The following is a 42,143-nucleotide window of genomic DNA, read 5'->3' as shown; positions in this document are numbered from 1 at the left end:
TCCGTACACCATAACACCGTACTCTCATACAGCATCACAGCGCACCCATAGCATCTAGGGCCTAAACCCCACACATCTCCACTCGGTTGCGAAAGAACAAGTACACCGTTTACTACAAAATTTTGGTAGCGGGGGTAGGATTTGAACCTACGACCTTCGGGTTATGAGCCCGACGAGCTGCCTGGCTGCTCCACCCCGCACCGGGTCTTACACAATAGCTTTTACTCTTACTGCCTGTCAACCCCGACTCGGCTGACCCCCTCGGTTCGATGAGCTACCATCGCGTCGAGGAGGCGCACTATACCGGCCTCTCCGGCTTTTGGCAAGCACTCCTGGCAGCCTTTGGTACGACGGCGTCGAAATCGCTCAGCCGGGAGAGTGGGAGTAAGACGATCTTGCGCTTCTGGCTGACGACTCGGATGCAACGCGCAAGCCCCCCCCTACAGGGGCTTCGCACTCCTCGACGACCAGGCACCCACCGACCGTCATCATGGACAGCCTGCCGACTACGGCTCGACAGTGGGAGCTTTTGCACCGGGCGGAGTGGCTTGATTGGCGTCGGCGCCATACGGAGCAAAGCGATAGGGTTCGGCAGGCAATTGATCGACAATCTCGCGCAGGCTCGGGGAGTTGACGTCGATGGGGGTGGGGATGGTGTTGGGCTTTTGCACCAAGTCGATCACCCGCTGCCAGTCGACCACGAATTGGGTATGCTGCGCGCTCTGGTATGCGCTAATGGCGTTCACCGCCCGCTGCTGTGGTGACAACGGATTCTTGTAAGCCTCAATGGGTGCAAAGCTTTGTAAGTAGAAGTGACCATTCCCATCTGTGCCAACGAGATAGGGTTCATCGATGCTGCGTACCGGCGTGCCCACCTTGACCATCTTAAAAAGCTGGACCTCATTTTCGGGGTAGACGTGGAAGCAGCCATGACTTACCCGCATACCAACACCCCAGGGTTTGTTGGTGCCGTGGATGAAGATCTGCGACCATCCCGTCTCTAGGGCGAGTTCACCCATGGGGTTGTCGGGGCCCGGCGGAAAGTAGGCGGGAATCGGCTCACCGGCTTTGGCGTGTTCTTCCTGGATATTTTTGGGTACGGTCCAGCTCGGGTTCTTCACCTTGGCGATGATTCGAGTGGTACCCAAGGGGTCCGGCCAGTTCGGGCGAAAAATGCCGATGGGATAGGTGTACACGACTTTCTGCCCGGCGGGAAAATAAAACAAGCGCCGCGCCGGGATGTCGATGACGATACCTACCCAAGGCTTTGGCGGGAGAATGTACCACGTCGGGACCACCACATGCGTCCCGGCGCCCGGCAGCCAAGGATCGACACCAGGATTGGCGGCACGAATTTCGTTGTAGCCAACGTCGTAGTGCCGAGCGATATCGAGCAAGGTATCTTGGTGACGGGCAATGACAACCTTGAGCCCTCCGACCATGTTTTGCCCGGCAGGAGGCAAAGGAAATTCGGCGGCGCGGGCAACGCCGAGCAGACAGAAGAACGATAGCCAAGCTAGGACACTACCCCAACGCATATGGTGCTTCATTGATTTCCTCAATCATCAGTAAATCCAGGCAGAGCAGTTCTCCTGCCCGCGCTCCATCCATTTTCCACAACAACCATTCACGGCCCACGGCCGACCAAACATCCACCGCCCACCCCTGCCACCGTCGACCATCTAGTAAGCGCAGGCGACAGCGCGTGCCGCGAAGTACAGATAGCTCGAGCTCACTATGCAGGGCGCAGGAAACCGGCGTATAGCCTTTTTCCACCGGCTCTACTCGCTTACCGTACCAAGGTATTCTTGCCCCCCCAAATAGGGCTGCAGGACCGCGGGTATCCGCACTCGCCCATCGGGCTGGAGATGGTTTTCGAGCAGGGCGACCAGGGTTCGCCCTACCGCCAAGGCCGAGCCGTTGAGGGTGTGGGCCAACTGCGGCTTACCCTCGGCATCGCGATACCGTAATTGCAAACGCCGCGCCTGGAAACTCTCAAAATTGCTGCAGGAGCTGATTTCTCGGTAGCACTGCTGACTGGGCAGCCAGACTTCGAGGTCGTAGGTGCGAGCGGCGGCAAAGCCCATGTCGCCAGCACAGAGGAACATGACCCGGTAAGGCAACTCCAGGCGACGCAGAACCTCTTCGGCATGGGCCGTGAGCGCCTCCAAGGCGGCGGCAGAGTCCTCGGGGCGAACGATTTGCACCAGTTCGACCTTGTCGAATTGGTGTTGCCGGATCATCCCACGGGTATCGCGACCGGCAGAGCCTGCCTCCCGGCGGAAGCAGGGGGTATAGGCACAAAAGCGCTGCGGCAGTACGTCGACAATCTCCTCCCGCAGGAGATTGGTGAGGGGCACCTCGGCGGTGGGAATCAGGTAGTAGGGATCATCGCGCAGGGCAAAAAGATCTTCCTCAAATTTGGGCAACTGCCCGGTACCTAGGAGTGATTGCGCATTGGCGAGATAGGGCGGGGCGACTTCCTCATAACCATGTTCGCGGGTGTGGAGATCGAGCATGAACTGAATCAGGGCCCGCTCGAGGCGGGCAGCATCGCCACGCAGCACGACGAAGCGCGCACCGGCGAGCTTGCTGCCAGCAGCAAAATCGAGAATTCCCAGGCGCGTACCGACGTCGACATGGTCCTCTACCGGCCCCGCAGCTCGGGCAGGCTCGCCCCAGTGGCGTAGGCAGACGTTGTCCTGCTCGTCTTTTCCATCGGGAACGTCTGGCTGGGGGATGTTGGGCAAACTACGGCTGAGTTCTTCCCAGGCTGCCAAGGCGCTGGCAAGGTCTCCCTCGCGCGCCGCCAGCTCCTGACTAACCTGGGTTGCCCGCTCTTGTTCCGCTGCTCCGTCTCTTCCTTCGCGCCGGGCGAGGCCGATGGCTTTAGACAAACGATTGCGCTCATTACGCAGGCCTTCGATGTCGATCTGCAAGGTCTTGCGCCGTTGATCGAGGGCCACCAGGGCATCGACATCCAGGAAAAAGCCGCGCCGGGCGAGGCCCTTGGCCACTTCTTCCGGTTGTCCGCGTAATAGATTGGGATCCAACATGATTCAGTCTCCTTGCCGCTTTCGATGGGCGGCAATCCAACGCAAACGCTCGCCCATTTGCTGTTCAAAGCCCCGTTCGCTGGGAGTATACCAACGCACGCCGCGCAAGCCCTCGGGCAGATAGCTCTGGTCCGGGGCAATGGCATCGGGAAATTCGTGATCGTATTGGTATTCCTTGCCATAATCCAGCGCCCGCAGCAGCTTGGTTGGGGCGTTGCGCAGATGCAGGGGAACCGGCCGACTGCCATCGCGGCGCACCTGGGCTCGTACTTTGTTCCACGCCTCTTCGATACGATTGCTCTTGGGAGCACTGGCCAAGTAGACGGCAAGCTCAGCCAGGGCAAGCTCGCCCTCGGGACTGCCGAGAAAGGCATAGGCATCGCGGGCCGCGATCGCCAGCGGCAGGGCACGCGGGTCGGCAAGGCCGATATCCTCGCTCGCCATGCGTACCATGCGGCGCGCCAGGTAGAGGGGATCGGCGCCACCGTCGATCATACGCGCGAGCCAGTACAGGGCGGCATCGGGGTCGGAGCCGCGCAACGACTTGTGAAAGGCGGATATCTGATCGTAGAAGTTTTCGCCTTGGCGATCGAAGCGCCGCCAATATTGGCCGATGGCACGCTGAATATCCTCGCGCTCGATTTGGGCGTTTTGCCGCGTTCCGGCAGCGGCTTCGAGAATTCCGAGCAGGCGGCGGGCATCACCATCGGCGGCCTCGAGAAGCAGCTCTTGCGCCTCGGGCGGCAATGTGAGGTGCCGTGCACCCAAGCCATCTTCCGGATCCGTCAGGGCACGCGTGAGGATCTGCAGCAAGGCCGCGTCGTCGAGGGGCTCGAGCACCAGCACCTGAGTACGCGAGAGCAGGGCTGCGCCGAGGGCAAAGCTGGGATTTTCGGTGGTTGCCCCAATCAGGGTAAAGCGCCCCTCCTCCACGTAGGGGAGTAATGCATCTTGTTGACTGCGATTGAAGCGATGGATTTCATCGACGAAAAGCACCGTAGCCTGATTGACGGCTTGTGCTGCCTGCTCGGCCGCGGCACGCAAGTCCTTGACGCCGCTCTCGACGGCAGAGAGGGTGAGCCAATGCGCCCCCGACTCGGCCGCCAGCAGACGGGCGAGGGAGGTTTTGCCGACCCCCGGCGGACCCCAAAGAATGAGCGAGGGCAGTGCGCCGCCATCGAGGAAGGCGCGCAGCGACCCTTGCGGACCGAGCAGGCGCGGCTGGCCGACGAAATCCTCCAGGCGCCGAGGGCGCAGGCGCGCTGCCAGAGGCCGTTGCGCCATCATTGCGTACTCGTGACTATAAATCAGAAGCTGCGGGCGAGGGCAAATCCAAAGGTAAACTGACTGGCCTTGTAGTTGGCTGCCGGGACGGTTACAGAGCTGCCGGGCAGCGGATACGCAACCCCAGCGGCCGTGCCAGAGAGGGCATAAGCAGCGCCGATGTCGTAATGCCAGGGACCCAAACCGATGCCCAAACCGAAGGCGGCCTGGTTGGAGGCAGTAGCCGGTACCGCCAGCTGCACTGCCTGACCGCCCGCCGGACTATCCTCGTGGGCGATACCACCGCGGATTTCTAGGTCTTGGTTGAGGTGGTAACTGAGCCCGACGCGATAGGCAAGGGCCGACTTCCAACCCAAGTTGCCGTAGTAGGGTAGCTGGCTGTTCTGCCAGTCGGTCCAGTCGACATCCAATTCTGTGGCAAAGGAAGGTGTCCAGCGATAGCGCAAACCCGCCTGTAGCTTGCCCGGCAGGCTAATTTTGCCACCGCCGGCGCTGATGCTCGCGGGAGAAATATAGCTGAGCCCGACATTATAGCCTTCGGTGCTGTAGAGAAGCCCGATCCGCCCACCCACACCGCCACCATTGGCGGAAAGCGGACCAAATTTGCCGCCAATGCTCTGGTAATAGTCCAGCCCCACCGCCACGCTGAGGTCCGGCAAGAGCAGGTAGGCAACACTAGGATTGATGTCGATGATGCGTAGTTGGGTCTGTAGCTCTGGGTTGTTGACGCCGAGGGTGTCCGCCGCCCAGGTGTTGTGAGCGATGTAAGGGGAGGTAATACCGATGCCGACGGCCAGAGGCATCTGATCGAAACGGTGGGTGTAGTAGAGATCGGCCAAAATGTTGGTTTTGGTCTGCCCGCCGATACTCGTGCCGCCGCCATCGAAGGTATAGGAGGGGCGTTGCGCGAGAATTTCGAGAGCGGCACGGCTACCCGGAAAGAAGGCCATTCCCGCTGGGTTATACGAGTAATTGCTCACCGGCTGGCCGTCGGCGACGACGGCGCCGGCCTCGGAGAGGGCCGCCGCTCCAGTGGGCGCAGAGAAGGCATTGGCGGCCGCCAGACCAACGCCTGCCAATTCGAGCAAGCCAGCAATGGCGAGATACAGCAAGGGATTACGCATGAGCACTCCGCTTCAGGGATTTTTTAGGACATCTACCCCGGCAGGCGGAGTAAAGTGAAAGGTCTGGCTCGAGATCGGTATATTGGTGCGTACCTTTTCGAAATGCAGCACGGTTTGCTGTTGAAAGGCATCTTCCATCCACATTTGGCGCAGCTGTCCGGCGCTATTGAAACCCATGCGAATGGCGGTAAAACCTTGGGCCTGCCCTTGCTTGGGCTTGAGCAATACCCAGTCTAGCCCGTCTTTGGCCGGTAAGGCACTGATGTCGAAATCCGTGGTCAGGACATCGCGCCCGGCAATGAGGGCGGCCGGCGTGCTACCAAGAACCTTGCCCAAGGGTTGGACGGTGACCTGCTGCAAGGCCGGCTCATAGAGCCACACTTCCTTGCCATTAGAGACGATGGTCTGCCCATTTTTGCCGGCGTAGTCCCAACGAAAACGCCCGGGGCGGGAAATCCAGAGTTTTCCCTGGGCGCGCTGCTCGACCACACCGCCTTGGTTGAGCACCTCTTGCTGAAAATTGGCAGTGACCGTTTTACTGGACTGAAAGAATTTTTGCAGGAGAGCCGCCGGCGCCGTCGCCCACGCTGCCGTCGTCATTCCGACAGCAAGCAACCCCAGCACTACGCCAACAAAGCGCTGCCGGATCTTAGTCACGGGGCGGCGCGGCTGCATAGACTTCTCGACTGCCATTGCTTTGTAGGGGTCCAACGATGCCTACCCTCTCCATTTCCTCGATCATTCGAGCTGCCCGATTATAACCGACTTTGAGTTGGCGCTGCACATAGGAGATGCTGGCCTTGCGGCTGCTGGTGACGATGGCCACCGCCTGGTCGTAGAGCGGATCGCTTTCCGCATCGCTATCCCCACCTTCCCCGCTGCTACCGTCTTCTCCCACCCCAGCGAGGATGTCTTCGTCATATTCCGGGGCACCGAGTTGCCGCAGGCTCTCGACCACGCGATGGACTTCGTCGTCACTCACATAGGCGCCATGCACCCGCAGGGGGTAGCCGCTGCCCGGCGGCAGGTAGAGCATGTCGCCCTGACCGAGCAGGGTCTCGGCCCCCATCTGATCGAGAATGGTGCGTGAATCGATGCGCGAAGACACCTGAAAGGCAATACGGGTTGGGATGTTGGCCTTGATGAGACCGGTAATCACGTCTACCGAAGGGCGCTGGGTCGCCATGATGAGGTGCAGACCGGCAGCACGCGCCTTCTGCGCCAGCCGGGTTATCAGGGTTTCCACTTGCTTGCCCACCACCATCATCAAGTCGGCAAATTCGTCGATGACCACAACGATGGCCGGCAGCGGGCGCAGGGGAATGGCATCACCGTTGAGGTCCTTTTCTGGCCCCGCAAGGGTTTCGCCACGCGCTTCGACTTCGCGCAGCTTTTGGTTGTAGCCGGCGAGGTTACGCACCCCAGCATGGGCCATGGCCTTGTAGCGCCGTTCCATCTCCGCCACACACCAACGCAGGGCATTGGCTGCTTCCTGCATATCGGTGACCACCGGGGCGAGCAGATGTGGGATGCCCTCGTATACCGAAAGCTCGAGCATTTTCGGGTCGACGAGGATGAGGCGTACATCCTGGGCCGTAGCCTTATAGAGGATACTGAGGATCATGGCATTGACGCCAACCGACTTGCCGGCGCCCGTAGTGCCGGCAACCAGCAGGTGCGGCATACGCGCAAGATCGGCAACGACGGGATGGCCGCTGATGTCTTGTCCAAGCGCCAGGGTAAGAAAACTTTTACTCTGCACGAAAACCGAGCTGCCGAGAATTTCCGAGAGACGCACGACGCGGCGCTTGGGATTGGGCACTTCGATGCCCATGGTCGCCTTACCCGGGATGGCCTCGACGACGCGCACCCGTGCGGTGAGTACCCGTGCCAAATCCTTGCTGAGACCCGCCACCTGACTCACCTTGACGCCAGCTGCCGGCTCGATTTCGTAGCGGGTAATGACGGGTCCCGGATGGGCATCGACGACTGCGGCACTCACGCCAAAATCGGCAAATTTTTCCTCGAGAAAGCGGGAGCGCGCCGCCAGCTCTTCGGGCGAAGGCAGGAGAGTGGGGTCGTCGGCATCGGCGGCGTCGAGCAAGGTCAGGGAGGGCAAGCCATCGGCCTGGGGCGGGCCGACGGGTACCGGTAGCGGCAATTGTGCCGGCTTGGACTTCTCCATATTCCGCGCCCGCACCGGCGGCTGGGGGCGAGGCTCTGACTTCGGTACGCTTGCAGTCTCGGGACTGGCAACGCTTTCCGACGGTGCCGAGGGACGCGCTTTTTCGACCGTTGCTGCGGCTCGCCGCAGGCGGAAGCGCGGTCGTGGCAGCGGCGGTAGGCGCAGCTGCGGGAGTGTGGGGAAGCGGAGATAATGCACCCACTGGGTGGGGCTAGTGCGAGTCAATAAGGCCAGACCAAGCACAAATACGGCAAGAAAGACCAGACTCGCCCCCACCGTGCCAATCATGGGCGCCAGGAGATGGGTGAAGCCAGCGCCAATGATGCCCCCCGGGCTCTGCCCGGCAACGGGCCACCAAGCGAGAGGCCAGAGCAGCGCCCCGAGAACGCTGATGCTGAAGAGCAGGAGCAGCCCACCAAAGGTACGCAGGCGCGGCAGCGGGGCCTGGCGGTGCACGCGTCGAAACCAGCTCCAAGCATGCGCCAAAAAGGCGAAGGGCAGCAGCCATGCGGCCAAACCAAAGGTTTGCACGAGGAAAGCCGCCAACTCCGCCCCGAGGGTGCCGCCCCAGTTGCACACTGGCTCGCCCCGCCCGCTGTTGAACCAGCTCGGATCGAAGGGATGGAAGCTAAGCAGGGCAATACCGGCAAAGACCCCGGTCAAGACAAGGAAAAAGATCCACAACTCCCCTCGCCAGGGATAGCCCGACCCGGCCGCTTTGCTTTTACTCTGCGGAATTTTACCCGCAGTTGCCCCACGCACTTTCGACATGGTCGCAAGCTATCCGAGGCTTCCCTTTATTGTCAAGGGATTGCGCCGCTGCGTCGGTATCGTCCTAGCAGGGCGAGGAGTGCTACACTCTCCCCATTCCCATTGCTCAGGAGCTCTCATGTCGGAAAACAGCAAGCACGCACGCTTACTCATTCTGGGCTCCGGCCCAGCAGGCTACACGGCAGCCATTTATGCCGCCCGCGCCAATCTCCAGCCGGTTCTCATTCAGGGCATGGAGCCCGGTGGTCAGTTGATGACCACGACGGATGTCGACAACTGGCCGGGCGCGGCCGAGGGCATCATGGGCCCGGAGCTGATGGCGGAGCTCGAGAAGCAGGCGCGCCGCTTCGATACCGAGATCGTTTTCGATCACATTCAAAAAGCGGATCTGCAGCAGCGCCCTTTTCGTCTGCAGGGCGATCAGGGTAGCTATAGCGCCGATGCCTTGATCATCGCCACCGGGGCCTCGGCCAAATATCTCGGTCTCGAAAGCGAAGAGAAGTTTCGCGGTAAAGGGGTATCGGCCTGTGCCACCTGCGATGGCTTTTTTTACCGCAATCAGGATGTTGCCGTAGTAGGAGGCGGAAACACTGCCGTCGAAGAGGCCCTGTACCTCAGCAACATTGCCAAGACCGTTACCGTCGTCCATCGCCGCGACAAGTTTCGCGCCGAAAAGATTTTGCAAGACAAGCTCTTTGCCAAGGAAAACGTCAAGGTTCTCTGGAACCACAGCGTTGCCGAGGTGCTCGGCGACGCCTCCGGGGTGACGGGCCTGCGCCTGCAGTCTGGCGATTCGACCCAGGAAATCCCGGTGATGGGGGTATTCATTGCCATCGGTCATCAACCGAATACGCAGCTGTTCCAAGGGCAGCTGGAGATGGACGAAACCGGTTACTTGATCACCAAGGGCGGACGCGAGGGCTTTGCCACCATGACCAGCATCGAGGGGGTATTTGCCGCCGGCGACGTGCAGGATCATGTCTATCGACAGGCGGTGACCAGTGCCGGTACCGGCTGCATGGCCGCCCTCGATGCGGAGCGCTGGCTGGAGCAAGCCAGCGCCTAGTGCGTGCGTCGGCACTCTGGGCAGCGGCGGGGTGGTCGACGGACTGCCTCCGTGCCGCCACTCGACGACGCCGAGCGGGAGGAGTTCCGCTCGGCCCTTGCCGACGTACACCCCCTGCCCGCCCCAGAACCGCCGCCGCGCCCACCCGCACCACCGGCACAGGCAAGATATGCCGAGGCCGACGAGCTTGCCGTCTTGGCCGCGCTCGCCCAGGGTACGCCAGAGGAGGGAGAATTCTGGACTGGCGACGACTGGGTCTACCTACGCCCTGGTCTACCCGAGCGCCTGTTGCGTGATTTACGCCGGGGCAAGATGCCTATCCAGGCCGATCTTGATTTACATGGTCTGCGCGTCGACGAAGCAAGAGCGGCCGTAGCCGACTTTTTGCTGGAATCGCGCCGACACCGCCGCACCTGTATACGCATCGTTCATGGCAAGGGCCTCGGCTCGCCGGGGCAGGTGCCTGTGCTGAAGCGACTCGTTGGCCACTGGCTGCAACGCTACCAAGAGGTACTCGCCTTTGCTCCAGCGCGCCCCACCGAAGGCGGCAGCGGCGCCTTGCGGATTCTTCTGGGACGCCTGCGGGCCTAACGTCAGCCCTGGGCTTGCTCCAGAGTTTTCTCGACGCCGGCCAAAGAAGCCAGAATTGGGCAACCCTCTACCGAACCATGCCCTGGGCAACGCTCGCTGATGCTTTCCAAGGCGTCGCGCATGCGTTGCAGGTCGGCAATCTTGTCTTCGATGTCGGCGATCTTGGCTTGGGCGATTTCTTTCACCGCCCCCATGTCATTCTCGGGCCGACTGCTGATATCGAGCAGTTCTTTGACTTCGGCCAAGGAAAAACCCAGATTTTGCGCCCGCCGGATGAAGCGCAGGCGGGCCTCGGACTCTTCGTCATAGAGGCGGTAATTCGACTGCGTTCGCTGCACCGGACGGATCAGTCCGATTCTTTCGTAATAGCGCAAGGTTTCCGCCGCCAACCCTGCCTCGCGCGCCAAACGCCCAATGGTCACGTGATTTTTCATGCTTACCTTCCCAGACTGTCGCTTAGAACTGTGATAATAGTTTATCGTAAAGTATGTACTTATCCGAAACAAGCGCTTTCGGCGGGGGGTACCACGCCGATTGCCTCGAGCAGCACCGTCGCATAGGCGCCCGAGGGCAGAGAAAAAGCGAATTCGACTCGACCGTCGTCCACTTGTCTTACCGAGCCATGTTCCGGGCGACACCGTAGAGCCCGGCGCGCGGCCTCGAGCCCCTGGCGTGCCAGGGCTTCTGCCCAAGCAGTACCGTTGCCGGGAGAACCGTCCGTACCTGGCCAAGCAGCGAGAACTTCCCGCTCCAGCGTCGCCACTTCCTCGAGCGGCAGGGTACCGCCCCGCCCGGGCAAGGGTCCCGTGGGGTGCAAATCCCAGGCGCGGAGACGTTCCTGCAATTGCGGCCACTCTTCTGGCGAGGCAAGAAAATGGCTGTGGCTGCCCGCCAATTGCAGGATCTCGCCAGGTAGGATCCGATCCCAAGAGCCGCGCCTTACCCGTTCAGCCAGCACCAGATTAAACAAGGCTGCCCTGGCGCTGGACCAGAACAGGGCGCGCAAATGGTGGGGGATACGACCACGATGCTCGGCGGCGAGCATCTTTCCCGCCGCTGGTAGATTATCGCGGCCAAAGCGCTGCGCCCCGAAATAGTTGGGGAAACCCTGGGCTGCCAGCATGCCGAGGCGATCTTCCCAAATTGTGGCGGCGACGGGAGTCTCGACAACAACGACGAAGCGATTGCCACGATGGGCACCCCGGCGCAGTTTGCGTCGATGCCGAGAAACTTCCAGCAGCTGCATGCCAGGCACCTGAAATTGCGACCAGTCGGGCTCCTGCCGGCCAGCCAAAGGAACGGTGAAGGCTTGGCGGGTGCGGGCGTGCAGGTCCTTGAGGCCGGCATAGCCAATGTCGTGACTGGCAACCCCGGCAAAGCGGGCGAGGGCACGCACTACATCTTCGGTATTGCGGCCCACTTTCTCCAACCAGAGCCAGGCGTGATCACCCTCCCCGTCGGCCGCGAAGGGAAGGATTTCTTCCACGAAGAAGGTTTCTGGGGAGGAGCGAAACGCGGCTACCAGCAGCGGCAGCTGCGGATAGCGGCGAGCGAGGGGATCAGGCGTCATGGACCAAACAGACGGCCTGCGCGGCAATCCCCTCGCCGCGACCGGTAAAGCCGAGCTGCTCGGTGGTGGTCGCCTTGACACTCACGGCTTCCATAGCGACGCCGAGGTCCGCCGCCAGATTCTCGCGCATCTGCGGAATATGTGGAGCGAGTTTGGGGCGCTGACAAATGAGGGTGCTGTCGACATTACCAATCCGATACCCCGCCCTCTGTAGCAAGCCAGCACAATGGCGTAGCAACACGCGGGAATCGGCGCCGGCAAAGCGAGGGTCGGTGTCGGGAAAATGCTTGCCGATATCCCCCAGCGCGAGGGCCCCCAGGAGGGCGTCGCAAATGGCATGAATGAGGACATCGGCATCGGAATGCCCGGCAAGGCCCAAGTGGTAGGGAACCGTCACCCCGCCCAGAATCAAGGGCCGCTCGGGCACCAGGGCATGCACATCGAAACCCTGTCCAATACGAAAATTCATGTTTCTCTCCGCGCGGCGAGGATGGCTTCTGCCAGAGGCAGATCCTCGGGATAGGTGATCTTGAGATTATCGGCATGGGCCGCCAAGAGGCGCGGCTGCCAACCGAGACGTTCGAGGGCCGAGGCCTCATCGGTCACCACGGCATCCGCGGCCCGCGCATCGTCGAGGGCCTGCAACAGGGCGCCAAGGGGGAAGGCCTGGGGGGTGAGGGCACGCCAGAGCTGACGACGATCTACCGTTGCCACGGCACGATCTGCCTCGGCACGTTTGAGGGTGTCCGCCACGGGTAAAGCCAAGAGGATACCCTGGGGAGACTCGGGCAAGGCGTCGAGCAGGGCACGGAGGTCTTGCTGGCGTAAACAGGGGCGGGCGGCATCGTGTACCAAAACCCAGTCGGCCGCCTCGGCACCCCGCGCCAGCAGCGCCTGCAGACCAAGGCGAACCGAGTCCTGGCGCTCGGCACCGCCCGCCACCGGCGGCAGCAAGCGCTCCGTCTGCGCAGTAATGAGCTCGCGCCAGGCTTCACCATCGATATCCGCCGCCGGCAAGACCAATTGCACTCCCCGGATGCGCGTTTCCTGCAAAAACGGTGCAAGGGCGTGGGCCAAGACCGTGCTCCCTGCCAGAGGCAGGTATTGCTTGGCCAGCGTCGAACCAAAACGTCGTCCTTGTCCGCCAGCGGGCAGCAGCGCCCAAACGTCTACCATCATGCTCCTCCCTAACCCTGCCGAGAGCATACCCGAGTGTTGCGCAATTTTGCAGTTTTCTTACCCCCTGCATAGACTGTGCCCTTTGGAATTTGAGGGATGCAGAATCTTGCAGATGGATTGGCTCGGGTCGCTGTTGCCCCAACGCGGAAAAATCGATCGTCTCCCCCCCAGCCCCGGTGCGGCCCAGGCCTTGCTACTTGCCGAGCTCCAGCGCAAGTTACAGCGGCCCTTGTTGCTGATCGTCGCGGCCAGCCGCGACATCGAGGAGTGGCAGCGGGAATGGCAGTTCTTTGCCCCCGATTTGGCCAGCCCCTTGGTATTTCCGGATCGCGAGGTGCTGCCCTACGATCGGCTGCAGCCACCCGCGGAAATCAGCACGGCACGCCTGGCTAGCCTCGCTGCCATGCCGCAATGGCGGGGGCTGATTCTGGCCCCGGCGGCAGCCGTCTTGCAGCGCCTGCCGCCGCCGGAATATCTCACTCGGCACGCTCTCTGGCTGCAGCGCGGCAATCCCCTGCACCTGGAAGAATTCCGTCAGCGTCTGATCGACGCCGGCTACCACACGGTCAGTGAGGTCTCCGAAGCAGGAGAGATTGCCTGGCGCGGCGGCATCATCGACATCTTCCCGAGCGGCAGCCCCCTTCCCTATCGTATCGAGCTTTTCGGCGACGAAATCGATAGTATTCGCGCCTTCGATCCCGAAACCCAGCGGAGCCTGGACAAGGTCGAGCGCGTCGAGCTCTTGCCGGCGCGCGAGGTACCGGTGGCGGCGGAGGATCTGCAACGCTTTCGTGCCGCTTTTCGCGCCCGCTTCAGCGGCGATCCGCAGCAAGCGGACATCTATCGAGCCGCGGCGCGCAACCAGGCGCCCGCTGGCGCCGAGCAGTATCTACCGCTCTTCTTTCCCAACTGCGGCGACATTGGCGATTACTTGCCCGCCGACACCATCATCGTTTACGGCGAGGATCTCGATGGCGCCCTGCACCACCTGCGCCAGGACTGGGAAGAGCGCTACGCCGAGCGCAGCAGCGATCGTGCCCATCCCATCCTCCGCCCCGAGGAATTGTTGCTCAGCTCGGAAAACTGGCAGAGTCGTCTCAGCGCTTATCCGCAACTGATTTTGCAGACCACTGCCGGGGATAGCGAGGGTTTTCTGCCCCCGCCCTCCCTGCAGGGCAGCAGCGACCAGCCTTTGCAGGGCCTGGAGCGCTTTCTGCAAGATTTACCGGCAACGGCCCGGGTGATCATTGCCGCCGAGTCGGCGGGCCGTGCCGAAGCCTTGGCAGAGCATTTTCAGCAACAGGGCCTTCTCCTCGAACGGATAGCCGACTGGCGCCAGTTTGCGGCTTCTGCCGTGCGCATCGCCCTTGCCGTGGCGCCCTTGGAGCGCGGTCTCTTGCACCGCCAGCGCGGCCGCGTCGACCTCGCGCTGATTTCCGAGGCACAGATTTTTGGGGATCGCATCTTTGCGCAGCGGCGGGGCAGCAGGGCGCGGCAGCGCAGCATGGAACATCTTTTGCGCGATCTTGGCGAACTGCAGCCGGGAGACATCGTAGTACACGAGGATTACGGCATTGGCCGCTTCCTCGCCCTCGATACGCTCTTTGCCGCCGATGGCGATGTGAACGAGTACATGAGCATTGCCTATGCTGGGTCCGACAAGGTCTATGTACCCGTCGAGCAGCTCGATCGCGTCAGCCGCTTCGTTGGCAACAGCGAAGAGGTGGCCCTTTCCGCCCTGGGCAATACCCGCTGGAGCAAGGCCAAGGCCCGGGCGAGGCAGAAGGCCTTCGATGCCGCCAGCGAGCTTCTCGACATCTACGCCCGCCGCGCGGCGCGTCCGGGTCGCGCCTTTCCGGCCCCGGATGATCGCTATTGGGACTTCGTTTCGCGCTTTCCCTTTGAGGAGACGCCAGACCAACAGGCGGCCATCGATGCCGTCCTCCACGATCTGCAACAGCCGCACCCCATGGATCGCCTGGTCTGTGGCGATGTGGGTTTTGGCAAGACCGAGGTCGCTCTACGCGCCGCCTTTCTGGTGGCCAACAGTGGCGCCCAGGTGGCGGTGTTGGTGCCGACGACCCTCCTTGCCCAGCAGCACTTCGAGAATTTTCGCGACCGCTTTGCGGGGCTGCCGATTCGCGTTGGCGTCTTGTCGCGCTTTCAAAAAGGCAAGGAGCGCGACGCCATCCTGGCCGATACTGCAGCCGGCAAGATCCAGATTCTCATCGGTACCCACCGCCTGCTGCAGGGCGACGTGCGCTTTGCCGATCTCGGCTTGCTGATCCTCGACGAGGAACACCGCTTCGGGGTGCGGCATAAAGAAAAAATCAAATCCCTGCGCAGCGAGGTGGATGTGCTCACCCTGACCGCCACCCCCATCCCGCGCACCCTCAACCTCTCCCTTGCCGGTTTACGCGATCTCTCTTTGATCGCCACGCCGCCGCAGCGACGTCAACCGGTGCGCACTTTTGTGCAGGAGTTTTCAGAGGCGATCATCCGCGAGGCCTGTCAGCGCGAACTCCATCGCGGTGGGCAGATCTACTATCTACACAACGAGGTCCGCGACATCGAGCGCAGTGCAAAACTCCTGCAACGCCTCCTTCCCGAGGCGCGCATTCGCATTGCCCACGGGCAGATGGCCGAGAGCGAGCTCGAGGCGGTCATGCTCGATTTCTATCATCAGCGCTTCGATTTGCTCCTTTGCACCACCATCATCGAATCGGGTATCGATAATCCCCACGCCAATACCATGCTCATCGATCGTGCCGATCGCTTTGGTTTGGCGCAATTGCACCAGTTGCGCGGCCGGGTGGGACGCGGTCATCAGCGCGCCTATTGCTATCTCTTTACCCCCGAGCCGCGGGCGATGACCGACGATGCCAAGCGCCGTCTCGATGCCATCCAGTCCCTGGAAGAGCTGGGGGTGGGCTTTGCCCTCGCCAGCCACGACCTGGAAATTCGCGGTGCCGGGGAGTTGTTGGGGGATGCCCAGAGCGGACACATGGACGAGGTCGGCTTTACCCTTTTCATGGAGTGGCTGAACGAGGCGGTTGCTGCCATCCGCGCCGGTAAGGACCCGCAAAGCCTGGCAGAACGGCAGGCCGAGGGACCGCAGATTCATCTCAACACTCCGGCCCTCATCCCTGCCGACTATCTCCCGGACGTGCAACTGCGCCTGCAGCTGTACAAGCGCCTCGCCAACTTGCGCCAAACCCAGGGGATTGGCGAAATTCTGGTGGAGATGGTGGATCGCTTCGGCCCTCTCCCCGATTCGGTCAAGACCTTGCTCTGCCAGACCCATCTGCGTATCCGTGCCGCAGAGTTGGGCATTACCGCCATCGACGCCGGCCCCCAGGGCGCGCGCCTGACCCTTGCCGCCGATCATCATCTGCCGGTAGAGCGATTGATCGAGAAAATCCAAAAGGAATCCCAGATCTTCCAGCTCGAAGGCCAAGACCGCCTGCGGTTCCGTCGCGAGCTACCTGCTGGCGAACAGCGCTGCCAAGCCCTGCTCACCCTTATCGAAGAACTCGCCCTACCCCGCTAAGGAGTGCCGTATGTCTGCTACCCGCCTGGTTCTACTCAGTCCCGCCGCCCAGGGTCGCATGCCCCTACCCGCCAGCATGGGGCAGCTGGTGAGCGGCGAAATCGAACAACGCGAGATCGCCGGTACCTGGCTGCAAACCTGGCGCCTGCCCGCGGATTTTGCCGCCCTGCAACCTTTCCTCGAAGAATTGGCGCGACAAGGATTGGCACAGGAGCGCGAGGTACTCTGGGGACCGGCAGCAGAAAACGAGGAGGCGATGCGCTTGGTGCTGCGGGGCAGCTTGACGCCGACGCTGTTGCGCCGCGCCCTCACCAGCCTCGCGTTACGCGCCTTTTTGCCGGGACGGGTGCTGCTCGCCCAAGGCAACGAACTCGTCCTCGAAATTTGGGGGGACGCTGGCCATCTCGCCCTCGTCAACCACCAACTCCTCGAGGCGCTGATGGAATTTCCGGTCGACGTCGCCTTGACACCCATGTGGGACAGTGGTCATTTTCGTTTATTGATCAGCGACATGGATTCGACCCTGATTGCCATCGAGTGCATCGACGAGCTCGGCGCCCACCTCGGTTTGAAGAGCAAGATTGCCGCCATCACCGAACGCTCCATGGCAGGCGAATTGGACTTTCGCAGCTCGCTGCGGGAGCGGGTGCGTCTCCTGGCCGGCACGCCGGTGAGCGCCATCGATGCCGTCATTCGCGAGCGGCTGCGGTTCAGTCCCGGCGCGCACGCCCTGATTGCCGCCGCCAAGCGGGCGGGGATGGAAACGGCGGTGGTTTCCGGCGGCTTTACCCAGTTCACCCGGCATGTGCAAGAAGCCCTCGATCTCGACTATGCCTTTGCCAACCAACTCGACCTGCGCGACGGCAAGCTCACGGGCGAGGTCATTGGCGACATCGTCGATGCCGAGGCGAAGGCCGATATTCTCGAGCTTCTCGCCATTGCCGCCGGTACCGATGCCGCCCATTGCGTTGCCATTGGCGACGGCGCCAACGATTTGCCCATGCTGCGCAAGGCCGGGGTGGGTATCGCCTACCGCGCCAAGGCGGCGGTGCGCGCCCAGGCCAACTATCAGATTCGTCATGGCGGCCTCGACGTTGCGGCGAGCTTTTTGGCGCTAGCCTGAAAGCGGGGCAAGGGGACTTGCAGAGGATTTAGAATTAGTCTAATATTTTTCTACATTCAGTTCTTGTCCCACCCCAACGAGAGGTATGCAACATGAAACTCTGTAATATGGAAGGCAAAAGCGTCCCGCAAGTCACCTTCCGCACCCGCGAAAACGATCAATGGAAGGATGTGAGCAGCCGCGAGCTCTTCGCCGGCAAGACCGTCGTCGTCTTTGCCCTACCCGGCGCTTTCACCCCCACCTGCTCTTCCAGTCACTTGCCGCGCTACAACGAACTCGCCCCGGTGCTGCGCGAAAATGGTGTCGATAGCATCCTTTGTATCTCCGTCAATGATGCGTTTGTGATGGAGGCATGGGCGAAGGAATTGGCCGTCGAGAATGTGCGTTTGATCCCCGACGGCAACGGCGAATTCACCGCCGGCATGGGAATGTTGGTCGACAAGGCCGATCTTGGCTTTGGGCGGCGCTCCTGGCGCTACTCCATGTTGGTGAAGGACGGCGTCGTCGAAAAGATGTTCATCGAGCCCGACAAGCCTGGCGACCCCTTTGAGGTCTCCGATGCCGACACCATGCTGCGCTACATCAACCCCAATGCCAAGGACCCGGAGTTCATTACCCTATTCACCCGTGCCGGCTGCCCGCACTGTGCCCGCGCCAAGGCCATGCTCAAAGAACGCGGTATGGTCTTTGAGGAAATCCTGACCGGCATGGGTACGGGAATCAGCTCGCGCTCGGTACGCGCGGTAAGCGGCCGCTCGACGGTACCCCAGGTCTTCATTGGTGGCAAACACATTGGCGGCGCCGACGATTTGGCCAAGCATCTCGGCGTTCGCTAACCCCCCAGAGGCGCGGCGCGCGGAGCGCCGCCGGAGATTCGTATGAGCCAAGAATTTGATCTGATCGTGATTGGCGCCGGCAGCGGCGGTATTGCCAGTGCCAATCGGGCGGCATCCTACGGCGCCACGGTGGCCCTAGTGGCCGAGGGGCCCTTGGGTGGCACCTGCGTCAATGTTGGTTGCGTACCCAAAAAGTTGCTCTGGAATAGCGCCAACTTTGCCGCCAGCCAAGAGCTTGCCCACAGCTACGGCTTTGCAGGCGAGCGCTGGCAGTTCGACTGGGGTCTGCAAAAACAACGCCGCGACGCCTACATCGAAAGGCTGCATGGCCGCTACACCGAGGGCCTGCGCACCAACGGCGTCCAGCTCTTTCGTGGGCACGGACGCCTGGCGGGCAGCGGCCAGGTACAGGTAGACGACACCCTGCTGCGCGCCCCCAAAATCCTTCTTGCTACCGGGGGTAGCCCAATCTGGCCGGAGATTCCGGGCGCCGAACTCGGCATCGACTCCGATGGTTTTTTTGCCCTCACCGAACGCCCGCAGCGGGTGAGCATCGTCGGCGCAGGCTACATAGCCGTCGAAATTGCCGGCATCTTCCGCGCCTTGGGCAGCGATGTCTCCCTGGTCATGCGCCGGCGGCATTTTTTGCACAACTTCGAGCCCATGCTCCGCGAACATCTGCTCGAGATGATGCAATTGCAAGGCATCAATCTCCTACCACAGCGGCAGGTCACCCAGCTCACCCGGGAGAGCGACGGGCTGCGCCTGCACTTTGCCCAGGGCGACTACTTGGGCGGGCAGGACGCCGTCCTCTGGGCCATTGGTCGCCGCCCGCAGACCGGGGATCTCGGCCTTGCCAGCGTCGGACTGGAAACGGACCCCGAGGGCTACATTGCCGTCGATCGCTACCAGAACACCGCCGTTCCCGGCATCTATGCCGTAGGCGACATCACCCGCGCCCCGGCCCTGACGCCGGTAGCCATTGCCGCGGGTCGGCGCCTGGCCGATCGCCTTTTTGGCGGTCAGAGTGAGCGCTACCTCGATACCAGCCTGACCCCTACCGTCGTCTTCAGCCACCCCCCCATTGCCACCGTGGGCATGACCGAGCTGGAAGCAAGGGAACGCTACGGCGATAGCGAAGTAAGGTGCTATCAGAGCCGCTTCGTGCCCCTGCTGCGCGCCTTCGCAGCGGAGCCGGAGCGCACGGCCATGAAGTTGATTACCGTGGGGCAGGAGGAAAAGATCGTCGGTTTGCACGCCATCGGCGATGGGGTGGACGAGCTGCTACAGGGATTTGCCGTTGCCCTGCGCATGGGGGCGCGCAAGCGGGACTTTGACGACACCATTGCCATCCATCCCACCAGCGCCGAAGAGTTCGTGACCATGCGCTGAGGCTGAGCGCGCGTAGCGCCTGGGCCTCAGGCCTCGCTGCTGCGCGCTTTGCTGCCCTTGACCGCGGCTTGGTGCAGGGCCTTGATGGCATCGGGCCCAACCGCAAGACCGCAGTTACAGGGTGGACAGTCGGCGAGGAGAGGGACGGTGGCTGCCAGCACACTGCGCACTCGGTCCATGCCTTCGTGCATCACCGCATCGATGCCTTCCATGGTGATCGGCTCTTTGGATTTGCCCGCCGCCGGGTTGACAACCAAAGACAAGGGCGCATAGCAAAGACCAATTTCGCGCGCCAGCACCGCCTCTGGGCAGCCCGTCATGCCGACGACATCACCGCCGTCGCGCTCGATGCGGCGGATTTCCGCGGCAGTCTCCAGACGTGGCCCCTGGGTCGCCGCATAGGTTCCCCCCTGGTGGAGGGCAATACCCGCCGCCGCTGCGCCTTGTGCCAGTCGCTGCCGAACATTGGCACAGTAGGGCTCGGAGAAGTCGATGTGAATGACCTGCTGCGCCTCGCCCCCCTCAAAGAAGGTGCTCGGCCGGCCGTGGGTGTAATCGATGAGTTGGTCGGGGACGAGGAGCACCCCCGACTGCATGGCATCGCTCACCCCACCGACTGCGGTCACCGCAATGACATGGCTAACGCCAACATGGTGCAAGGCCCAGATATTGGCGCGATAGTTGATGCGGTGCGGCGGAATGGTGTGGCCGTAGCCGTGGCGGGCGAGGAAGATCACTTCCTGGCCGTTGAGTACGCCAAAGGTCAGGGGGCCGGAGGCCTCCCCAAAGGGAGTGCGGATAATACGACGGTGGAGAATTTCCAGATTTTTGAGCTGGGTAAGACCGCTGCCGCCAATGATCCCGACACTACCCATGGGCGTCCTCCTCGATCAACGCAAAAATCCCCGGTGCGTTGCGGCCTAGGCCACGGGCATCGAGGCCATAACCAAAGACGAAGCGATCGGGCACCTCGAGGCCGACATAGTCTACCGGCACCTCACGAGCCCGTGGGCGCTCCTTACGTACCATTACCGCCGTATGCACCGCTGCCGCGCCTTGCTCGCGGCAGTAATCCTGCAGGGCAAGCAGGGTGATGCCTTCATCGAGGATATCGTCGACGAGGAGCACCGTCGCATCGAGAATAGGTTCGCGAGGCGTCAGACGCCAAAGAAGATCGCCGCCGCGGGTCTTGTCTCCATAGCGGCTAACCTGCACGCAGTCGAGATGCAGAGGAAAGTGCAGTAGAGGGAGCAATTGGCCGACCACGACGATGGCGCCGGAGAGTACCGTCATTACCACCACCGGACGGTGGGGAACCAAAGGTTCGAGATCGGCATTTATGGCAACGGCCATCCGTTGGATGGCCGCTTGCACCGCCTCCGCACTGAACAGTTGTTCAGCGGGTCCCAGGTGGGAAGGCGTCATGACACACTTAGTAGGTGAAGGTGACGACGTCGTCGTCCATCGCCTGCTCGATGACGTAGGCGCCACCGACGACATCGGATACCTCGGGAATGAGGTCATCCTTGGTGCATTCCCAAAGCTCGAGGGTGGGGGTGCAGACGAAGAACTTCACGCCGGCTTCGTGGGCGTCCTTGATGAAATCGTACACGCTCTTGGGGCTGCCGGGCATGACATGCATCTTTTCCGCCACACCCTTCTTGGCCAACTCGCCAGCGCGGGCGGTGAGCACGACTTCCACTTCAAAGTCCATAGCCGCTGCCACCGTCGCCTGGAAGAAGGGCGCACCCAGCTCCTGCGGATTGGCGGGATCGGTATTGACCATGACCATCAACAATTTATCAGCCATCACACTACTCCTTGACAGAAAACTGGGGGTATATTAACGATGCAACCCGCACGGCGCACCATGATTTGATTGATTACCGCATAAAAAACTGCGCGATCAGTCGTCGGCGGCCTCGTCCCGCTCCAGATCGCCAAGGCGATCGCGCCGGGAGCGCAGCATGATCTCGCGCTCTTCGGCCAGAGCGCGCTTGGCGACACGAATGGCCTCTTGCAAATCTTGGCGCTTGGCCTCGACCAGTTCGCCGCCGCTGCTCAGCAACTGCTGGGTCTTTTCCTGGATGTCTTCAATCAGGCGCAGCACCCGCTCTTCGGCAGTCTGCTCGAACTCGCGCAGTTGTTCCTTGCCGCGCTGCATTCCCCGCCGCAAGTCCTCGCGCGTCTCGGCACCACTGGCGGGGGCCAACAGCACACCGCCCAGGGCCCCGACGAGCAATCCCATCACAAAACCGGTAGTCGAATTCTTCATTTACACCTCCAATCGCGTAGTACCGCAAGCACCTCAACGGCGACGGGCAAAATAGCGCCACCCCGCACGCACGGCCCGCGCCCAGATACCAAACTCCTGTACCGGCACGGTAAAGGTCTCGATCGTATCGCGTAATTCACGATCCACATAACGCAAGGTGGCCTCGACACGCTCCATTTGCTTGCCACCGCTACGCACGATCTTTTGCAATTCACCGAGCAACACCTTGAGGTCGAAGAGTAGGGGCGCCATCTCCTGCTCGGTGCGCGCCAAGACCCGCTCCAAACGCAAGAAAGTGCGTATTACCACCCCCGCGGCAACGGCAATGATTAGCAGCGCAATGACTGACACAATGGCTATGATAGTGAGTGCAGCGTTGATACCCATGCTTGGCGCCATCCCAAAATTTCCTTATCACTATAGACGGATCGGCGCAGCTGCGCAAAACCACCGTAAGCCTCGTCCTCACCAGCCTCCCGCTTCGCGCAGCGACAGGGGTTCTCCTTCACCAACAATGAAGTGATCGAGCAAGCGTAGTTCGAGCAGGCGCAAGGCGTCTTCGAGGCGCCGGGTGAGCTGCAAATCCGCAGCGCTGGGCTCCTTCACTCCCGAGGGATGGTTGTGGGCGACGATGAGGGCGGCGGCATTCAGCTCCAATGCCCGCTTGGCGATTTCGCGGACGTAGACATTGGCGCTGTCGATGGTGCCCTGGAACATCTCTTCAAAGCGCAGTACCCGATGGCGCTGGTCGAGAAAGACCACGGCAAAGATCTCGCGGCTGCGATCGCGCAGAGTCGAGCGCAGATACTCGGCAACCCGCCGCGGCGACTCCAGGGCCTCACCGCGGCTCCAGCTCTCGGCCAAGTGACGACGTGCCATCTCGAGTACCGCCTGCAACTGCGCAAACTTGGCCGGCCCAAGGCCATGCTCGGCGCAAAAGGCCTCGCTTTGCGCAGTTAGCAAGCCGCGTAGGCCACCAAACCGTTGTAACACGTCGCGCGCCAGGTCGACCGCGCTTTTGCCGCGCACGCCAACGCGCAGAAAGATAGCCAACAATTCGGCGTCGGAGAGGCTTTGCGCCCCCTGCGCCAAGAGACGTTCCCGCGGGCGCTCGCCGGCGGGCCAATCGGAAATAGCCATATGCTCCCTCTTTTTCGTATGCTAGCAAATTGATTGTAGCGAAAAGAGCGCCGCCATGGACCCGTTGACGGGCAAAAAAATTCTGCTGTTGATCGGCGGCAGCATCGCCGCTTACAAAACGCCGGAGTTGATTCGCTTGCTGCGCGCGGCAGGTGCCGAATTACGTGTTGCCCTGAGCCCGCACGCCAGCGACTTCGTTGCGCCGCTGGCGCTGCAGGCGGTGAGTGGCCACGCCGCACGCCAGTCGCTCTTTTCTCCGGCAGAAGAAGCGGCCATGGACCATATTGCCCTGGCGCGCTGGGCCGATGCCCTGCTCTACGCGCCCGTCTCGGCAGCCGGCCTCGCCCGCCTTGCCCAAGGCCTTGCTGAAGACTTGCCCGGGGCCATTGTACTGGCCAGCCGCGCTCCCCTCTTTCTTGCCCCGGCAATGAATACGGCAATGTGGGAGCATCCCGCCACCCAGCGCAATCTGCGGCAATTGGCTGCCGATGGGGCACAGATTCTGGAACCCGGCAGCGGCAGCCTCGCTTGCGGTGAAACCGGCAGCGGCCGGCTGATGGAGCTCGAGCAGATCGTCGATCGACTGCGGCTGGCCCTTGCCCCGCATCCTTGGCTGGGCTGGCGCGTGCTCGTTACGGCTGGTCCTACCTGGGAGGCCTGGGATCCCGTGCGCGGCCTCAGCAACCGCGCAAGCGGCCGGCAAGGATATGCTCTGGCGCAAGCGGCGGCCGAGCGCGGCGCCCGCGTAACCTTGGTGAGTGGGCCAACTTGCCTGCCCTGCCCCACCGGGGTGGAGCGCATTGCCGTTACCTCGGCACAGGAGATGCTGCAGGTGTGCCAGGGCCTTGTGCAAAGAGAAAACATCGATCTCTTGATCGCCAATGCCGCCGTGGCCGATCACCGACCCGCCACCATCCTGACCCACAAACAGCCCAAGCAGGAACTGCCCGCCCAACTGGCCCTGGCTGCCAATCCAGATATCGTCAAAACCCTACACGAAGATCCGCAAGCCCCGCGCCGAATCCTCGCCTTTGCCGCCGAGACCCACGCCGACGAGGAACGAGCCGTAGCGAAACTGCGCGCCAAAGGGGCAGACTTTGCGGCGCTCAACGACCTGCGGGGCGGCGCCATGGGTACGGAAGAGAATGCCATCGTTTTGGTCAGCCCGCGGCAGCGCTGGGTACTACCGCGCCAGCCCAAGCTCGACCTCGCCCGCGCCTTGTTGCATCATCTCGACTCGGAAATTGGGGAGAGTGACTGACATGGAGAAATTGGCAATCCGCATTCTGGATCCACGCCTGGGCACGGAGTGGCCCCTGCCGCAGTATGCCAGTGCCGCGGCGGCGGGAATGGACCTGCGTGCCTGTATCGACAGTCCCCTCTCCCTGGCGCCGGGGCAGGCGGCGCTGGTCTCGGCCGGCTTTGCCATGCATATCGGCAACGCCAACGTGGGTGCCCTGCTCCTGCCGCGGTCCGGTCTGGGTCATCGTGGTTTGGTCCTTGGCAATCTCGTCGGTCTGATCGATGCCGACTACCAAGGGCCAGTAAAGATCTCTCTCTGGAACCGCAGCCACGAGCCCCTGGAAATTGCCGTCGGCGAGCGGGTGGCGCAGATGATCCTGGTGCCGGTTTTGCGCCCGGCGCTGCAGGTAGTGGAGGAGTTTGCCGCTACCGAGCGCGGCGATGGTGGTTTTGGTAGCACCGGAAAACAGTAATGAAGATTCTTATGGAAAAAATCGAGGCGATTTTCGAGTGGCTGCTCTGGAACAGCCGCTTTGCCGTGCTCTTTGCCGTCGTTGCCAGCCTCTTGGTGGCCTTTGCCGTCTTTTTCATGACCTCCTACGATGCCTGGCAGCTGGTCAGCCACATCTTTACCTACGCCAGCCCGCAAATGACCAGCGAGGCCCGCTCTGCCTTTCATCTAGAAGTGGTGGCGCACGCCGTGAGCATCGTCGATGGCTACCTGCTGGCCACCATCCTGCTGATCTTCTCTCTGGGCCTCTATGAGCTCTTCATCAGCAAAATCGATGTGGCGGGCGAGGCCAAGGGCTCGCGGGTGTTATTCATTCGTAGTCTGGATGACCTCAAGGACCGCTTGGCCAAGGTCATCTTGATGATTCTGATCGTGAGCTTTTTCGAGCGCTCCCTGTCGATGCACGTCGGCAATTTTCTTGACCTGCTCTATCTTGCCCTGGGGATTGCCCTCGTCGCCCTGGCCCTTTACCTCACCCACAAGGGCGGACACCCGAGCGCCCAAGACGATACCAGCGAACACTAGGTGCGCGGCAGGGTAACCCCGCGCTGGCGCTGGTACTTACCGCCACGGTCGGCGTAGGAGACCTCACAAACTTCGTCGGACTCGAGGAAAAGCACCTGCGCCACGCCTTCGTTGGCGTAGATCTTTGCCGGTAGCGGGGTGGTGTTGGAAAACTCCAGGGTCACATGCCCCTCCCATTCTGGCTCGAAGGGGGTGACATTGACGATGATGCCGCAGCGGGCGTAGGTGGACTTACCGAGGCAGATGGTGAGCACATTGCGCGGAATGCGAAAATACTCAACTGTGCGCGCCAGGGCAAAGGAATTGGGGGGAATGACGCAGGTGTCGCCACTGAACTCGACGAAGGAATCCTCGCTGAAGTTTTTGGGGTCGACGATGACGCTGCGCACATTGGTAAAGACCTTGAATTCGCCCGCACAACGGATGTCGTAGCCGTAGGAGGAGAGCCCGTAGGAGATGATCGGCTCCCCCTCCACCTGCCGAATCTGCTGCGCTACGAAGGGTTCGATCATGCCCTTTTCCTCGGCCATTTGCCGAATCCAGCGGTCGGATTTGATGGCCATAGGGGGCAGCTCCTAGCGATTCTCGATGACGATTTTGGGGAATTTATGGCTATGGTCGACGGCCTGTAGGGCGACTCGTCCCGCCACGTGCCGTGCCAGTTCGCGGTAGATCTTGGCGAGCTGCGAATCCGGGGCTGCCACTACCGTCGGGGCGCCATTGTCGGCCTCGTCGCGGATACGGCGGTCGAGGGGCACCGCGCCGAGAAATTCCACCCCATACTGTTCTGCCATCGATGCCCCACCGCCGTGGCCGAAGATGTCGTCCTCATTGCCGCACTTGGGGCAAATGTAGAAGCTCATGTTTTCGATGATGCCGAGAATCGGTACCCCCACCTTCTCAAACATCTTCAAGCCCTTGCGCGCATCGAGCAGAGCAATATCTTGCGGCGTGGTGACGATGACGGCACCAGAAACCGGCACCTTCTGCGCCAGGGTGAGCTGGGTATCGCCAGTGCCCGGCGGCAGGTCGATGACCAGATAGTCGAGTTCGCCCCAGCGGGTGTCCGACAAGAGCTGCTCCAGGGCCTGCATGACCATCGGCCCGCGCCAGACCATGGGAGTTTCCTCGTCGATGAGGAACCCAATGGACATCGCCTTGATGCCATGCCCTTCCATGGGCTCCATCTTTTTGCCGTCTTTGCTGGTCGGCTTGCCTTCGATACCCAGCATCCGCGGTTGACTCGGGCCGTAGATGTCGGCGTCGAGCATGCCCACCTGCGCCCCGTCTTGGGCAAGGGCCAGAGCCAGATTGACGGCGGTGGTGGACTTGCCCACACCGCCCTTGCCCGAGGCGACGGCGATGATGTTTTTGATGCCTTCGAGCAATTTCACGCCGCGCTGGGCCTGATGGGTTTGGATGCGGTGGGTGATCTCCAGCTCTGGGCGAATGCCGGTGTGCTTGTGCACGGCATCGGCAATCTCGGCGCCAAGTCGGGCTGCAACGCCGTGCGACGGATAGGGCAGCTCGATGCGTATCTTTTGCCCATCAACGGACTTGAGCACGCCGGCGCTGGCAAGATCCTTACCGAGATAGGGATCCTGCACCTGCGCAAGGACCTCTTCCACCTGACTTTTTTGCAACTCTGCCATGGGATGCCGCCTTTTTTGTGGGGACCGCGCTCAACCAGCCGCGATGATGACTTCGTGCTGCTCGAGACCGCCGCCCTCGCCAAAGGCTTCCTTGGGGAGAGGATTTTGGTGCGCCGCCTTGAAGTCGTCGCTACGCAGCCAGGCCTCGAAGGCGGCCTTGTTCTCCCAATGGGTAAGAACCACGTACATGCCTTTTTCGTCGACGGGGCGGAGAATTTCCATGCGGACGAAACCTGCTTGCTTTTCGACTTCGCCAGCGCGTTTGCGAAAGCGCTCTTCAAATTCGGCACGATACTCCGCTTTGACCGGTACTCGATTCGCTACCACGTATTGCATCATCGCCTCCAGTAGTCTGCCTTTGTGTCATTCTACGCCGGGGTGTGGGCGCAGACCAAGGACATCTTGCATGTCGTAGAGTCCTGCCTTTTGCCCCTGCAGCCAGCGTGCCGCGCGCAGGGCGCCCTCGGCAAAATTGCGCCGGCTGCTGGCGCGGTGGGTGAGCTCCAAACGCTCTCCGGCACCCGCCAACCAGATGCTGTGTTCACCAACCACGTCGGCGGCACGCAGGGTGGCAAAGCCAATGCTGCCGGGCTGCCGGGGGCCGGGAATGCCGTTGCGATCGTAGCAGGCGAGCTCGTCGAGTTGCCCTTGTCGTCCCGCCGCCGCGGCGCGCCCCAGGGCCAGGGCAGTGCCCGAGGGGGCATCGCGCTTTTGGCTGTGGTGCGCCTCGAGAATCTCGATGTCGTACGACTCCCCCAGGGCGGCCACCATCTGCGGCAGAAAAGCGAGCAACACGTTGATGCCAACACTCATGTTGGGTGCCACAACGAGGGGAATGCGCTGCGCCAGTTGCTGGATTTCTTGTACCTGCGCGGGGGTGAAACCCGTACTCCCGACAACGACGGGGCAACCGACAGCAGCGGCGGCATGCAGGTGCGCCAGGGCGGCATCGGCAGGACTAAAATCGATGCAAACATCCGCGAGCGTCAGCGCCGCCGACAAGTCGACCGAGACCGGCACATCGAGGTTACGGCCACCTGCCAAGCGCCCGGCGTCCTCGCCCAAGTACGCCGCTCCCGGCCGCCCCAGTGCCGCCACCAGTTGCAAGTCTGCCTGCTCGGTGAGGGCGGCAATGATAGCCTTACCCATCTTTCCCGCCGCAGCCGTCACGGCAACGCGAATCGTCATCTCAAATCCCCATCCGCTCGAAGAAGTCCTTGGCTTTGGCCCACCAACTTTCTTGCTGGGGATGCTGCGCTGCCCCCCCTGCCTCGGCGGCAAATTCCTGCAACAGTTCTTTCTGCCGCTCGCTGAGCTTGACCGGCACTTCTACCTGCAGACGACAGTGGAGATCCCCTGCCATACGGCTGCGGACCCCCTGAATACCCTTGCCGCGCAACCGAAAAACCGTGCCCGACTGGGTGCCGGCAGGAATCTGAATTTTGGCACGACCACTGAGGGTGGGCACCTCGAGCTCACCGCCCAAGGCCATGGTGGTAAAGCTGACGGGAACCGAGCAATGCAGGTCGTCGCCGTCGCGCTCAAAAAGACTGTGGGCACGCACCTGGATCTCGACGTAGAGATCACCGGGGGAACCGCCGCGTTCGCCTGCTTCTCCCTCGCCGCTCAGGCGAATGCGATCGCCGGTGTCGACACCTGCGGGAATCTTCACCTCGATCCGCCGATTTTTCTTGACTCGTCCCTGGCCCTTACAGACCCTGCAGGGGGTTTTGATGACCTTGCCGGAACCACCACAGCTGGGGCAAGGGCGAGTTACCGAGAAAAAGCCTTGGGCCATGCGTACCTGACCGTGCCCATTACAAGTGCGGCATTCTTCCACCGCGCTGCCAGGCTCAGCACCGCTGCCCTTACACGCCTCGCAGAGCACCGTGCTGGGGATTTCGAGCTCGACGGTCTTACCGGTAGCCGCCTCTTCCAGGCTCAAATCGAGACGATAGCGCAGATCGCTACCGCGACCCGGATCCTGCTGAAAACCAAAACCGCCGCGGGTGAACTGTTCAAAAATGTCACCAAAAATGTCACTAAAGCCAGCGCCGCCAAAGCCACCAAAGCCGCTCCCCCCACCTGCGCCGCCCTGTACGCCGGCATGACCAAATTGATCGTAAGCACGCCGTTTTTGCGGATCAGAGAGAACCTCGTAGGCTTCGTTGATTTCCTTGAAGCGCTCTTCGGCGCTGCTGTCACCCGGGTTGCGGTCCGGATGGTAACGCATCGCCAGTCGTCGGTAGGATTTTTTGAGCTCCCCATCGTCTACCGAACGCGAGACCTCGAGTATTTCGTAATAATCCCGTTTGCTCATACTATTTTTCCCAAAAACAGGCGAGGGCAGGGATATTCCCCTGCCCTCTGCGGCGGATCAAGACGTCACTTCTTGTCGACTTCCTCGAATTCGGCCTCGACCACATCATCGGCGCCCGCCTGTTTAGCACTGCTGGCTTCGGCAGGCCCAGCCTGTTCACCGGGTCCGGCATGCTGGACCAATTCGGACATGGCCGCCATCAGGGTCGCTACCGCGCCCTTGATGGCCTCGGTGTCCTCGCCCTTGGCTGCTGCCTCGACGGCAGCGATGGCACTCTCGACCTTGGCTTTGACGTCGGCTGGGGCACTGGCATGCTCGCTCAGGGCCTTGCGCGCCCCATGCACGCTGCCGTCGGCCTCATTGCGTGCCTCGATCAGCGCCCGCGCCTTCTTGTCCTCAGCGGCGTTGGCCTCGGCCTCCTTGATCATGCGCTGAATCTCCGCCTCGGAAAGCCCGGAGCTCGCGGTGATCTTGATCGACTGCTCCTTGTTGGTCTCCTTATCCTTGGCAGATACGTGCAGGATACCGTTGGCATCGATGTCGAAGGTAACTTCGATTTGCGGCATGCCGCGCGGTGCCGGACGGATATCGGTTAGATCGAAACGCGCCAGCGACTTGTTATCCCGCGCCAGCTCCCGCTCGCCCTGCAACACGTGCACCGTCACCGCCGACTGGTTGTCTTCGGCGGTAGAAAAGATCTGTGACTTGCGCGTCGGGATGGTCGTGTTCTTTTCGATCAGCTTGGTCATCACCCCGCCCAAGGTCTCGATACCCAAAGACAAGGGCGTGACGTCCATCAGCAGCACGTCTTTCTTCTCGCCGGAGAGCACCGCTCCCTGCACCGCCGCGCCGATGGCCACGGCCTCGTCGGGATTGACGTCTTTGCGCGGCTCTTTGCCGAAGAATTCCTTTACCTTCTCCTGCACCTTGGGCATGCGCGTCTGACCGCCCACCAGAATCACATCGGAGATCTGGCTGGAGGAAAGATCGGCATCCTTCATCGCTATCTTACAAGGCGCCATACTACGGTCGATCAGATCCTCCACCAAGGATTCGAGCTTGGCCCGAGTCAGTTTCATGTTGAGATGCTTGGGACCCGACTGGTCGGCGGTGATGAAGGGCAGATTGACGTCGGTCTGCGCCGAGGACGACAGCTCGATCTTGGCCTTTTCCGCGGCTTCCTTGAGGCGCTGCATGGCCAAGCGGTCATTGCGCAGATCGATCCCCGACTCGGCCTTGAAGGAGTCGGCCAAGTAATTGATGATCCGATTGTCGAAGTCGCCACCGCCGAGAAAGGTGTCGCCGTTGGTAGAGAGCACTTCGAACTGATGCTCACCATCCATCTCCGCAATCTCGATGATGGAGATATCGAAGGTGCCACCACCCAGATCGTAGACCGCAACCTTGCTGTCGCCGGGGTTCTTGTCTTCACCAAAGGCCAGGGCTGCTGCCGTGGGCTCGTTGATGATGCGCTTCACCTCGAGACCGGCAATGCGTCCGGCATCCTTGGTCGCCTGACGCTGGGCATCGTTGAAGTATGCGGGAACGGTAATGACCGCCTGGCTGACGGTTTCACCGAGATAATCTTCTGCCGTCTTCTTCATTTTCTGCAGGATGTAGGCAGAAATCTGCTGTGGCGAATAACTCTTGCCGCGCACCTCGACCCAAGCATCGCCGTTGTCGGATTTGACGATTTTATAGGGGACGTGTTTCATGTCCTTTTGTACTTCCGGATCGTCAAACTTCCGACCGATCAGTCGCTTGACTTCATAGATGGTATTTTCAGGATTGGTTACCGCCTGCCGCTTGGCTGCTTCGCCGACGAGTACCTCGCCATCTTCACTAAAAGCGACGATGGACGGCGTAGTGCGCTTACCCTCACTGTTTTCGATCACCTTGACCTTGTCGCCTTCCATGACGGCGACGCAGGAGTTGGTAGTCCCCAAATCGATACCAATTACTTTTGCCATTCTTGCAATCTCCTAAATCAATTCCGAATTCGATGAGCCTTTGGCGTTCGTCACTGCGGCTTGGCGGCTTTCGATACCGATACCATGCTTGGCCGCAAGAGGCGATCATGAATCAAATACCCTTTCTGGTGCACGGCGAGAACGCGGTTCGCTTCGCCGGGATCCTCCACCATCGCAATCGCTTGATGCAGATTGGGATCAAAGCGATCGTTTTCAAGCTCTACGGGACGGATCCCCGCCTTGGCCAAGGCCGCCACAAAGAGGTGCAAGGTATTCTCGATGCCCTGACGTAACTGCGTCATGGCTTGGTCGCCCTCAGACGGTGTCGCCAATGCCAACTCCAGGCTATCGATCACGGGTAGCAGCTCACGGGCAAAGCGCTCGACGGCATAGTTGCGTGCATCGTCAATCTGCCTTTCCATACGCTTGCGCAAGTTGTCCTGATCGGCCAGGGCGCGCAGATAGTCGTTGCGCAGCTTTTCCGCCTCGTCCTGCCAGTTCACCTCGGGATTCGTTTCGGCACCTGCAGCGGATTCTTCGGGGGCCTGCGCGTCTACTTCTGTTTCACTCATAGGAACCTTCCTCCAGCTTCGTCCCACCGGTAGATGGGGCAAGGAACAACCAATTTCAAGAGGAAAGCCACTCACCCTGAGAAAGCGCTTGGCCGAGAAGCCGTGCCGTACCATCCACCAGAGGAATGATGTCTTGATAAGGCATACGCATGGGACCGAGCACACCAATCACGCCAACCAACTCGCCGTCGATCTGGTAGGGGGCGGAGATGAGAGTGAAATCGCTGAGCGGTGCCAAACCGGACTCGCCACCAATGAAAAGGCGCACGCCGCTACTCAGCAAGCTCTGGTCGAGGAGCATGACCAACTCGCGCTTTTGCCGCACCACCGAAAGTAGCTCACGCAGGCGCTCACTGGCGGCAAGATCCGGGAGATTGAGGAGTTGTAGCTCTCCCTCGACCAACATGCGCTCCTGGTCGGCGGCAAGCATCTCCTTGCCGAGCTCCATGGCATTGCGCAAGATGGCATCCATTTCAGCGCGCGACTGCCGCAGATCTTCTTCGAGGAGAGCAATGACTTCCTGCAAAGGTCGGCCGCCGTAGCTGGCGTTGAAACGATTGGCCGCCTGGGTGAGGGCAGCGGCGCTCAGGGGCTCCGCGACGCGAATCAGGCGATTTTCGACTTCGCCCTTGTCGGTCACAAAGATCGCCAAGACCTCGCGCTCACGCAGGGCGATGAAATCCACATGACGCAAGGTCTGGTTGGCTCGCTTGGGAACGCGGATGAAGCCAACCATACGGGTCATTTGCGAGAGGGCCTCGGTGGCCGCATGCAAAACCTCTTCGGCATCGGGCAAGTGCGCACCGATACGCTGCAAGAGTAAGCGGCGCGAGGCCCCGGAGAGGGGCCCAACGTGGATCAGGGAGTCGACGAAGAAACGATAGCCGCTGGGTGTTGGAATGCGCCCAGCAGAGGTATGCGGGGAAATGACATAACCGGCGTCTTCGAGATCGGCCACGACGTTGCGTACCGTGGCCGGACTAATGGCAAGGCCTGCGTCGCGAGCCAGTTGGCGACTGCCAACCGGCTGGCCGCTGTTGATATGCTGCTCGATGAGAGATTTCAGTAAATGGCGGGCACGCGCATCCATGATCCAAGGTCTCCAGGACACGCCCACTCCGGGCGTTTTTTGGCACTCTACCGCAGGGAGTGCCAAGAGGCCAGAGAATTACTTGATCTTATCTTCCCGGTAAGCGACGTGTTTGCGCGCCTTGGGGTCGTACTTCGTAAACTGCAGCTTATCCGGGGTATTCTTCTTGTTTTTGGTGGTGGTGTAGAAGTGCCCGGTACCTGCCGTCGAAACCAGCTTGATCTTGTCACGCATCGTTCAGTCCTCAGATCTTTTCGCCGGCAGCGCGCAGGTCTGCCAGAACGACATCGATTCCCTTCTTGTCGATGGTGCGAATTGCCTGGGTGCTCACCCGCAGCCGCACCCAACGATTCTCGCTTGCCACCCAAAAACGCTTGTATTGCAGATTGGGAAGAAAGCGCCGACGCGTCTTGTTGTTAGCGTGGGACACGTTGTTCCCCGCCATGGGCTTTTTGCCCGTTACCTTGCAAACTCTGGACATGACCACTATCCCCAACAGAAAGAGGCGCTTTATACCACGGTTCGCCCTGCCAATGCCAGTGCCCTGGCAGCTCGGTTTGGTGGGCTCAGCGCAGCCGCAGCCAGCCGATGCGGTAGAAGGTGAAAGCCGTGGCGAGCTCCACCGCGATCAAGCCGCTGACAATGGTAACAAAGGAATACGGCCAGTCGGGGATGGGACCGAGATCGACATTCATCGCCACGGCGCCGGGGATGAACAGGGGGATGGTCGCGAGGATGATCACCGCCGCCATGAACTTGAAGATATTGTTGACGTTGTTGTTGACCACATAGGTGTAGGCATTGAGCAGGCTGTTGATGGTTTCCTGCTCGGTGTCGACCTGCTCCCGCGCTTGCCGCAGCTCAATGCGGCTGTCTTCGTAGTGCTCGAGAAACTCGGCAGAGTCCCGGGGTAGCCAAGGACGTAGTTCCTCGAGCAGGTGTTCGATCTGCAAAAGACCGAGGCTCAGCTCGAGGAGACGGTCATTGACCTCGAGAGCCTCGTAGATGACGTGGACGGTCTGCGCCCGCCGCAGGTCTTGCTCGACCCTGACCACGTCTTGGCTAACGTCGCGGGACATGCGCACATAACGTCGGGCGATCTCGTGGACGATCTGCAGAACCACCTCGTAGCGCTTGCGCGGCGCTGCGGGATCGAGCAACGCATCGAGAAAGCGCACGGGTTCGTTGCTGAGGGTGACCAGATATCCGGGCACCAGGATCAGGGTCAGGGGGAGGAGGTCGAAGGTGCTGGAATGCGGGCCATGATGGTGCGGGACGGTAAACTGCAGGGCCAGGAAACCTTGCTCGCGCACGAAGGGGCGTGCCGGCTTGTCTTCCAGACGTCGGCGCAGGAAGGGCTCCGGCACGCCGAGATCCGCCGCTGCCTGGGTCAGTTCTTCGGCGGAGGGCGCAAGGAGATGCAACCAATCTCGGCAACGTCCGTTACCCGTGAGAAAAGCGCCCTCGACCCGTTTTAGCATGCGCTGCCCCTACATATCGAAGAAGCCATGTTTTCTTCCCCACCACGCGATATACACCGATGTCCCAAAGCCATAGGCCAACAAAAAGTACCAGGTAAACTTCCAATGACCGAGAGGTAGATGCACTTCCATATGGAAAGGCATGATCAGGGCGATGGGGATCATCAACAGCGCCAACCAGAGGGTCATCACCTTCATCACCGAATGCGAGTTGTTCTGCACGATGCCGGTGTAGCAGTTGGTAACGGCGGTGTAGCGCTCCCAGACGAGGCTAACGCCCTCTTCCACCCGCCGCAGTTCCGCCTGCAACTCCTCTAGAGGCGCGATCAGGGCGCTTTCTTCTTCGGCCTCGCGCAGCCAAGCACGCAGGGTATGGCCGAGATCGCGCAAAGAGACGACGAGATCCCCCATACTGCGATTGAGCTTGACGATTTCGCGCAACTCCCGGTTGGTCATGGCGTTACGTAGGGCGGCACGCAAGGTTTGCAGGCGGGCAACGATGCGTTGCGCCGCCAAATCATGACTGTGGATACAAACCAAAACCAAGCGGAGTAAGGCCTGCTCTCGAGACTCGGCAATGCTCATTTCCTCGAGTTCCTGCTGCAAGGGATCGAGGCTTGCCACCGGCGCCACCACCCACAGGCTAGCGGGCGCGACGATGACCGAGAGCGAGACCTCGAGGAGCCGCTCGATTCCGGCCTCGAGATCGCGTCGATCATGCACGTAGGGCAGGCGTAGATGCCAGACCTGCCCGGCGAAGAGCTCCAACCGTTGCGCCGCCTCCTCGTCGGGGCGCTGTAGGCGAAACCAGGCTTCCGGCAGCTGCAAGGCCCGGGCGTAGCCGCACCAGCCGTCATCGGCATCGGCTCCCAGTAGAAAACTCCCCTCCACCGGCGCGGTGGCAGGGAGTTGGGCAGGGTTAGGCCATACCGTCCACTGCCAGGGATTCAGATCCAATGCCGCCTCCGAAACCAGAGCACCGCCAACAGGGAAATCGAGAAGCTCCCGCCCATCAGGGTCGGCCAGGCGTAGGGCCAATGCTCCAAGGGTAAAGGCACATTCATGCCGTAAATGGTGGCCGTCGTCGCCGGGATGGCAATGATCACCGTCCAACCGGTGATGACTTTGAGGGTATTACTGATATTGGTCTGCAGAACCCCGCCGTAGGCATCCATCATATTGGTGACCGTCGAGGTATAGATTTCGGTCATGTCCCGCGCTTGCTGCAGATCGACGAGGGCATCGGCGAGATCCTCGGAATCTTCCTCGTCTTGGGTGATGATGGGCAACCGCAACAACTGCTGCAGCACGGCAATGTTGCCGCGCAAGGCGGAAGTAAAGCGGATGAGGACCTTGCTCAGGCTGAGCATACTGAAAAACTCGTCGTTGCTTTGCGAATGATGCAGGCGCTCCTCGGTATGGACGATTTCCTCGTTGATCACCTTGAGGGCATCAAGAAAGGCACTGGCCATGCGCTGGATCATTTCGACGGTCAACCAGCGCGGGTCGAGCTCGTCGACCTCCTCCGGCAACTGTGCCTCGATGGCGCGCAAGAGCGGCAATTCCTCCGAGCAAACGGTAAGGATTTCGTCACGCCCAAAGACGATGCCCAGGGGCAACACGGAAAAGCTCGGGCGACCGGAATCGGGGTCGGGGCGCGCTACCGGTATCTTGAGGATGACGAGGGCGTTATTGGCTTCCTTTTCGAGGCGCGGACGCTCATCAAGATCTTGTACGTCTTGAAAAAACTCCTCGTAGAGCTGAAAACGCTGGGTAAGCTCGGCAACCTGCTGCGGGTCGGGAGAGATGACACTGGTCCAGTGATAAGTACGCCGTCCCTCTCCACGCAGGGCGATGACCCGTGCGGCTCGCGAATTCTTCATAGCCAACCTCGCCGTTTGAAATGCACACTCATGACTAGGGAGATGCCGAAGGCGACGCCCATCGCCACCCAAGCCGTCCAATGGCTGTTTTGCTCCAGCAGGGGCACGTTGACGCCAAAGATGGTTGCCACCAGGCTTGGTACGTAGAGTACCAGGGCGAGCACCGTGAGGATTTTCAGACCATGATTGATGTTGATCTGCACCATGCCGGCGTAGGCATCCATCATGTCGCTTGCCGTGTTGGCGCTGATCTCGGCACGGTCGCGGGCATGCTGCAGGTCGGCAATGGCCAGGTTGAGGGCAGCACGATTGGCCTCATCCCAGCCCACGGCAGCGCTGCGCGAGACCTTGAAAATGGCCACGATGTTACTGGCCAGGGTAACGTAGAAGCGGGTTAGGGCCTTACTCAGGGCAAGCAGGGCGTAGAAGTCTTCGGTGCGCTGGGTTGCATCCAGCCGTGCCTCAACAACCAAGATTTCCTGCCGCAAACGGCCTACGGTACGTAGGTAGCTCGCCGCCAGCAGCTGCAGGAGCCAGATGAGGGTAACGCGCGGGTCCTGAAATTTGCGGGCATTCCACTCGCGCAAAAAGGGCCATTCCACCTCGCTAAAGGTCCACAACCGGTCTCCACCCCAGAGCAAGGCTAGCGGCCGGAGCACACACTCGGCGTCGACGCCCTCATTTCGCCAGGGAAATTGCATGACCAACAGCAGATACGAACCAACGCGCTCCAGGCGAGGGCTTTGATCTTGCTCGAGCAACTCATCGAAAAGATCTTCGGGCAGGTCGAGTTCTTGCAGCAGATTGGCGAGTACATCTGGCGACGGCGCCGGGTGATGGAACCAGAGCTGTCTCACGCCGCTGCTCGTCAGAATCGTACTCGCCATACGTCGCCACCCTTGCCGATCCGGCTGGTTTATAGCACAGGCAAAGCCGGCTGGGAAAGGGCAAAAATACTGAAGTATTCGTCAATGACGGAAAGAGCTGGAGAAGCGAAGCAGTGCGATCCGGATCAAAAAGTTTGCCGGTACGGCCATCGGCCCCTGTCCCCATTCGATCCGGGTGTCGCCAGCGAGAGCGACAGCGGCGCGGGGATAACAGCGCACGGCATTCTGCTTGCGGCGAATCCGCTATCCAAATCGATCGTCGGTAACGCTGGCCGAGTACCGACGTTTCGCGACGCGAAGGTATCGCAACTTGCGGGCTGGTGAGAGGTGCTGCGGGTTTGCAGGTGTTTGTCACCGAGAGAGCAGTTCAACGTAGGCCTGGTAGCTGTAAATCCGGTTCTTTTTCTGTCCGGTCATCTCCGTCACGATGCCCAACTCTTCCAGCACCTTGACCGCAGCCGTCGCCGTGGGGAAGCTGGTATCGAGTTGCTGGCGAACGCGTTCGATGGTGAAGCGCGGCATCATAGGTAGCATTTCGAACAGCCGGTAGCTGGCTGGGCCTGCTTTGGCCGAGTGCAAAAGGCGTCTGCGGTCGGTGGCCACCAGACTGGCGACATCGATGATGTTTTTTTCAGCATCGCCCGCAGCGGTGGCGACACCTTCCAGAAAGAAAGTCACCCAGGATTCCCAGTCGCCCTCGGTGCGGATGGCCGACAGGCGACGGTAGTACTCAGCTTGGTGTTGTTTGAGGTAGCCACTGAGGTACATCAAAGGCTCGGACAGCAGTCCCCAGTGTTCAAACAGCGCCGCAATCAGGAGGCGGCCAATGCGCCCGTTGCCGTCAAGAAACGGATGGATGGTTTCAAACTGCGCGTGGATGAGCGCCACCTTGACCATCGGTGGCAGGTCCGTCGCTTCGTCGTGGATGAAGCGCTCCATGTCGGCCAGCAGTGTGGGAACGTGCTCCGGCGGCGGTGGCACGAAATCCGCATTGCCGGGCCGTGTGCCACCAATCCAATTTTGCGACCGACGCAACTCGCCGGGTTGTTTGCCTGCGCCGCGAGCCCCATCCAGTAGGCGTCGATGTGCCTCGCACAACAGCCGTACGCTGATGGGTAGCCCTTTGGGATCGCGAAGTTGCTCCTGTGTCCAGCGGAAGGCACGCAGGTAGCTGGTCACTTCTTCCACGTCGTCGGTGTTGCTGACCTTGAAGCCAGCTTCCTCGTCGAACAGGTCGGTGAGCGTGGCTTGCGTGCCCTCGATCTGTGACGTGAGCAGGGCTTCTTTGCGGATGGCGCTGTACAGCAACCAATCCACCGACGGCACCAAGCCCGACACACCCGCTAAACGCGCAAGCGCCAGTTCCGCCATCCGATTGAGGTCAGCGAACACCTCGGGTGACAGGGCCGGATCAGATGGCGGCAAGGCGTGCGGCACGAAAGAGCGCACCGACTCGCCCAGTGTCGTGGAAATCACGTAGGTTCCCGTAGTGCGTGTCATTGAAAGCGGCCTGTAGTAGGTGGCGATCAAATTAAAGCATTCTTTAATATCAATAGCAAGTATTAAAGATTGCTTTCATTGATCATGGTGCATCACCCCGCCCGGCCAGAAATGCTCGGAGTCATCGCCGAACCTGTTAATCAGCGTCATCAGCTGAATGGCCGTCTGCGTCCAGGCCTGGACACACGACAGAATGTCGCGCAACGCGGCTGTGATTTAATAAATATCAGAAAACGCTCTGGAGTGGCCACAAAGCAAGGTATTCAATCGAAATGCTGATTTCGCCCGCCCCCTCCTTGCCTTGCGGGCCGGATTAATACCTGCTGGCGTGCCCAGAGAGCGGGCTGCGAAGAAGCCTAAGCAAGTATTGGCGAGATTTGGCTCTACGTGATCATGGGCGGCACCGCCAGCCAGCCCGCCAGCCGAGAGTAACGTTACACTAGTGAGTCGCCACCTCTGAACAGGACAGGCCAATGGGTAGGTTACAGCGGAAGCAGTCGTCCAGCGACTTCACCAATGTGTTCTCAAACCACGTCACCATGACTGAAAACCGTGGCTGCCTACTGAGAATGTGGTTTTCGAGAATTGGAAACCATTGATTTACCAATCGGCGATTATCACCATTTGAAGCCTCTCAAAAACGGTGGTTTTAGATCCGTCCCAGCGAGAGGTGTGATATTAAGCTACCCACAAGAAACACTGAGAAACTGTCTGCGACCAATGTTTCGTAACGCCTGATTATATCGGTGGTTAAGGCGACACCAGTTATTACCTGGACAGCGCGTCAAATGTCCGCTGCAAAGATTTTTTGAGCCGCCCGCTGATCATACACTATGTGACTTCAGGCCATTAAAAAAAGCGCTCCGAACAGCCCATCGCACAGCGTCGTCGGTTCTGACGCTTTTCCAGTGATCAGGATGGCGCATCACATCACGCACTTCGTATCGGTCCTCCTGTGGGTAACGCACCTCGAAAAACCCAATTCGATATAAAAATCGCGCGAGCGCAATATCTGGTTCACCGTAAGAGACTCCATTATGAAGCCTAACCTGGCCATTTCCAATTAGACCTCTAAGATGTTTGTACAGATCAGAAGCGATCCACTCAAGCGGTTTACCAGTGAAGGATTGCAGGCAAATATCCAGACCAACACAAAGCCCAGAAAACTCCGTTTTCAAGAATTCAAGCTGATCAGTTGAATAAGCCAATTCAGCGTCATTAATCGCCAATTCTGAAACTGGAAGACGATCCGCACAATCAAGAGAAAATTTGATAAAGGCCCGTACGCTACGTGGAGTATACATTGATCTACGGATAATGTAGCTAAAAGAATCGCTTTTGGTTCCATCTCTTAACTTAACATCTGGTGTGAAGAATATGTGCCACATATCATCAAACGGCACTTGAATTTTTTTGGGGTCAAGTTCCAGAGCTATCCCGATGGCACGCCGAAGTCTCTGTGCCGTCCATTTCTTTAAGTCACTAACATCCCAATTAAGCTGAACAACTCCACTTACTTTGTCTGAGTAGTGCCATCCAGGGTTAACATTGAGCCATAAATCTTGCCGCATGAATAAATGTACTTCAGCGTTCTTATTATAGTGGGTAATCCTATCTGCTGCCTCGATAGCGTCACGTATCAACCGAATATTGGTCGCGCCGCCTTCCTCTTGTAGATTATCGAAGTCATCCACATACAGCGCGAAGCTGGTGGCTTGCGCAACACGCGATATCCTTTCAGCGCTGTACTTCTCCTGTCCTTCTTTCTCGACAGTAAATCTGTTGGCCCAAGATACGAGCATCTTCAAAACATCGGCGACGCGTTCGCCAAAATCTCGTTCAGTGATTCCCTCGGTCTTTGCCCACGCACGTATAGCGATCTCGTCGTCACCGGTGACTAGAGTTCCACTCATGTCACGAGCTAATTTTCGACAGATCGTGTCTGCGTATATCTGCATCCAATCGGCAACTGCTCCGTATCCTCGCCCTGACGCTTTTGCCAATCGTTCCGCATGTAGCGAGGCGAGTTCATCTGCAGAGATTTCCACTATTAGCGTAGCTGAATCTTTCTTACGACGCTCAATGCCTGTCAACCGCACAGCCGATTTGCCCGCACCTTTACGAGCCACAACAACCGTTACCGTTGTGGCTGTCGCATTCGAAAACCAATCCGGCTGGACGAGAAGATTATCGAACCATTTGTCCTGGACTGTGTCACGTTCTGCATCTGGAAATCCGATAAAGGAGGAGTCACATTGCCAGCGATCACGTATGGCTTTTACCTGCATAGGCGTTAACGAAGCTATTTTCTCATTTTTCATTAGTTTTTACCGCTCCTCTATAAATTACACTCAGACATACTGCCGATATGAAGCGGCGTTGGTATGCCTTCGAGAAGGAAAAATATATATCCTGAAGATGAGAGTAGAGACCCATCTATTGCGAGTGCATCATAAGATATTCTTTCTTTTAATCTCACAATCATTCCCATGTGGCGCCTTCAATTTCAAGCCTACTCGCTTGTATTTATAACCTTCCTGATGAAAAGCCAACATAATACAAAACAATGAACTTCTTCCGCCTACGACCGGGTCAGCACGAGGAAACCCTGGTCTGCGCATACGTCCGCTCACAGTCTTAATGCGACGCACCCCGAAAAAAGAAGCGGGCCACCTCATGGCGACCTACTTCAACTGTTGCTTGTTTGTGACGAGTCCCATGCCGTTGTTTGCGCCAGCCCGAGACCAACAATTTGGCTTGTGGAATCGCCAAGGCAAAAGAGTTCCTACAGCGTAGCCTCTCGTTATTCCCCGGCCTTTTCCAATATCCTGTTGCTGAATCCCAACCTAGCTGCGGCTTCCAAGGCATGATCTATCTCGGCATGTCCCTTTCCTTACCCCGTAGCTTGCCGCAGCGCTTCTTTCTTGTCTACTCCCTCCCGTAGGGTCAAGTAGATGCAGTAGATAAGCGCACGTGGGCTGCGGGTAATGCTCTTGGTCCGTAGCTTCAGGGAAAGGAGCCAGATACTTGGCTGCGCCTTGGGTTATTGCGTTCCAGTAGCCCAGGCGCGCCACCAAAGTGCAGATACTGTTGAAGCTCGTGATACGGAAAATGTGGAGAGCACCACCAGCTTGCAGGATTATGCCGTAGTCCCGGCAAAGCGCTGGCGCAGGGCAGCCGCCTGGGAGCGGATGGCTGCCAACTCGTCGGCAGATTTGCGTTCGAGGTTGCGCCATTGCAGGGCGGTGCGGGGATGCTTACTGAAGGGCTCCCAATGGCGCTGCAAAAAGTCCCAATACAGCGTGGTGAAGGGGCAGGCATCGGCGCCTGTCGCCTGCTCGGGCCGGAAGGGACAGCGCGAACAATGG

General features: G+C 60.3%; 42 protein-coding genes and 1 tRNA gene (1 of these 43 running past the window's edge). 9 read left to right on the top strand and 34 right to left on the bottom strand.

Going from position 1 to position 42,143, the window contains the following annotated elements; translation table 11 throughout:
- Window positions 1-123: 123 nt before the first annotated feature.
- The 7 genes from RTI30_RS00510 to RTI30_RS00480 form a co-directional block, all read right to left on the bottom strand.
- Window positions 124-200: transfer RNA gene (locus RTI30_RS00510), tRNA-Met, on the bottom strand.
- A 306-nt stretch (window positions 201-506) separates the two neighbouring features.
- Window positions 507-1,550 (bottom strand): L,D-transpeptidase family protein, encoded by a 1,044-nt coding sequence (locus RTI30_RS00505; RefSeq protein ID WP_312274606.1) that lies wholly within the window; start codon window positions 1,548-1,550, stop codon window positions 507-509.
- Between the two features lie 231 nt (window positions 1,551-1,781).
- Window positions 1,782-3,056 (bottom strand): serine--tRNA ligase, encoded by a 1,275-nt coding sequence (gene serS / locus RTI30_RS00500; RefSeq protein ID WP_312261599.1) that lies wholly within the window; start codon window positions 3,054-3,056, stop codon window positions 1,782-1,784.
- A 3-nt stretch (window positions 3,057-3,059) separates the two neighbouring features.
- Window positions 3,060-4,343 carry a replication-associated recombination protein A gene (locus RTI30_RS00495; protein ID WP_312261598.1) on the bottom strand — a complete coding sequence of 428 codons (1,284 nt, stop codon included), beginning with the start codon at window positions 4,341-4,343 and terminating at the stop codon, window positions 3,060-3,062.
- 20 nt (window positions 4,344-4,363) lie between these two features.
- Window positions 4,364-5,464, bottom strand: a complete 1,101-nt coding sequence (locus RTI30_RS00490; protein ID WP_312261596.1) for an outer membrane protein transport protein — start codon at window positions 5,462-5,464, stop codon at window positions 4,364-4,366.
- Window positions 5,465-5,476: 12 nt separating this feature from the next.
- Window positions 5,477-6,139: an outer membrane lipoprotein chaperone LolA gene (gene lolA / locus RTI30_RS00485; protein WP_312274604.1), complete on the bottom strand. Its 663-nt coding sequence runs from the start codon at window positions 6,137-6,139 to the stop codon at window positions 5,477-5,479.
- On the bottom strand, window positions 6,114-8,420 hold the full coding sequence (locus tag RTI30_RS00480; protein ID WP_312261592.1) for a DNA translocase FtsK 4TM domain-containing protein: 2,307 nt from the start codon (window positions 8,418-8,420) through the stop codon (window positions 6,114-6,116). Before RTI30_RS00480 ends, lolA begins: the two co-directional genes overlap by 26 nt.
- A gap of 118 nt (window positions 8,421-8,538) precedes the next feature.
- Here RTI30_RS00480 and trxB point away from each other — a divergent pair, with 118 nt between their 5' ends.
- Window positions 8,539-9,486, top strand: coding sequence for a thioredoxin-disulfide reductase (trxB, locus tag RTI30_RS00475; RefSeq protein WP_312261590.1), 948 nt, complete (start codon window positions 8,539-8,541; stop codon window positions 9,484-9,486).
- 51 nt (window positions 9,487-9,537) lie between these two features.
- Window positions 9,538-10,077 (top strand): Smr/MutS family protein, encoded by a 540-nt coding sequence (locus RTI30_RS00470; RefSeq protein WP_312261589.1) that lies wholly within the window; start codon window positions 9,538-9,540, stop codon window positions 10,075-10,077.
- Between the two features lie 2 nt (window positions 10,078-10,079).
- Here the strand turns inward: RTI30_RS00470 and RTI30_RS00465 are convergent, their stop codons facing one another.
- From RTI30_RS00465 to ispD, 4 genes are read right to left on the bottom strand one after another with little or no spacing between them, the layout of a single operon-like run.
- Window positions 10,080-10,511: a heavy metal-responsive transcriptional regulator gene (locus tag RTI30_RS00465; protein WP_312261587.1), complete on the bottom strand. Its 432-nt coding sequence runs from the start codon at window positions 10,509-10,511 to the stop codon at window positions 10,080-10,082.
- 59 nt (window positions 10,512-10,570) lie between these two features.
- Window positions 10,571-11,647 carry a tRNA pseudouridine(13) synthase TruD gene (gene truD, locus RTI30_RS00460; protein ID WP_312261585.1) on the bottom strand — a complete coding sequence of 359 codons (1,077 nt, stop codon included), beginning with the start codon at window positions 11,645-11,647 and terminating at the stop codon, window positions 10,571-10,573.
- Entirely contained in the window at window positions 11,637-12,116 is a 480-nt protein-coding gene (ispF, locus tag RTI30_RS00455) for a 2-C-methyl-D-erythritol 2,4-cyclodiphosphate synthase (protein ID WP_312261584.1), read from the bottom strand. The genes truD and ispF overlap by 11 nt, the downstream gene beginning before the upstream one ends.
- Window positions 12,113-12,823 carry a 2-C-methyl-D-erythritol 4-phosphate cytidylyltransferase gene (ispD, locus tag RTI30_RS00450; protein WP_312261603.1) on the bottom strand — a complete coding sequence of 237 codons (711 nt, stop codon included), beginning with the start codon at window positions 12,821-12,823 and terminating at the stop codon, window positions 12,113-12,115. The genes ispF and ispD overlap by 4 nt, the downstream gene beginning before the upstream one ends.
- Before the next feature lie 115 nt (window positions 12,824-12,938).
- On the opposite strand from ispD, the gene mfd reads away from it, so the two are divergent.
- The 4 genes from mfd (at window position 12,939) to gorA (ending at window position 19,727) form a co-directional block, all read left to right on the top strand.
- Complete coding sequence (gene mfd / locus RTI30_RS00445; RefSeq protein WP_312261582.1) at window positions 12,939-16,376, top strand: transcription-repair coupling factor; 3,438 nt, start codon at window positions 12,939-12,941, stop codon at window positions 16,374-16,376.
- A 10-nt stretch (window positions 16,377-16,386) separates the two neighbouring features.
- Window positions 16,387-17,499, top strand: a complete 1,113-nt coding sequence (gene serB, locus RTI30_RS00440; protein WP_312261581.1) for a phosphoserine phosphatase SerB — start codon at window positions 16,387-16,389, stop codon at window positions 17,497-17,499.
- Window positions 17,500-17,591: 92 nt separating this feature from the next.
- Window positions 17,592-18,335: a glutathione peroxidase gene (locus tag RTI30_RS00435; RefSeq protein WP_312261580.1), complete on the top strand. Its 744-nt coding sequence runs from the start codon at window positions 17,592-17,594 to the stop codon at window positions 18,333-18,335.
- A gap of 42 nt (window positions 18,336-18,377) precedes the next feature.
- On the top strand, window positions 18,378-19,727 hold the full coding sequence (gorA, locus tag RTI30_RS00430; protein ID WP_312261579.1) for a glutathione-disulfide reductase: 1,350 nt from the start codon (window positions 18,378-18,380) through the stop codon (window positions 19,725-19,727).
- A gap of 26 nt (window positions 19,728-19,753) precedes the next feature.
- Here gorA and RTI30_RS00425 read toward each other — a convergent pair whose 3' ends face one another.
- The 6 genes from RTI30_RS00425 to radC form a co-directional block, all read right to left on the bottom strand.
- Window positions 19,754-20,602 carry an S-methyl-5'-thioinosine phosphorylase gene (locus RTI30_RS00425; RefSeq protein ID WP_312261577.1) on the bottom strand — a complete coding sequence of 283 codons (849 nt, stop codon included), beginning with the start codon at window positions 20,600-20,602 and terminating at the stop codon, window positions 19,754-19,756.
- A complete protein-coding gene (locus RTI30_RS00420) occupies window positions 20,595-21,152 on the bottom strand; it encodes a hypoxanthine-guanine phosphoribosyltransferase (protein WP_312261575.1) in 558 nt (185 codons plus the stop codon). The genes RTI30_RS00425 and RTI30_RS00420 overlap by 8 nt, the downstream gene beginning before the upstream one ends.
- Window positions 21,153-21,159: 7 nt before the next feature.
- The gene (locus RTI30_RS00415; RefSeq protein WP_312261573.1) at window positions 21,160-21,537 is read right to left on the bottom strand and encodes a DsrE/DsrF/DrsH-like family protein; all 378 of its coding nucleotides are present in this window, start codon (window positions 21,535-21,537) and stop codon (window positions 21,160-21,162) included.
- 96 nt (window positions 21,538-21,633) lie between these two features.
- Window positions 21,634-22,002, bottom strand: coding sequence for a YtxH domain-containing protein (locus RTI30_RS00410; RefSeq protein WP_312261572.1), 369 nt, complete (start codon window positions 22,000-22,002; stop codon window positions 21,634-21,636).
- 33 nt (window positions 22,003-22,035) lie between these two features.
- Window positions 22,036-22,401 carry a DUF948 domain-containing protein gene (locus RTI30_RS00405; protein ID WP_312274602.1) on the bottom strand — a complete coding sequence of 122 codons (366 nt, stop codon included), beginning with the start codon at window positions 22,399-22,401 and terminating at the stop codon, window positions 22,036-22,038.
- Window positions 22,402-22,467: 66 nt separating this feature from the next.
- On the bottom strand, window positions 22,468-23,142 hold the full coding sequence (radC, locus tag RTI30_RS00400) for a RadC family protein (protein ID WP_312261568.1): 675 nt from the start codon (window positions 23,140-23,142) through the stop codon (window positions 22,468-22,470).
- Between the two features lie 55 nt (window positions 23,143-23,197).
- Between radC and coaBC the strand changes: the two genes are divergently transcribed.
- Genes coaBC through RTI30_RS00385 form a run of 3 tightly spaced genes read left to right on the top strand, consistent with a single transcriptional unit; the run spans window position 23,198 to window position 25,420 of the window.
- The gene (coaBC, locus tag RTI30_RS00395; RefSeq protein ID WP_312261567.1) at window positions 23,198-24,403 is read left to right on the top strand and encodes a bifunctional phosphopantothenoylcysteine decarboxylase/phosphopantothenate--cysteine ligase CoaBC; all 1,206 of its coding nucleotides are present in this window, start codon (window positions 23,198-23,200) and stop codon (window positions 24,401-24,403) included.
- A 1-nt stretch (window position 24,404) separates the two neighbouring features.
- Window positions 24,405-24,857, top strand: coding sequence for a dUTP diphosphatase (gene dut / locus RTI30_RS00390; protein ID WP_312261565.1), 453 nt, complete (start codon window positions 24,405-24,407; stop codon window positions 24,855-24,857).
- Window positions 24,857-25,420 (top strand): YqhA family protein, encoded by a 564-nt coding sequence (locus RTI30_RS00385; protein ID WP_312261563.1) that lies wholly within the window; start codon window positions 24,857-24,859, stop codon window positions 25,418-25,420. The genes dut and RTI30_RS00385 overlap by 1 nt, the downstream gene beginning before the upstream one ends.
- Here the strand turns inward: RTI30_RS00385 and dcd are convergent.
- From dcd to RTI30_RS00300, 17 genes are all read right to left on the bottom strand, one after another.
- The gene (gene dcd, locus RTI30_RS00380; RefSeq protein WP_312261561.1) at window positions 25,417-25,983 is read right to left on the bottom strand and encodes a dCTP deaminase; all 567 of its coding nucleotides are present in this window, start codon (window positions 25,981-25,983) and stop codon (window positions 25,417-25,419) included. The two genes, RTI30_RS00385 and dcd, sit on opposite strands and share 4 nt — an antisense overlap.
- A gap of 12 nt (window positions 25,984-25,995) precedes the next feature.
- Window positions 25,996-27,072, bottom strand: a complete 1,077-nt coding sequence (gene apbC, locus RTI30_RS00375; RefSeq protein ID WP_312261559.1) for an iron-sulfur cluster carrier protein ApbC — start codon at window positions 27,070-27,072, stop codon at window positions 25,996-25,998.
- A gap of 30 nt (window positions 27,073-27,102) precedes the next feature.
- Complete coding sequence (locus tag RTI30_RS00370) at window positions 27,103-27,411, bottom strand: antibiotic biosynthesis monooxygenase family protein (RefSeq protein WP_312261558.1); 309 nt, start codon at window positions 27,409-27,411, stop codon at window positions 27,103-27,105.
- Window positions 27,412-27,435: 24 nt separating this feature from the next.
- On the bottom strand, window positions 27,436-28,260 hold the full coding sequence (dapB, locus tag RTI30_RS00365; protein ID WP_312261557.1) for a 4-hydroxy-tetrahydrodipicolinate reductase: 825 nt from the start codon (window positions 28,258-28,260) through the stop codon (window positions 27,436-27,438).
- Between the two features lies 1 nt (window position 28,261).
- The gene (gene dnaJ, locus RTI30_RS00360; RefSeq protein ID WP_312261556.1) at window positions 28,262-29,392 is read right to left on the bottom strand and encodes a molecular chaperone DnaJ; all 1,131 of its coding nucleotides are present in this window, start codon (window positions 29,390-29,392) and stop codon (window positions 28,262-28,264) included.
- 65 nt (window positions 29,393-29,457) lie between these two features.
- Entirely contained in the window at window positions 29,458-31,362 is a 1,905-nt protein-coding gene (gene dnaK, locus RTI30_RS00355; protein WP_312261555.1) for a molecular chaperone DnaK, read from the bottom strand.
- A gap of 50 nt (window positions 31,363-31,412) precedes the next feature.
- Window positions 31,413-31,934, bottom strand: a complete 522-nt coding sequence (locus RTI30_RS00350) for a nucleotide exchange factor GrpE (RefSeq protein ID WP_312261554.1) — start codon at window positions 31,932-31,934, stop codon at window positions 31,413-31,415.
- A gap of 55 nt (window positions 31,935-31,989) precedes the next feature.
- Window positions 31,990-33,024, bottom strand: coding sequence for a heat-inducible transcriptional repressor HrcA (gene hrcA, locus RTI30_RS00345; protein WP_312261553.1), 1,035 nt, complete (start codon window positions 33,022-33,024; stop codon window positions 31,990-31,992).
- A 78-nt stretch (window positions 33,025-33,102) separates the two neighbouring features.
- Window positions 33,103-33,258 carry a 50S ribosomal protein L33 gene (rpmG, locus tag RTI30_RS00340; RefSeq protein ID WP_312261552.1) on the bottom strand — a complete coding sequence of 52 codons (156 nt, stop codon included), beginning with the start codon at window positions 33,256-33,258 and terminating at the stop codon, window positions 33,103-33,105.
- A gap of 10 nt (window positions 33,259-33,268) precedes the next feature.
- Complete coding sequence (gene rpmB / locus RTI30_RS00335; protein ID WP_312261551.1) at window positions 33,269-33,505, bottom strand: 50S ribosomal protein L28; 237 nt, start codon at window positions 33,503-33,505, stop codon at window positions 33,269-33,271.
- Between the two features lie 85 nt (window positions 33,506-33,590).
- Window positions 33,591-34,505: a CorA family divalent cation transporter gene (locus tag RTI30_RS00330; RefSeq protein WP_312261550.1), complete on the bottom strand. Its 915-nt coding sequence runs from the start codon at window positions 34,503-34,505 to the stop codon at window positions 33,591-33,593.
- Window positions 34,506-34,514: 9 nt separating this feature from the next.
- Window positions 34,515-35,543, bottom strand: coding sequence for a CorA family divalent cation transporter (locus tag RTI30_RS00325; protein WP_312261548.1), 1,029 nt, complete (start codon window positions 35,541-35,543; stop codon window positions 34,515-34,517).
- Entirely contained in the window at window positions 35,453-36,388 is a 936-nt protein-coding gene (locus RTI30_RS00320; RefSeq protein ID WP_312261546.1) for a magnesium transporter CorA family protein, read from the bottom strand. Before RTI30_RS00320 ends, RTI30_RS00325 begins: the two co-directional genes overlap by 91 nt.
- The gene (locus RTI30_RS00315) at window positions 36,385-37,245 is read right to left on the bottom strand and encodes a magnesium transporter CorA family protein (protein ID WP_312283309.1); all 861 of its coding nucleotides are present in this window, start codon (window positions 37,243-37,245) and stop codon (window positions 36,385-36,387) included. The genes RTI30_RS00320 and RTI30_RS00315 overlap by 4 nt, the downstream gene beginning before the upstream one ends.
- 381 nt (window positions 37,246-37,626) lie before the next feature.
- Window positions 37,627-38,805 carry a Fic family protein gene (locus RTI30_RS00310; protein ID WP_312261543.1) on the bottom strand — a complete coding sequence of 393 codons (1,179 nt, stop codon included), beginning with the start codon at window positions 38,803-38,805 and terminating at the stop codon, window positions 37,627-37,629.
- 794 nt (window positions 38,806-39,599) lie between these two features.
- Entirely contained in the window at window positions 39,600-41,096 is a 1,497-nt protein-coding gene (locus RTI30_RS00305; RefSeq protein ID WP_312261541.1) for a P-loop ATPase, Sll1717 family, read from the bottom strand.
- Window positions 41,097-41,914: 818 nt separating this feature from the next.
- Window positions 41,915-42,143, bottom strand: the end of a protein-coding gene (locus tag RTI30_RS00300; protein WP_312261539.1) for a cryptochrome/photolyase family protein. The gene runs 1,316 nt beyond the window's last position; only the last 229 of its 1,545 coding nucleotides appear in the window; the start codon falls outside the window, past its right edge — the gene reads right to left on this strand; the stop codon is at window positions 41,915-41,917.

It is taken from the genome of Candidatus Igneacidithiobacillus taiwanensis (assembly GCF_031962545.1).
Classification (GTDB): Bacteria; Pseudomonadota; Gammaproteobacteria; order Acidithiobacillales; family Acidithiobacillaceae; genus Igneacidithiobacillus; species Igneacidithiobacillus taiwanensis.
Note: the sequence above shows the minus strand (reverse complement) of the source record. Positions and strands in the feature narration are given on the sequence as shown.

Coding starts and splice junctions, on each gene's coding strand:
- ispF (WP_312261584.1), bottom strand. CDS start 12,116: ATGAATTTTCGTATTGGACAGGGTTTCGATGTGCATGCCCTGGTGCCC.
- trxB (WP_312261590.1), top strand. CDS start 8,539: ATGTCGGAAAACAGCAAGCACGCACGCTTACTCATTCTGGGCTCCGGC.
- mfd (WP_312261582.1), top strand. CDS start 12,939: ATGGATTGGCTCGGGTCGCTGTTGCCCCAACGCGGAAAAATCGATCGT.
- RTI30_RS00370 (WP_312261558.1), bottom strand. CDS start 27,411: ATGATGCAATACGTGGTAGCGAATCGAGTACCGGTCAAAGCGGAGTAT.
- dnaK (WP_312261555.1), bottom strand. CDS start 31,362: ATGGCAAAAGTAATTGGTATCGATTTGGGGACTACCAACTCCTGCGTC.
- RTI30_RS00490 (WP_312261596.1), bottom strand. CDS start 5,464: ATGCGTAATCCCTTGCTGTATCTCGCCATTGCTGGCTTGCTCGAATTG.
- RTI30_RS00420 (WP_312261575.1), bottom strand. CDS start 21,152: ATGACGCCTTCCCACCTGGGACCCGCTGAACAACTGTTCAGTGCGGAG.
- hrcA (WP_312261553.1), bottom strand. CDS start 33,024: ATGGATGCGCGTGCCCGCCATTTACTGAAATCTCTCATCGAGCAGCAT.
- RTI30_RS00410 (WP_312261572.1), bottom strand. CDS start 22,002: ATGAAGAATTCGACTACCGGTTTTGTGATGGGATTGCTCGTCGGGGCC.
- RTI30_RS00505 (WP_312274606.1), bottom strand. CDS start 1,550: ATGAAGCACCATATGCGTTGGGGTAGTGTCCTAGCTTGGCTATCGTTC.
- lolA (WP_312274604.1), bottom strand. CDS start 6,139: ATGCAGCCGCGCCGCCCCGTGACTAAGATCCGGCAGCGCTTTGTTGGC.
- RTI30_RS00405 (WP_312274602.1), bottom strand. CDS start 22,401: ATGGCGCCAAGCATGGGTATCAACGCTGCACTCACTATCATAGCCATT.
- RTI30_RS00480 (WP_312261592.1), bottom strand. CDS start 8,420: ATGTCGAAAGTGCGTGGGGCAACTGCGGGTAAAATTCCGCAGAGTAAA.
- dut (WP_312261565.1), top strand. CDS start 24,405: ATGGAGAAATTGGCAATCCGCATTCTGGATCCACGCCTGGGCACGGAG.
- rpmB (WP_312261551.1), bottom strand. CDS start 33,505: ATGTCCAGAGTTTGCAAGGTAACGGGCAAAAAGCCCATGGCGGGGAAC.
- dapB (WP_312261557.1), bottom strand. CDS start 28,260: ATGACGATTCGCGTTGCCGTGACGGCTGCGGCGGGAAAGATGGGTAAG.
- RTI30_RS00495 (WP_312261598.1), bottom strand. CDS start 4,343: ATGATGGCGCAACGGCCTCTGGCAGCGCGCCTGCGCCCTCGGCGCCTG.
- apbC (WP_312261559.1), bottom strand. CDS start 27,072: ATGGCAGAGTTGCAAAAAAGTCAGGTGGAAGAGGTCCTTGCGCAGGTG.
- RTI30_RS00320 (WP_312261546.1), bottom strand. CDS start 36,388: ATGAAGAATTCGCGAGCCGCACGGGTCATCGCCCTGCGTGGAGAGGGA.
- RTI30_RS00435 (WP_312261580.1), top strand. CDS start 17,592: ATGAAACTCTGTAATATGGAAGGCAAAAGCGTCCCGCAAGTCACCTTC.
- rpmG (WP_312261552.1), bottom strand. CDS start 33,258: ATGCGTGACAAGATCAAGCTGGTTTCGACGGCAGGTACCGGGCACTTC.
- RTI30_RS00305 (WP_312261541.1), bottom strand. CDS start 41,096: ATGAAAAATGAGAAAATAGCTTCGTTAACGCCTATGCAGGTAAAAGCC.
- ispD (WP_312261603.1), bottom strand. CDS start 12,823: ATGGTAGACGTTTGGGCGCTGCTGCCCGCTGGCGGACAAGGACGACGT.
- dcd (WP_312261561.1), bottom strand. CDS start 25,983: ATGGCCATCAAATCCGACCGCTGGATTCGGCAAATGGCCGAGGAAAAG.
- serB (WP_312261581.1), top strand. CDS start 16,387: ATGTCTGCTACCCGCCTGGTTCTACTCAGTCCCGCCGCCCAGGGTCGC.
- coaBC (WP_312261567.1), top strand. CDS start 23,198: ATGGACCCGTTGACGGGCAAAAAAATTCTGCTGTTGATCGGCGGCAGC.
- RTI30_RS00465 (WP_312261587.1), bottom strand. CDS start 10,511: ATGAAAAATCACGTGACCATTGGGCGTTTGGCGCGCGAGGCAGGGTTG.
- RTI30_RS00425 (WP_312261577.1), bottom strand. CDS start 20,602: ATGGGTAGTGTCGGGATCATTGGCGGCAGCGGTCTTACCCAGCTCAAA.
- radC (WP_312261568.1), bottom strand. CDS start 23,142: ATGGCTATTTCCGATTGGCCCGCCGGCGAGCGCCCGCGGGAACGTCTC.
- serS (WP_312261599.1), bottom strand. CDS start 3,056: ATGTTGGATCCCAATCTATTACGCGGACAACCGGAAGAAGTGGCCAAG.
- RTI30_RS00385 (WP_312261563.1), top strand. CDS start 24,857: ATGAAGATTCTTATGGAAAAAATCGAGGCGATTTTCGAGTGGCTGCTC.
- gorA (WP_312261579.1), top strand. CDS start 18,378: ATGAGCCAAGAATTTGATCTGATCGTGATTGGCGCCGGCAGCGGCGGT.
- dnaJ (WP_312261556.1), bottom strand. CDS start 29,392: ATGAGCAAACGGGATTATTACGAAATACTCGAGGTCTCGCGTTCGGTA.
- truD (WP_312261585.1), bottom strand. CDS start 11,647: ATGACGCCTGATCCCCTCGCTCGCCGCTATCCGCAGCTGCCGCTGCTG.
- RTI30_RS00350 (WP_312261554.1), bottom strand. CDS start 31,934: ATGAGTGAAACAGAAGTAGACGCGCAGGCCCCCGAAGAATCCGCTGCA.
- RTI30_RS00330 (WP_312261550.1), bottom strand. CDS start 34,505: ATGCTAAAACGGGTCGAGGGCGCTTTTCTCACGGGTAACGGACGTTGC.
- RTI30_RS00415 (WP_312261573.1), bottom strand. CDS start 21,537: ATGGCTGATAAATTGTTGATGGTCATGGTCAATACCGATCCCGCCAAT.